General features: G+C 40.0%; 70 protein-coding genes and 1 tRNA gene (1 of these 71 running past the window's edge). 62 read left to right on the top strand and 9 right to left on the bottom strand.

Annotated elements, in window-relative coordinates; genetic code table 11:
- From ACTO1Y_RS05975 to ACTO1Y_RS05960, 4 genes are all read right to left on the bottom strand, one after another.
- Positions 1-395, bottom strand: partial view of a DUF4097 family beta strand repeat-containing protein gene (locus ACTO1Y_RS05975; protein WP_441348648.1) — the 5' portion only. It extends 553 nt beyond the left edge of the window; 395 of the gene's 948 nt are visible here — the first part of the coding sequence; the start codon lies at positions 393-395; its stop codon lies beyond the left edge, outside the window.
- Positions 388-981, bottom strand: a complete 594-nt coding sequence (locus tag ACTO1Y_RS05970) for a DUF1700 domain-containing protein (RefSeq protein ID WP_441348647.1) — start codon at positions 979-981, stop codon at positions 388-390. The genes ACTO1Y_RS05975 and ACTO1Y_RS05970 overlap by 8 nt, the downstream gene beginning before the upstream one ends.
- Positions 968-1,294 carry a PadR family transcriptional regulator gene (locus tag ACTO1Y_RS05965; protein ID WP_006151081.1) on the bottom strand — a complete coding sequence of 109 codons (327 nt, stop codon included), beginning with the start codon at positions 1,292-1,294 and terminating at the stop codon, positions 968-970. The genes ACTO1Y_RS05970 and ACTO1Y_RS05965 overlap by 14 nt, the downstream gene beginning before the upstream one ends.
- 138 nt (positions 1,295-1,432) lie before the next feature.
- Complete coding sequence (locus ACTO1Y_RS05960) at positions 1,433-2,599, bottom strand: CynX/NimT family MFS transporter (protein ID WP_441348646.1); 1,167 nt, start codon at positions 2,597-2,599, stop codon at positions 1,433-1,435.
- A 218-nt stretch (positions 2,600-2,817) separates the two neighbouring features.
- On the opposite strand from ACTO1Y_RS05960, the gene ACTO1Y_RS05955 reads away from it, so the two are divergent.
- From ACTO1Y_RS05955 to ACTO1Y_RS05940, 4 genes are all read left to right on the top strand, one after another.
- Complete coding sequence (locus ACTO1Y_RS05955; protein ID WP_441348645.1) at positions 2,818-3,648, top strand: glycosyltransferase; 831 nt, start codon at positions 2,818-2,820, stop codon at positions 3,646-3,648.
- A 78-nt stretch (positions 3,649-3,726) separates the two neighbouring features.
- The gene (locus ACTO1Y_RS05950) at positions 3,727-5,577 is read left to right on the top strand and encodes a polysaccharide biosynthesis protein (RefSeq protein WP_441348644.1); all 1,851 of its coding nucleotides are present in this window, start codon (positions 3,727-3,729) and stop codon (positions 5,575-5,577) included.
- Between the two features lie 151 nt (positions 5,578-5,728).
- Complete coding sequence (locus tag ACTO1Y_RS05945) at positions 5,729-6,082, top strand: DUF805 domain-containing protein (protein WP_441348643.1); 354 nt, start codon at positions 5,729-5,731, stop codon at positions 6,080-6,082.
- Between the two features lie 167 nt (positions 6,083-6,249).
- A complete protein-coding gene (locus ACTO1Y_RS05940; protein WP_441348642.1) occupies positions 6,250-6,714 on the top strand; it encodes a DUF805 domain-containing protein in 465 nt (154 codons plus the stop codon).
- A 104-nt stretch (positions 6,715-6,818) separates the two neighbouring features.
- On the opposite strand, the gene ACTO1Y_RS05935 is transcribed toward ACTO1Y_RS05940, so the two are convergent.
- The 3 genes from ACTO1Y_RS05935 to sdaAB are packed head-to-tail and all read right to left on the bottom strand — an operon-like array spanning position 6,819 to position 9,026.
- Positions 6,819-7,451, bottom strand: a complete 633-nt coding sequence (locus ACTO1Y_RS05935) for an HAD hydrolase-like protein (RefSeq protein ID WP_441348641.1) — start codon at positions 7,449-7,451, stop codon at positions 6,819-6,821.
- 22 nt (positions 7,452-7,473) lie between these two features.
- A complete protein-coding gene (sdaAA, locus tag ACTO1Y_RS05930) occupies positions 7,474-8,346 on the bottom strand; it encodes an L-serine ammonia-lyase, iron-sulfur-dependent, subunit alpha (RefSeq protein ID WP_441348640.1) in 873 nt (290 codons plus the stop codon).
- A gap of 8 nt (positions 8,347-8,354) precedes the next feature.
- Entirely contained in the window at positions 8,355-9,026 is a 672-nt protein-coding gene (sdaAB, locus tag ACTO1Y_RS05925; protein ID WP_441348639.1) for an L-serine ammonia-lyase, iron-sulfur-dependent subunit beta, read from the bottom strand.
- A 242-nt stretch (positions 9,027-9,268) separates the two neighbouring features.
- Between sdaAB and ACTO1Y_RS05920 the strand changes: the two genes are divergently transcribed.
- Positions 9,269-9,886, top strand: coding sequence for a LysM peptidoglycan-binding domain-containing protein (locus ACTO1Y_RS05920; protein ID WP_006151064.1), 618 nt, complete (start codon positions 9,269-9,271; stop codon positions 9,884-9,886).
- A 157-nt stretch (positions 9,887-10,043) separates the two neighbouring features.
- Here the strand turns inward: ACTO1Y_RS05920 and ACTO1Y_RS05915 are convergent, their stop codons facing one another.
- Positions 10,044-10,841, bottom strand: a complete 798-nt coding sequence (locus ACTO1Y_RS05915) for a hypothetical protein (protein WP_441348638.1) — start codon at positions 10,839-10,841, stop codon at positions 10,044-10,046.
- Between the two features lie 304 nt (positions 10,842-11,145).
- On the opposite strand from ACTO1Y_RS05915, the gene mnmA reads away from it, so the two are divergent.
- From mnmA to gap, 54 genes are all read left to right on the top strand, one after another.
- A complete protein-coding gene (gene mnmA / locus ACTO1Y_RS05910) occupies positions 11,146-12,267 on the top strand; it encodes a tRNA 2-thiouridine(34) synthase MnmA (protein WP_441348637.1) in 1,122 nt (373 codons plus the stop codon).
- A 137-nt stretch (positions 12,268-12,404) separates the two neighbouring features.
- Positions 12,405-12,860 (top strand): NUDIX hydrolase, encoded by a 456-nt coding sequence (locus ACTO1Y_RS05905; protein WP_441348636.1) that lies wholly within the window; start codon positions 12,405-12,407, stop codon positions 12,858-12,860.
- An 8-nt stretch (positions 12,861-12,868) separates the two neighbouring features.
- Positions 12,869-14,785: a tRNA uridine-5-carboxymethylaminomethyl(34) synthesis enzyme MnmG gene (mnmG, locus tag ACTO1Y_RS05900; protein WP_441348635.1), complete on the top strand. Its 1,917-nt coding sequence runs from the start codon at positions 12,869-12,871 to the stop codon at positions 14,783-14,785.
- Positions 14,786-14,868: 83 nt separating this feature from the next.
- Positions 14,869-15,003, top strand: coding sequence for a hypothetical protein (locus tag ACTO1Y_RS05895; protein ID WP_004251068.1), 135 nt, complete (start codon positions 14,869-14,871; stop codon positions 15,001-15,003).
- A gap of 44 nt (positions 15,004-15,047) precedes the next feature.
- Positions 15,048-16,601: a damage-inducible protein CinA gene (locus tag ACTO1Y_RS05890; RefSeq protein ID WP_441348634.1), complete on the top strand. Its 1,554-nt coding sequence runs from the start codon at positions 15,048-15,050 to the stop codon at positions 16,599-16,601.
- 124 nt (positions 16,602-16,725) lie between these two features.
- Positions 16,726-18,933: an anaerobic ribonucleoside-triphosphate reductase gene (gene nrdD / locus ACTO1Y_RS05885; protein WP_441348730.1), complete on the top strand. Its 2,208-nt coding sequence runs from the start codon at positions 16,726-16,728 to the stop codon at positions 18,931-18,933.
- Between the two features lie 11 nt (positions 18,934-18,944).
- The gene (locus tag ACTO1Y_RS05880) at positions 18,945-19,085 is read left to right on the top strand and encodes a hypothetical protein (RefSeq protein WP_000521611.1); all 141 of its coding nucleotides are present in this window, start codon (positions 18,945-18,947) and stop codon (positions 19,083-19,085) included.
- A gap of 37 nt (positions 19,086-19,122) precedes the next feature.
- On the top strand, positions 19,123-19,623 hold the full coding sequence (locus ACTO1Y_RS05875) for a GNAT family N-acetyltransferase (RefSeq protein WP_441348633.1): 501 nt from the start codon (positions 19,123-19,125) through the stop codon (positions 19,621-19,623).
- A 5-nt stretch (positions 19,624-19,628) separates the two neighbouring features.
- A complete protein-coding gene (nrdG, locus tag ACTO1Y_RS05870) occupies positions 19,629-20,225 on the top strand; it encodes an anaerobic ribonucleoside-triphosphate reductase activating protein (RefSeq protein ID WP_441348632.1) in 597 nt (198 codons plus the stop codon).
- Positions 20,222-20,854 (top strand): uridine kinase family protein, encoded by a 633-nt coding sequence (locus ACTO1Y_RS05865; RefSeq protein WP_441348631.1) that lies wholly within the window; start codon positions 20,222-20,224, stop codon positions 20,852-20,854. The genes nrdG and ACTO1Y_RS05865 overlap by 4 nt, the downstream gene beginning before the upstream one ends.
- Before the next feature lie 265 nt (positions 20,855-21,119).
- Positions 21,120-21,428: a 30S ribosomal protein S10 gene (rpsJ, locus tag ACTO1Y_RS05860; protein WP_003009585.1), complete on the top strand. Its 309-nt coding sequence runs from the start codon at positions 21,120-21,122 to the stop codon at positions 21,426-21,428.
- An 82-nt stretch (positions 21,429-21,510) separates the two neighbouring features.
- A complete protein-coding gene (gene rplC / locus ACTO1Y_RS05855; RefSeq protein WP_441348630.1) occupies positions 21,511-22,137 on the top strand; it encodes a 50S ribosomal protein L3 in 627 nt (208 codons plus the stop codon).
- A gap of 24 nt (positions 22,138-22,161) precedes the next feature.
- Positions 22,162-22,785 (top strand): 50S ribosomal protein L4, encoded by a 624-nt coding sequence (rplD, locus tag ACTO1Y_RS05850; protein ID WP_000024549.1) that lies wholly within the window; start codon positions 22,162-22,164, stop codon positions 22,783-22,785.
- Positions 22,785-23,081, top strand: a complete 297-nt coding sequence (locus ACTO1Y_RS05845; protein ID WP_001055347.1) for a 50S ribosomal protein L23 — start codon at positions 22,785-22,787, stop codon at positions 23,079-23,081. The genes rplD and ACTO1Y_RS05845 overlap by 1 nt, the downstream gene beginning before the upstream one ends.
- 17 nt (positions 23,082-23,098) lie before the next feature.
- Entirely contained in the window at positions 23,099-23,932 is an 834-nt protein-coding gene (rplB, locus tag ACTO1Y_RS05840) for a 50S ribosomal protein L2 (protein ID WP_006144707.1), read from the top strand.
- A 102-nt stretch (positions 23,933-24,034) separates the two neighbouring features.
- The gene (gene rpsS, locus ACTO1Y_RS05835) at positions 24,035-24,316 is read left to right on the top strand and encodes a 30S ribosomal protein S19 (protein ID WP_000533766.1); all 282 of its coding nucleotides are present in this window, start codon (positions 24,035-24,037) and stop codon (positions 24,314-24,316) included.
- A gap of 11 nt (positions 24,317-24,327) precedes the next feature.
- Positions 24,328-24,672, top strand: coding sequence for a 50S ribosomal protein L22 (rplV, locus tag ACTO1Y_RS05830; protein WP_000818137.1), 345 nt, complete (start codon positions 24,328-24,330; stop codon positions 24,670-24,672).
- A 12-nt stretch (positions 24,673-24,684) separates the two neighbouring features.
- The gene (gene rpsC / locus ACTO1Y_RS05825) at positions 24,685-25,338 is read left to right on the top strand and encodes a 30S ribosomal protein S3 (protein ID WP_000529936.1); all 654 of its coding nucleotides are present in this window, start codon (positions 24,685-24,687) and stop codon (positions 25,336-25,338) included.
- Positions 25,339-25,341: 3 nt separating this feature from the next.
- Positions 25,342-25,755 carry a 50S ribosomal protein L16 gene (gene rplP, locus ACTO1Y_RS05820; RefSeq protein ID WP_000960948.1) on the top strand — a complete coding sequence of 138 codons (414 nt, stop codon included), beginning with the start codon at positions 25,342-25,344 and terminating at the stop codon, positions 25,753-25,755.
- A gap of 9 nt (positions 25,756-25,764) precedes the next feature.
- A complete protein-coding gene (gene rpmC / locus ACTO1Y_RS05815; protein ID WP_000772918.1) occupies positions 25,765-25,971 on the top strand; it encodes a 50S ribosomal protein L29 in 207 nt (68 codons plus the stop codon).
- A 24-nt stretch (positions 25,972-25,995) separates the two neighbouring features.
- Positions 25,996-26,256 carry a 30S ribosomal protein S17 gene (gene rpsQ, locus ACTO1Y_RS05810; RefSeq protein WP_061418957.1) on the top strand — a complete coding sequence of 87 codons (261 nt, stop codon included), beginning with the start codon at positions 25,996-25,998 and terminating at the stop codon, positions 26,254-26,256.
- Between the two features lie 25 nt (positions 26,257-26,281).
- Positions 26,282-26,650 carry a 50S ribosomal protein L14 gene (rplN, locus tag ACTO1Y_RS05805; protein WP_000616547.1) on the top strand — a complete coding sequence of 123 codons (369 nt, stop codon included), beginning with the start codon at positions 26,282-26,284 and terminating at the stop codon, positions 26,648-26,650.
- A 74-nt stretch (positions 26,651-26,724) separates the two neighbouring features.
- Positions 26,725-27,030: a 50S ribosomal protein L24 gene (rplX, locus tag ACTO1Y_RS05800; RefSeq protein WP_000497691.1), complete on the top strand. Its 306-nt coding sequence runs from the start codon at positions 26,725-26,727 to the stop codon at positions 27,028-27,030.
- A 23-nt stretch (positions 27,031-27,053) separates the two neighbouring features.
- Positions 27,054-27,596 (top strand): 50S ribosomal protein L5, encoded by a 543-nt coding sequence (rplE, locus tag ACTO1Y_RS05795; protein ID WP_000013542.1) that lies wholly within the window; start codon positions 27,054-27,056, stop codon positions 27,594-27,596.
- Between the two features lie 17 nt (positions 27,597-27,613).
- The gene (locus tag ACTO1Y_RS05790) at positions 27,614-27,799 is read left to right on the top strand and encodes a type Z 30S ribosomal protein S14 (protein WP_001085699.1); all 186 of its coding nucleotides are present in this window, start codon (positions 27,614-27,616) and stop codon (positions 27,797-27,799) included.
- A gap of 213 nt (positions 27,800-28,012) precedes the next feature.
- Positions 28,013-28,411, top strand: a complete 399-nt coding sequence (gene rpsH / locus ACTO1Y_RS05785; protein ID WP_006144711.1) for a 30S ribosomal protein S8 — start codon at positions 28,013-28,015, stop codon at positions 28,409-28,411.
- 188 nt (positions 28,412-28,599) lie between these two features.
- Positions 28,600-29,136 (top strand): 50S ribosomal protein L6, encoded by a 537-nt coding sequence (gene rplF, locus ACTO1Y_RS05780; protein WP_006151084.1) that lies wholly within the window; start codon positions 28,600-28,602, stop codon positions 29,134-29,136.
- A gap of 83 nt (positions 29,137-29,219) precedes the next feature.
- The gene (gene rplR, locus ACTO1Y_RS05775) at positions 29,220-29,576 is read left to right on the top strand and encodes a 50S ribosomal protein L18 (protein ID WP_004251098.1); all 357 of its coding nucleotides are present in this window, start codon (positions 29,220-29,222) and stop codon (positions 29,574-29,576) included.
- A gap of 17 nt (positions 29,577-29,593) precedes the next feature.
- Complete coding sequence (gene rpsE / locus ACTO1Y_RS05770; protein WP_004251100.1) at positions 29,594-30,088, top strand: 30S ribosomal protein S5; 495 nt, start codon at positions 29,594-29,596, stop codon at positions 30,086-30,088.
- A gap of 13 nt (positions 30,089-30,101) precedes the next feature.
- Complete coding sequence (rpmD, locus tag ACTO1Y_RS05765) at positions 30,102-30,284, top strand: 50S ribosomal protein L30 (protein ID WP_000057241.1); 183 nt, start codon at positions 30,102-30,104, stop codon at positions 30,282-30,284.
- A gap of 143 nt (positions 30,285-30,427) precedes the next feature.
- Positions 30,428-30,868 (top strand): 50S ribosomal protein L15, encoded by a 441-nt coding sequence (gene rplO, locus ACTO1Y_RS05760; RefSeq protein WP_006151070.1) that lies wholly within the window; start codon positions 30,428-30,430, stop codon positions 30,866-30,868.
- Positions 30,869-30,880: 12 nt separating this feature from the next.
- Positions 30,881-32,191, top strand: coding sequence for a preprotein translocase subunit SecY (gene secY / locus ACTO1Y_RS05755; protein ID WP_006151075.1), 1,311 nt, complete (start codon positions 30,881-30,883; stop codon positions 32,189-32,191).
- A gap of 155 nt (positions 32,192-32,346) precedes the next feature.
- Positions 32,347-32,985, top strand: a complete 639-nt coding sequence (locus ACTO1Y_RS05750; protein ID WP_441348629.1) for an adenylate kinase — start codon at positions 32,347-32,349, stop codon at positions 32,983-32,985.
- A gap of 117 nt (positions 32,986-33,102) precedes the next feature.
- Positions 33,103-33,321: a translation initiation factor IF-1 gene (gene infA / locus ACTO1Y_RS05745; RefSeq protein WP_001029883.1), complete on the top strand. Its 219-nt coding sequence runs from the start codon at positions 33,103-33,105 to the stop codon at positions 33,319-33,321.
- 24 nt (positions 33,322-33,345) lie between these two features.
- Positions 33,346-33,462 carry a 50S ribosomal protein L36 gene (gene rpmJ, locus ACTO1Y_RS05740; protein ID WP_001808836.1) on the top strand — a complete coding sequence of 39 codons (117 nt, stop codon included), beginning with the start codon at positions 33,346-33,348 and terminating at the stop codon, positions 33,460-33,462.
- Positions 33,463-33,479: 17 nt separating this feature from the next.
- Positions 33,480-33,845, top strand: a complete 366-nt coding sequence (gene rpsM, locus ACTO1Y_RS05735) for a 30S ribosomal protein S13 (RefSeq protein WP_006151054.1) — start codon at positions 33,480-33,482, stop codon at positions 33,843-33,845.
- 17 nt (positions 33,846-33,862) lie between these two features.
- Positions 33,863-34,246, top strand: a complete 384-nt coding sequence (rpsK, locus tag ACTO1Y_RS05730) for a 30S ribosomal protein S11 (protein ID WP_001118385.1) — start codon at positions 33,863-33,865, stop codon at positions 34,244-34,246.
- Between the two features lie 43 nt (positions 34,247-34,289).
- Positions 34,290-35,225 carry a DNA-directed RNA polymerase subunit alpha gene (locus ACTO1Y_RS05725; RefSeq protein WP_441348628.1) on the top strand — a complete coding sequence of 312 codons (936 nt, stop codon included), beginning with the start codon at positions 34,290-34,292 and terminating at the stop codon, positions 35,223-35,225.
- Positions 35,226-35,236: 11 nt separating this feature from the next.
- Positions 35,237-35,623 (top strand): 50S ribosomal protein L17, encoded by a 387-nt coding sequence (gene rplQ / locus ACTO1Y_RS05720; protein ID WP_004251124.1) that lies wholly within the window; start codon positions 35,237-35,239, stop codon positions 35,621-35,623.
- A 259-nt stretch (positions 35,624-35,882) separates the two neighbouring features.
- Complete coding sequence (locus tag ACTO1Y_RS05715) at positions 35,883-36,149, top strand: ACT domain-containing protein (RefSeq protein ID WP_006151049.1); 267 nt, start codon at positions 35,883-35,885, stop codon at positions 36,147-36,149.
- 9 nt (positions 36,150-36,158) lie between these two features.
- Positions 36,159-37,496 (top strand): PFL family protein, encoded by a 1,338-nt coding sequence (locus ACTO1Y_RS05710; protein ID WP_254727303.1) that lies wholly within the window; start codon positions 36,159-36,161, stop codon positions 37,494-37,496.
- Between the two features lie 306 nt (positions 37,497-37,802).
- Complete coding sequence (gene rnpA / locus ACTO1Y_RS05705) at positions 37,803-38,174, top strand: ribonuclease P protein component (RefSeq protein WP_025170053.1); 372 nt, start codon at positions 37,803-37,805, stop codon at positions 38,172-38,174.
- Positions 38,149-38,964, top strand: coding sequence for a YidC/Oxa1 family membrane protein insertase (locus ACTO1Y_RS05700; RefSeq protein ID WP_441348627.1), 816 nt, complete (start codon positions 38,149-38,151; stop codon positions 38,962-38,964). The genes rnpA and ACTO1Y_RS05700 overlap by 26 nt, the downstream gene beginning before the upstream one ends.
- 14 nt (positions 38,965-38,978) lie before the next feature.
- Positions 38,979-39,935, top strand: coding sequence for an RNA-binding cell elongation regulator Jag/EloR (gene jag / locus ACTO1Y_RS05695; RefSeq protein WP_006151065.1), 957 nt, complete (start codon positions 38,979-38,981; stop codon positions 39,933-39,935).
- A 54-nt stretch (positions 39,936-39,989) separates the two neighbouring features.
- Positions 39,990-40,610: a ribonuclease P gene (locus ACTO1Y_RS05690; RefSeq protein ID WP_441348626.1), complete on the top strand. Its 621-nt coding sequence runs from the start codon at positions 39,990-39,992 to the stop codon at positions 40,608-40,610.
- A 118-nt stretch (positions 40,611-40,728) separates the two neighbouring features.
- Positions 40,729-42,705, top strand: a complete 1,977-nt coding sequence (gene tkt, locus ACTO1Y_RS05685; RefSeq protein ID WP_254727306.1) for a transketolase — start codon at positions 40,729-40,731, stop codon at positions 42,703-42,705.
- A 116-nt stretch (positions 42,706-42,821) separates the two neighbouring features.
- Complete coding sequence (yajC, locus tag ACTO1Y_RS05680) at positions 42,822-43,142, top strand: preprotein translocase subunit YajC (protein WP_006151030.1); 321 nt, start codon at positions 42,822-42,824, stop codon at positions 43,140-43,142.
- A 48-nt stretch (positions 43,143-43,190) separates the two neighbouring features.
- On the top strand, positions 43,191-43,628 hold the full coding sequence (locus tag ACTO1Y_RS05675) for a low molecular weight protein-tyrosine-phosphatase (protein WP_254727308.1): 438 nt from the start codon (positions 43,191-43,193) through the stop codon (positions 43,626-43,628).
- Positions 43,621-44,034 (top strand): MORN repeat-containing protein, encoded by a 414-nt coding sequence (locus tag ACTO1Y_RS05670; RefSeq protein ID WP_006151082.1) that lies wholly within the window; start codon positions 43,621-43,623, stop codon positions 44,032-44,034. The genes ACTO1Y_RS05675 and ACTO1Y_RS05670 overlap by 8 nt, the downstream gene beginning before the upstream one ends.
- A gap of 288 nt (positions 44,035-44,322) precedes the next feature.
- The gene (gene adhE / locus ACTO1Y_RS05665; RefSeq protein ID WP_303942065.1) at positions 44,323-46,974 is read left to right on the top strand and encodes a bifunctional acetaldehyde-CoA/alcohol dehydrogenase; all 2,652 of its coding nucleotides are present in this window, start codon (positions 44,323-44,325) and stop codon (positions 46,972-46,974) included.
- Positions 46,975-47,107: 133 nt separating this feature from the next.
- Entirely contained in the window at positions 47,108-48,019 is a 912-nt protein-coding gene (locus ACTO1Y_RS05660; protein WP_441348625.1) for an XRE family transcriptional regulator, read from the top strand.
- 161 nt (positions 48,020-48,180) lie between these two features.
- Positions 48,181-48,864: an ABC transporter ATP-binding protein gene (locus tag ACTO1Y_RS05655; protein ID WP_441348624.1), complete on the top strand. Its 684-nt coding sequence runs from the start codon at positions 48,181-48,183 to the stop codon at positions 48,862-48,864.
- Positions 48,833-50,134: an ABC transporter permease gene (locus tag ACTO1Y_RS05650; protein WP_235083664.1), complete on the top strand. Its 1,302-nt coding sequence runs from the start codon at positions 48,833-48,835 to the stop codon at positions 50,132-50,134. The genes ACTO1Y_RS05655 and ACTO1Y_RS05650 overlap by 32 nt, the downstream gene beginning before the upstream one ends.
- A 164-nt stretch (positions 50,135-50,298) precedes the next feature.
- Complete coding sequence (gene gap / locus ACTO1Y_RS05645; protein ID WP_006151032.1) at positions 50,299-51,309, top strand: type I glyceraldehyde-3-phosphate dehydrogenase; 1,011 nt, start codon at positions 50,299-50,301, stop codon at positions 51,307-51,309.
- Between the two features lie 69 nt (positions 51,310-51,378).
- Here gap and ACTO1Y_RS05640 read toward each other — a convergent pair whose 3' ends face one another.
- Positions 51,379-52,254: an RluA family pseudouridine synthase gene (locus tag ACTO1Y_RS05640; RefSeq protein WP_441348623.1), complete on the bottom strand. Its 876-nt coding sequence runs from the start codon at positions 52,252-52,254 to the stop codon at positions 51,379-51,381.
- Between the two features lie 88 nt (positions 52,255-52,342).
- On the opposite strand from ACTO1Y_RS05640, the gene pbp2a reads away from it, so the two are divergent.
- The 3 genes from pbp2a to ACTO1Y_RS05625 all read left to right on the top strand — a co-directional run bounded on the left by pbp2a (position 52,343) and on the right by ACTO1Y_RS05625 (position 55,366).
- The gene (gene pbp2a / locus ACTO1Y_RS05635) at positions 52,343-54,568 is read left to right on the top strand and encodes a penicillin-binding protein PBP2A (protein WP_441348622.1); all 2,226 of its coding nucleotides are present in this window, start codon (positions 52,343-52,345) and stop codon (positions 54,566-54,568) included.
- Positions 54,569-54,749: 181 nt separating this feature from the next.
- Positions 54,750-55,226, top strand: a complete 477-nt coding sequence (locus tag ACTO1Y_RS05630; RefSeq protein ID WP_303942057.1) for a sigma factor — start codon at positions 54,750-54,752, stop codon at positions 55,224-55,226.
- Positions 55,227-55,294: 68 nt separating this feature from the next.
- Positions 55,295-55,366, top strand: a tRNA-Glu gene (locus tag ACTO1Y_RS05625).
- Positions 55,367-55,529: the final 163 nt, after the last annotated feature.

The raw sequence follows: 55,529 nt of genomic DNA, 5'->3' as shown, positions 1-55,529 counted from the left end.
CGGCTGGAAATTCCGTTTGCGATAAAGAGGATACCTTCGATACTAGAACCTATAGAGCGACGTGTAGTTGATTTGGTATCAGTTATTTCAAGACTTTTCTCTTTGATAGAGTGTTGAAGATTTTCTTTTTCAGAGATGGTTGGATGATACTGGATGTGAATCTTATCATCGTTTGACTCCGTAATGACGAGCGAATGTTCTGTTAGTGAGATGTTTAGATTTTCAATATCTTGGTCAAAAACGAGCTCTTCCATTCGACTTTCAAATACTGGATTTTGAGACATTGCAAGGAGGCTTCTGACACCATCTGTTTGGATACCGATGATCATCATTGAAAAACCGATGATACTGGTAACAACACCAAAGATAAGAAATCCTTTTGTCCATTTACGCATGTCTTTCACCTCTCTTTCCTCTATTAAGAATCCATTGGATGAGTCGAAGAACTAGTAATCCAAAGAAACGTGTTACGTAAGAAGTGGCTAGTAAGACTAGGGATGAAGCTCCAATCGCCAGTAAACCACCCCCAAAAATCAGCACAAAGGCAGATGTCGATTCAGCCAGAACGTAGAAGCTTTCAAATAGAAGAACAGCTCCGAGAACCATTCCAGCTGCGGATACAGCAAAGAAGGCTAGAAGTACGCTGATAGCGGCGATAAAAATTCCGATGATAGCCAAGATAATAGAAATCCCGACCGGAATTCCGATAGGCGCTGCAAGAAGGGCTAGTAGAGCGATGCGTAAAATATGGCGGTCGTTTTTATGGGACTTTTCTTCGTTGATTTTTTTATCAAGAAGTGTTGTCAAAATATCATGAGCAGCTTCTTTAGGACTACCGAGACTAGCTATGAGTTCTTCCTCACCTTCTGGACCAGCATCATCAAAGAGTTCTTTGAAGTAGTCCATGGCTTCGATACGATCAGCTTGAGGAAGCTTCATCAGATAGGCTTCAAGCTGATTCAAATATTCAGTTCTTGTCATGGCGAATGCTCCCTTCTATAATGCCGTTGATAGTGTCAGTGTAGAGTGTCCATTCTTCTCGAAGGACAAACAGTTGCTCCTCGCCAATTTTTGTCAAGGAGTAGTACTTGCGCATCCGACCTTGGTATTCGCGAGAGTATGTAGTCAGATAGCGATTAGTATCCAGTTTTTTCAGGATGGGGTAGAGAGTAGATTCCTTAATTTTGGCAATGAGTTTAATGGTTTGGCTAATTTCATAACCATAGGAATCCCCTTGTTCTAGAATGGCCAAGATGAGAAATTCAATCAAGGCCGATGATGTTGGAAAATACATGGGGCACCTCCTTCTTAGTATATAAAAATTTTATATATAATTATTCTATACATAAATCATACATCTAAATGGAAACGCTGTCAAGTAATATGTATAAAAATTTTACATATAAAAAATCTTCCAGCAAAAACTAGAAGATTAGAGGATTTTATCCGCTCGATCCACCATAAAGAGGGCGATTGTCATGATGATATCAATCATTAAAAGAGCCAGTACGGCTGGGATCCAAGAATGGAACATATCAAAGCTGTAACCAAACAGAGTTGGTCCAAAGGCTGCCAGGATGTAGCCTCCGGTCTGGGCAAGTCCAGACAATTGGGCCGTTTTCTCAGGAGAGCTTGTTTTGATAGAAAAGCAAACCATGAGATAAGGGGAAAGAGCGCTACAGGCAGTACCAATCAAGAGATGTGCTACTAACCAGTAGAGGAAACTGTTGCTCGGGTATAGGAGCATGGCAATTCCTATCATACCAGCGAGAGAGATGACTGTCAGCATGATTTGACGGTGGCGATTGGACAAACGAGTTGTTAAACTTGGAATGGTCATCGAGAAGGGGATACTGATCAGCGAAAAGATAGAAGCTAGAAGGCCAGCATCTGTATGAGATAGTCCTGCACTAATGGCCATAGTTGGCAACCAGGTCATACTGGTATAAAAGAGTAGGGATTGGAGACCACCAAATACAATAATAGCCCAAACTTGCTTGTCTTTTAGAACGTTCTCTTTTTTTTGTTTTTTCTCATGCCCTTCTAGAAAATGATTGTGACGATTGTTGGGGAACCAGATAACTAAAGTTAGTAGGCAGGTCAAAGATAGACAGAGAATTAAGCCTTTCCAAGAAATTGCTTGAGTAATGGGTACAGAGAGATAGGAAGCAAGAGCTGTTGCGATTCCCATGGAAGTCACATATACTGTTGTCAGGAAGCTAATCTTTTGTGGGTAATTTGCCTGAATGACGCTAGGAAGGAGCACATTAAAGATAGCAATACTTGCTCCGATGAGTAAAGTTCCCAGATAGAGTAGAGGAAGATTAAAGATACGAATCACTGACCCGAGAGTCAGGAGTATCAGGCTAACAGTAAATAGATGCTCAAGTCCAATCTTTTGAGCTAAACGAGTAGCAAAGGAGGAGAAGAGGGCAAACATCAAGAGAGGAAGGCTAGTCAAAACCCCAAGTGAACTGACTTCTACTCCCAAGCCTTGAGCAATGTCACCTAAAATAGTCGGCAAAGCTGTGAAAGGAGCTCTTAAGACCGCTCCGATTAAGATAATTCCTAGAATAAAAAAGAGTGATCGTTTTTTCATGTGAACCTCAATAAGCTGATTTTGATAACAGCTTATTTTAATTTTTTTCCCTAAAGATGTCAAGCTGACCTACTGCAATTCGCTACTTAGCCGAAAGAAATGATAGCAAAGAAGGACAAATTATTTACTAGTTTTTTTCTCCTATTCAAATAAAAATAGGAAAGTCTGGAAATTTGTGATAAAATAGTGAAAGAAAATCTATACATTGGAGAACTACTGTGTCTGAAAATCGTAAATTTAGCGTCTTGATGTCAGTCTATGTTAAAGAAAACCCAGTCTTTCTAGAAGAGGCGGTAGAGAGTATCATACATCAAACGCTCAAACCTAGCGAAGTGGTCATCGTCGAAGATGGTCCGCTGACACCTGAACTGTATCAAGTTTTGGAGAAATTGGAAGCACAGTCAAGTATTCCAATCAAACGTTGCCCACTTGAGCAAAATCGCGGCTTAGGATTAGCCCTTCAGTACGGTGTCTTACAGTGCCAATATGATGTCATTGCTCGTATGGATACAGATGATATTGCTGTCGAAGATCGTTTCGAACAACAGTTCGAATTGATGGAAAAAGAAAACTTGGATCTGCTAGGTGGTCATATTGCAGAATTTATCGACCAACCTGATGAGATTGTGTCTTACCGTCGTGTGCCTATTAAGCATGAGGATATCATTGCCTACCAACGTATGAGAAGTGCCTTTAATCACATGACTGTTATGTTTAATAAAGAGATGGTACTCAAGGCTGGTAACTATGAGGATGGTCTTTATATGGAAGATGATCTTCTCTGGCTAAATATGATTAGTGCTGGAGCTCGAACTGGAAATGTGGATCAAATTCTTTGTAAGGTACGAGTGGGGGCAGGGATGTTTGAACGCCGTGGGGGTCTTCGCTATCTCGAGCTCTATCGCCAAGCACGTCAAAGAATGCACGCGCGTGGGCAGATTTCTTATGGTGAATACCTGAAAAGTGTTTTAATTCAGGTTGTCGTTGCTCTATGCCCAGGCTTTGTGCGACAGTTTATATTTTTAAAACTTCTAAGAAAAAGCAAGTAATGCTTAGTTGATAGGATTTTAAAATTATACCTTATCATTTCTAGAAAATGTGATTCTGTGTAGGAGGATACCATTCACATGAATAAAAAAATAACAGATTACGTCATTGATCTGGTTGAAGTATTAAATAAACAACAGAAACAAATTTTTTGGGGATTTTTTGATATTGCCAGTATGGTCTTATCAATTATTGTTTCCTATATTTTATTTTATGGCTTGATTAATCCAGCCCCGGTAGACTATGTCATTTACACAGGTCTAACCTTCCTTTTCTACCAGCTTATGATTGGATTCTGGGGGCTGAATGCTAGTATTAGTCGCTACAGCAAGATTACAGATTTCATGAAGATTTTCTTCGGAGTAACCATCAGTAGTATTTTATCTTATATTATTTGCTATGCTTTCTTACCACTCTTTTCTGTCCGCTTTATCGTACTCTTTATCCTATTAACAACCTTCTTGATTCTACTTCCTCGTATCACTTGGCAGTTGATTTACTCAAGACGTAAAAAGGGAAATGGCGAAGGAGAACACCGTCGTACCTTCTTGATTGGTGCAGGTGATGGTGGCGCGCTCTTTATGGACAGTTACCAACATCCTACCAGTGACCTCGAATTGGTCGGAATTCTGGATAATGATGAAAAGAAAAAAGGCCAAAAGCTTGGGAAAATCCCAGTTTTGGGTTCTTATGATGATCTACCAGAATTGGCAAAACGCTACAGAGTTGAAAAAGTTATCGTTGCGATTCCGTCTCTAGATCCATCTGAGTATGAACGCATCCTGCAAATGTGTAACCATATCGGTGTAAAATGCTATAAGATGCCTATGATTGAGTCAGTCGTGCAAGGTATTCAGCCTCCAATTGGTGGTTTCCAGAAGATTGATATCACAGACCTTTTGGGACGTAAAGAGATTCGACTTGATGAATCACGTCTAGGTTCTGAAATCACTTGTAAAACCATCTTGGTGACTGGTGCTGGAGGATCAATCGGTTCAGAAATCTGTCGTCAGGTTAGTCGTTTCAATCCTGAACGTGTCATTCTGCTCGGTCATGGAGAAAACTCTATTTATCTTATTTACCATGAATTGATTCGCAAGTTCCAGGAAATTGATTTTGTTCCTGTCATTGCTGATATTCAAGATTACGATCGTTTGCTTCAAGTTTTTGAGCAGTACGAACCAGCTATTGTTTACCATGCTGCAGCCCATAAACATGTTCCGATGATGGAGCGTAATCCAAAAGAAGCCTTCAAGAATAACATCCTTGGAACTTATAATGTTGCTAAGGCAGTTGACGCTGCTCGAGTTCCAAAAATGGTCATGATTTCGACAGATAAGGCCGTTAATCCACCAAACGTAATGGGAGCAACTAAACGTGTTGCTGAGTTGATTGTGACTGGATTTAATCAACGTAGCCAATCAACCTACTGTGCGGTTCGTTTCGGTAATGTACTTGGTAGTCGTGGTAGTGTGATTCCTGTCTTTGAACGTCAGATTGCTGAAGGCGGACCTGTAACGGTGACAGACTTCCGCATGACTCGTTACTTCATGACCATTCCAGAAGCTAGTCGTTTGGTGATTCATGCGGGTGCTTATGCCAAGGATGGGGAAGTCTTTATCCTTGATATGGGTAAACCTGTACGCATTTACGACTTGGCTAAGAAAATGGTTCTACTCAGTGGTCATACTGAAAATGAAATTCCAATCGTAGAAGTAGGAATTCGCCCAGGTGAAAAACTATATGAAGAATTGCTTGTATCAACTGAATTAGTGGACAATCAAGTAATGGACAAGATCTTTGTTGGTAAAGTAAATGTGATGCCTCTTGAAATGATTGATCAGAAGATTGAAGAATTCCGTACCTTGCAGGGTTCTGAATTGAAGAGAGCCATTATCAGTTTTGCAAACGAAACAACTCATGCTGACTAAAATAGATAAGATATTATCCGCGACTTCTTTTAGAGAAGGAGCAGATAGTATCTTTTTTAACTTAGAGTGAGCTTCCGTGAATCAGGTACTTACTTGTCAGGTGTTTACACTTATGATAAAATATAGTCATCAAAGTAAATAGGAGTATTTTATGATTAACGCAATTAAAAATTTCTTTAAAGGTTATGTAGATTTCTCTGGACGTTCAACACGCCCAGATTACTGGTGGATTTGGTTGGCGAACATTATCCTTTCTATCCCCTTCTACATAGTCTACGGTAGTGCAATAGCAAATCCAGATAGCGAAGCTGCTCTTATGACTTTGGGTCTTTTCGTATTTATTTATTTCATTTTTGCGCTAGCAGTTTTCTTGCCTGGCCTTGCATTGACAGTTCGTCGTCTACGTGACGCAGGTTTCCATTGGGCACTCATTTTCGTTGCCTTTATTCCATTTGTTGGAGGTATCGCCCTTATGGTGCTCCTAGCTATGCCATCAAAGGACTAACGATAAGTTCACCTATCTGAAGAATGCTACAAGAACGAAGAAGTTTCAATCTTGTTGAGTATTATTGAACAATTTGCTAACACTCCCAGGTCTCTTACTAGATTTGGGAGTGTTCTATAACTGTACAGTTTAGTATCTACTGATAAAATAAAAAATGGGAGTATCCTATGATTAACGCGTATAAGAATTTTTTTAAGAATTATGCAGAGTTCACTGGTCGTTCGACGCGTCCAGATTTTTGGTGGGTTTGGTTAGGGAATCTCATCCTTTCTATTCCTTTCTGGATAATCTATTTCTACGTTCTATATCTTAGTACTGCGATGGATTCAGTGAGCTATTCAGCCAGCGAAGCTGCTTTCATGTTTTTTGGTTTAGTTGCCATTATTTATGCAGTTTTCTACCTAGCAATCTTGGTGCCAACAATAGCTTTGTCAGTTCGTCGTTTGCGTGATGCTGGATTCCATTGGGCCTTTATCTTCCTTCGCTTCGCCCCTATGGGAGGGATTGCCCTTATGATCTTACATGCTATGCCAACAAAAGAGACTAAGGTAGTAAACTATAGGGAACCTCAAGCAGTTAATGTTGAAGAAGTCATCGAGGTGACACCATTTGAAGATTCTGACAAGAACTAAAAGATTTTAGTTTTACATTTGTATCTTGTTTGAACTTCTTGTATTTTGTTACCAACAAGTTAAAAAGCACTCCAATTTAATTGGAGTGCTTTTCTTTAGATCTTCTATTGTAGTTGAACTAAAATATCTGTTGGTTGATGAGCAACCCAGTCAGGTTGAAAGGTCATGAGTTCTTCCTCGTCGCCAAATCCCCAAGTAACCGCCAGTTTTCGAATGCCTGTTTCTTGGGCACCAATCATATCAAACTTAGTGTCTCCGATAATAACCACTGTTTCTGGGTCTAGATTATGAGTTGTCAATGCTTGACGGATAACATCTGCCTTGTGCAGCGCTTGAGGGCTAGAACCATAGATGCCATCAAAGAAACGGTCAATTCCAAAATGGCTAGTCATATCAACTGCGGTTGGTGTGTTCTTCGTCGTAGTGATATAGAGTGGGTATTGTTTAGCTAGCTCAGTGAGTAACTCCTTGATTTGTGGGAAAAGCTGGGCTTCGTAAACTCCCTTTTCCTTATAGTAGGAACGATAAAGCTGGATAGCTGTTTCAACTTGATCTACTGGGAGGCAACTAGCAAAACTTGTTTCCAATGGTGGCCCCATAAAGCCACGGATGGTTTTTGCATCTGGACTAGGGACTCCCAGTTGTTCGAAAGTATAGGTGAACCCATTGTGAATACCGATTGAGCTATCTACAAGGGTTCCATCTAAATCAAAAAAGATGGCTGATAGAGATGACATTGATTCTCCTAGTAATTTGAAATTATTCACCGAAGATTTCTTTTTGAAGGCGACGACCTGTCGGTGTGGCAGCAAGGCCTCCCTCGGCAGTTTCACGAAAGGCGGTTGGAAGACTAGAGCCCACTTGGTACATGGCATCAATGACTTCATCAACTGGGATTTTTGATTCGATACCAGCTAAGGCCATATCAGCTGCGATGAAGGCGAAGCTTGCTCCCATGGCATTACGCTTAACACATGGAACTTCAACCAACCCTGCAACTGGATCGCAGATAAGACCGAGCATATTTTTGATAACGAAGGCGATAGCCTGGCTAGCTTGGTATGGAGTTCCACCTGCAGCTAGGGTTAGGGCGGCAGCACTCATGGCTGAAGCTGACCCCACTTCCGCTTGGCAACCTCCTTCGGCTCCCGAGATAGAAGCATTGTTAGCAATAACGAGCCCAAAAGCACCAGCAACAAAGAGGAAATCTAGTTGTTGTTCATGAGTTAGATTGAGTTTTTGAATAGCGGATGTGAGAACTGCGGGAAGACAGCCTGCACTACCTGCGGTTGGTGTCGCACAAACAAGGCCCATCTTGGCATTGTGCTCATTAACGGCAATGGCGTTACGGGCTGCAGATAGGACAGTGAAGTCAGACAGCGTCTTTCCTTTTTTGATGTAGTGGTCGAGCTTTGCAGCATCACCACCTGTCAAACCGCTACGAGATTTCTTTTCACTGAGACCAAGCTCGACGGAAGCTTTCATGACTTCAAGGTTACGCTCCATGAGGAGGAGAACTTCTTCTCGCTCGCGACCAGTTAGCTCAAATTCAGTCGTAATCATGAGTTCAGCAACATTTCCTTGAAAGTCTAAGTCGGCTTGTTCGACTAATTCTTTGATAGAGTAAAACATATTTTCTCCTATTGAAAGAAATTGACATTATGCAAATGAGGAATTTTACGAATTTCTTCGATAGATTCTTCACAGTTGCGGCTATCAACTTCGATAATCATAATGGCTTTCTCACCAGCTTTTTCTCGAGTTACATTCATTTGAGCGATGTTAATATTAAAGCGCGATAAGGCCTCTGTCACATGAGCGATCATACCAGGGACATCCTGATGAACGATGATAATGGTAGGGGTGTTCATGTTGAGAGATACGGCAAAGCCATTTAGTTCTGTCACCTGGATGTTACCACCACCGATTGAGATTCCTGTTACACTGATAGTCTTACGATCGTTCTTCACAGTGATTTTCGTGGTGTTTGGGTGGGGAGCATTACTATCCTTTTGGATGGTCCATACGATTTTGATACCACGTTTGTGGGCAATTTCCAGACTGTTAGGAATTTCAGGGTCATCTGTATCCATTCCTAAGATTCCAGCGACGAGGGCAAGATCGGTCCCATGTCCGCGATAGGTTTTGGCAAAAGAATTGAAAAGTTGGAACTCGACTTCAGTAGGAGTGTCGTCAAAGATTGATGAAACGATTTTTCCGATACGAACAGCTCCTGCTGTATGACTACTAGATGGACCAATCATAATTGGACCAATGATATCAAAGACAGATTGAAAACGAAGTGATTGCATCTGTTTCCCCTTAAAAAGATTCTTACTTCTATTATATCAAAGATTGGTTTCAAGTGCTTAATTCCGTTCTGAAATCTCAAAAAATGCCAGAAAGCCTTTAATAACGAGGCTTTTGTAACAAAAAAGGCTATTTCTAGGTAAATAAATCACAGTTCTGTAACATTTCTACACAAAATCGTTAACAAATAGTAATAATAGAAGGGTATCATGGTAGTATAAGAAAGAAGGAGAAACTTTTTTAAATGAAATCAAACATTAAAACTAAATTTGCGGGATTAGCAGTAGTACTTGCTTTCCTAGCACCATCATTAACCTTTGCACAAGAATCAAAAACTTACACAGTCAAAGCTGGAGATACTCTCTCAGAAATTGCTGAAACTCACAACACAACAGTTGAAAAATTGGCTAAATTGAACAACATTAAAAACATTCACCTCATCTATGTTGACCAAGTATTGGTTATCGACGGTGAAGCTCCAGCTGCTTCAACTACAACAGAAGCTCCTGTAGCAGAAGTCAAAGAAACTCCAGCAGTTTCTGAGACTGTTGTAGAAGAAACTACATATGAGGCTACTTACAAACCTGCAGCGCCTGTAGTTGAAGAAAGCTATTCAGCTCCAGCTTCAACTGTAAGTGGTTCAGAAGCAGAAGCTAAAGAATGGATCGCCCAAAAAGAATCAGGCGGTAGCTATACAGCTACAAACGGACGTTACATCGGACGTTACCAATTGACAGACTCATACTTGAACGGTGACTATTCAGCAGAAAACCAAGAACGTGTAGCTGACGCTTATGTAGCAGGACGCTATGGTTCATGGACTGAAGCTAAGAACTTCTGGCTTAACAACGGTTGGTACTAAAAAATAAAAAAAGAGCCTTGAATGGCTCTTTTTGTGTACCTTTTAATGAGAGACAATTTTTAAGTAATAGTGACGGAAGATTTGTTCAGGTTGATGATTTTACAGAATTTTTCCACCCGAATTAGTAAGTTAAACTGTTTAAGTCGCGAATTTTAGTTTAATTATTATGTCTATTAGCATCTGTCTGGGAACCGGAAGAATTAGAAGATTGATCTCGTGTATCAACGCCATGATTCCCTTCGCTGCCAGCACTATCAGATGAATATTGCTCAGCTGCAGGTGTTTGAGAATTATTTATGCTTTCATATGATTCAGTGTAGGTTGGACTGTAGTTGCTATCTTCTGAATTGTAGGATTCTACTACCTGAGTCTTACTAGCTGTTTCTGTTTCGTTTTGGTTAGATTTTTGTTCTTCTTTTTTAGTCAAGAATTCAACTTGTTTTTGGAATTTAGAGATCAGTTCTTGAATTGGTTTTATTTTTTCTTCAATGGAAGTTTGCTCGTTAGCAGAGTTGATATTTTTAATGATTTCTAGTATTTTTTGTAAAGAAGTGATGCCTGCTTCAAGTGTTTGTTTATCTTGAAACTGGCTATCAGAGTCCTTTATATCTAATTTTAAAGCTTTTTCAGTATAATGCTTTGTGACTTTATCGGCAGTAGAAGTAAGAAAGTCTGTTAGTGTCTTTTTACCCGCATCAGTGGTTGGTTTCAATTCCTGAATCTTTTTCCAATCATCTATTATGCTTTCAGAATCGATGTTGAAGTCTTTAATAGCATTTTTTACTTGTTCAACATCTTGTTGATTTTTTTGTTGTTTGATGAGAGCAATGTTTCCTCTCTCTGCTTGAACATGTTCTTGATGAATGACTAAGGCTGTTAAAAGTCCAAAACCTGCAATAATTATAATAGCAAAAATGGTATTTTTTGATTTTAGTATATCTTTGTAGTTGTTCACAATAGTTCTACGCACGTGGATAAAGGTATATGTATGGAATCATGTGCGCATTCCTCCTCATTACAGTATATCATTTTTAGTTGATTTTAAAAATAAATTTTTAAAGTGAATAGAGGTTTAGGCATGAATTACTTTTTTGAGTTCTTAATTTTATGTATTTACAGAAGAGATTGCTAGATTTGTCTCCATCTTCCTTGTCATCTTTTTTAAAGCATGCTATAATGAATCTTGCTCAAGCGACCTTCAATCGTTGAAGCACACACGACCTTCAATCGTGAATAAACGAATAGATGGGAGACTTACCATGAGTGATAACTCTAAAACACGTGTTGTCGTGGGGATGAGTGGTGGTGTCGATTCGTCGGTGACGGCTCTCTTGCTCAAGGAGCAGGGCTACGATGTGATCGGTATCTTCATGAAGAACTGGGATGACACAGATGAAAACGGGGTCTGTACAGCGACCGAAGATTACAAGGATGTGGCTGCAGTGGCAGACCAACTTGGCATTCCTTACTACTCTGTCAACTTTGAAAAAGAGTATTGGGACCGCGTTTTTGAGTATTTCCTAGCGGAATACCGTGCAGGACGCACGCCAAATCCAGACGTTATGTGTAACAAAGAAATCAAGTTTAAGGCCTTCTTGGACTATGCCATGACCTTGGGGGCTGACTATGTGGCGACTGGTCACTATGCTCGAGTGGCGCGTGATGAGAATGGCATCGTTCACATGCTTCGTGGCGTGGACAATGGCAAAGACCAGACCTATTTCCTCAGCCAACTTTCTCAAGAACAACTTCAAAAAACCATGTTCCCGCTGGGACATTTGGAAAAACCTGAAGTCCGAAAAATAGCTGAAGAAGCTGGACTTGCGACTGCCAAGAAGAAAGACTCGACAGGGATTTGCTTTATCGGAGAAAAGAACTTTAAAGAATTTCTCAGCAACTATCTGCCAGCTCAGCCTGGTCGCATGATGACTGTGGATGGTCGCGATATGGGCGAGCATGCAGGCCTTATGTACTATACAATTGGTCAGCGTGGGGGACTCGGTATCGGTGGTCAACACGGAGGCGACAATGCTCCTTGGTTTGTTGTCGGAAAAGATTTGAGCCAAAATATCCTCTATGTAGGACAAGGTTTCTATCATGAAGCGCTCATGTCAACTAGCTTAGAGGCTAGTCAAGTTCACTTTACTCGTGACATTCCAGAGGAGTTTACGCTAGAATGTACGGCTAAATTCCGCTACCGTCAGCCTGACTCAAAGGTAACTGTTCATGTCAAAGGAGACAAGGCCGAGGTCATCTTTGCGGAGCCACAACGCGCCATTACACCAGGACAGGCAGTTGTCTTTTACGATGGTGAAGAGTGTCTCGGTGGTGGTTTGATTGACAATGCCTACCGTGATGGCAAGGTTTGTCAGTACATATAGATTGACAAATTTTCTCAATTTGCTACAATAATAAAAGCAATAGAAATGATGGTCAAAGCTCATGGATGTTGCAGGCTTTTTGTCCTGCACTTCTTTGGAGTTTTGACTGTTTTTGTGTCGTTAAGAAAGGAAGTTACATGCAAGAACAAGATTTTCGGACCAAGTCAAACCAAACAGTTTTTGGTGTAAGAGCGACCGCTTTGATTGTAAAAGACAATCGCTTGTTAGTTGTAGAAGATGAGGATGGTTTTTATACAATTGGAGGTGCCATTCAAGTGGATGAAGCTACTGAAGATGCTGTGGTTCGAGAAGTAAAGGAAGAACTTGGTGTCGCATCTAAAGCTGTTCAGTTAGCTTTCATTGTTGAAAATCGCTTTGAACAAGCTGGAATCCACTATCATAATATCGAGTTCCATTATTTAGTGGACTTGCTGGAAGATGCACCGTTAACCATGCAAGAAGATGCGAAGCCCTTACCTTGCCGGTGGCTTGCTTTAGATGATCTATATACTGTTAATCTGAAGCCAGCATTTTTAAAAACTACCTTACCAAATTGGGACGGACAATTACGACACATCCATCTTAACGAATAGGAGAGAAGATGACTTATAATTTTACAGAAGAATACGATATTATTGTAATCGGTGCGGGGCATGCTGGAGTTGAGGCTTCCTTAGCTGCTAGCCGTATGGGCTGCAAGGTTTTGCTTGCGACTATTAACATTGAAATGTTGGCTTTCATGCCATGTAATCCCTCTATCGGTGGTTCTGCCAAGGGGATTGTCGTCCGTGAAGTTGACGCCCTCGGTGGTGAAATGGCCAAGACCATTGATAAGACTTACATCCAGATGAAGATGCTCAACACTGGGAAAGGACCTGCTGTTCGTGCCCTTCGTGCGCAGGCTGACAAGGAGCTTTACTCTAAGGAAATGCGCAAGACAGTTGAAAATCAAGAGAATCTGACCCTTCGTCAAACCATGATTGATGAGATTTTGGTGGAAGATGGCAAGGTTGTCGGTGTTCGTACAGCGACCCATCAAGAGTATGCTGCCAAGGCTGTTATTGTGACCACAGGGACTGCCCTCCGTGGGGAAATCATCATCGGAGATCTCAAGTACTCGTCAGGTCCTAACCACAGCCTAGCTTCTATTAACCTCGCTGACAATCTCAAAGAACTTGGGCTCGAAATCGGTCGTTTCAAAACAGGGACACCACCTCGTGTCAAGGCTTCTTCTATCAACTACGATGTGACAGAAATCCAGCCAGGAGACGAGGCACCAAATCACTTCTCATACACTTCACGTGACGAGGATTATGTCAAAGACCAAGTGCCGTGCTGGTTGACCTACACCAATGGTGCCAGCCATGAGATTATTCAAAACAACCTCCACCGTGCGCCTATGTTTACAGGTGTGGTCAAGGGAGTTGGGCCTCGCTATTGTCCGTCAATTGAGGACAAGATTGTACGTTTTGCAGACAAGGAACGCCACCAACTTTTCCTTGAGCCAGAAGGTCGCAATACAGAGGAAGTCTATGTCCAAGGACTTTCGACTAGTCTTCCTGAAGACGTACAACGTGACTTGGTTCATTCTATCAAAGGGTTGGAAAATGCAGAGATGATGCGAACTGGTTATGCCATTGAGTATGATATGGTCTTACCACACCAGTTGCGTGCGACTCTGGAAACCAAAAAAATCTCAGGCCTCTTCACTGCTGGACAGACAAATGGAACGTCAGGTTACGAAGAAGCTGCTGGACAAGGGATCATAGCGGGTATCAATGCGGCTCTGAAAATCCAAGGTAAGCCTGAGTTGATTCTGAAACGAAGCGACGGTTATATCGGTGTGATGATTGACGACTTGGTAACTAAGGGAACCATTGAACCTTACCGTCTCTTGACCAGTCGTGCTGAATACCGCCTCATCCTCCGTCATGACAATGCTGATATGCGTTTGACTGAGATGGGGCGTGAGGTTGGTCTAGTTGATGATGAACGTTGGGCTCGCTTTGAGATCAAGAAAAATCAATTTGAAAATGAAATGAAGCGTTTGGATAGCATCAAACTCAAGCCAGTCAAGGAAACAAACGCTAAGGTTGAAGCAATGGGCTTCAAACCATTGACTGATGCAGTCACTGCCAAGGAGTTTCTCCGTCGTCCAGAAGTCTCTTACCAAGACGTGGTGGCCTTTATTGGACCTGCTGCCGAAGAATTGGATGACAAGATTATCGAATTGATTGAAACAGAAATCAAGTACGAAGGTTACATCTCAAAAGCTATGGATCAGGTTGCCAAGATGAAACGCATGGAAGAAAAACGTATTCCGGCCAACATCGATTGGGATGATATTGACTCTATCGCGACAGAAGCGCGCCAGAAGTTCAAACTCATTAATCCAGAAACCATTGGTCAGGCTAGCCGTATTTCTGGGGTAAACCCAGCAGATATCTCTATTTTGATGGTGTATCTGGAAGGTAAAAATCGTAGCATTTCAAAAAACTTAGAAAAGAAAGCTGATTAAAAAGTGCTGAATCCTCTTTTTGAGAATTCAGCTTTTTTAGATTTTTCTCCTTTTTTCGAATGAAGAGAAAAGGAGGGGTAACCATGCTGACAGTAGAGGAAAAAACTTTTTTAGACTACTATAAAAAAGCTTCTTATCATCGTTTTTATGAGATTGAACGCTTTGTTTTCTTATCTGAAAAGTTACGCAAACGTCCGCCGCAGGCTGACAAGAACTAGACTTTTTGATATACTAGAACAAATTAAAATATAGGAGAGAATGAATGAACGTATATGGCAGATTAGAAGATGAATCGAATCCATATTGGGTGGGAAGTCAGGAAGCTCCAGTAACAAATGAGGAGCAACTCGAGGTTGAAACTCGTCAGCCTGCTCGCTTACCATTTTTTAATATCCTAATTTTGAGTACGCTAGTAGTACTTGTGTCTGTGGTCCTACCCTTTTTATTAGGCTTGCTAAGTCCAGAACAGACTCAGGATTTCTATATCGGATGGGCCATGCATCAGAGAGGAGATATCTACTCTGACTACTTTGGAACTAGTGGTCTCCTTTATTACTTTTTACAGTATCTAACCAAAGGCAGTCTATTGTTTGCAGTCTTTAATTGGTTAGCCTTAATAGGTGCAGGATTCTTTCTTTTTCATTCGGCTTATAACTTGACGGGACAAAACAAACAATCTCAACAAGTGCTGACAGTCTTTTATATCCTCGCCAGTGCTCTTAGTTTTGGTGGTGGCTATGCGACTATTCTTGCCCTTCCGTTCTTATTCTATGCTCTCAGTTTAGCGATTGCTTACTTTGCAGAACCAGATCATGATAAAGGTTTCATACGTATTGGGATTAGCCTGGCCCTAGCATTTTTCTTTGCACCTTTGGTGACAATTTTATATGCATTTGTCTTATTTTTTGCAGTAACTGCTTTTAATGTTGGGCGCAACAACTTGACTCATGGCCTCTATCAATTCTTTGCGGCGGGTCTTGGTTTTTCAATCTTCTTTTATCCAATTGGCTACTATACAGCTTATAAAGGTAGCTTCGGAAATGCCATTAGTCAAATCCTCTATCCATTAGATAGTTTGAACTTCACCTCTAACTCGGGGTTACTCGACAACATCCTCTTCTATGGATTATTGGCAATTGCTCTTGGAGCATTGACGTTGGCTTTCACAGGTCTCTTCCAATCTAAACCATTGAAACAATCAGTCTTATCAATCTCTGCTGCAATAGCTGTTATTTTGGTATTAGTTTTAGAAATTTTCTCTACAGATCTTATCAATGGTAGTCGTATGGTTGAATTGTTACCCTTCTTGTCTATTCTATTGTTAACTCGAATTCGCACGTGGGAATTAGAGGGAGCCAGCCGTCGTAGAAGACGCAGAGAAGAAACGTCACCATGGGGCACTTTTGTGAAAGGAAATGCCTATCTGCCAATTTTAGCTCTCGTTTATCTATTTTTAGCTCCTGTAGTTTCACGATATGTGCTTCATGCAGAACAATATAAAGAGCGCACTAGTATTGAGGCTAAGATTAAAAGTGAAACACAGGCTACAGAACGTATCTATGTATGGGATAATCTGACAAGTAGTTATAAGGCTAGTGAGCGTTTAGCAGCAAGTCAGTTGCTATCTCCTAGATTGCATACAGGACTTGATGCAAATCGTACTAAGCTTGTAAATGATCTTCGAGATAATCAACCAAAGATGATTGTAGTGAATACAAAAACATCTCTTTGGACAGAAGTTGAGCAGCTTTTAGCTGAAAATTATCAAGCCGTTCCAAGTGATTACAAAGATTTCAAACTCTACAAATTAAAATAAAATTATCAATATCTTGTGTAATTTTAAAAAAAATTTATTTTTTTACACAAGATATTGATTTTTATTTTTTTAGTGATATAATACTTTTTAGAATCAATATTATATTTAAGAAAAGGGTATGGATATGATTGTATTGGAAGAGAAGACTGTCCCTGATCCAACGTTATTCGTTGAAAAGCGTGACGGTAGACGTGTCATTTTTGATGTAGATAAGATTGACAAAGCGCTTCGTAAGGCTGCGGAAAAGGTTATGGATGTAACTCCTTTGGTCGAAAAGCGCCTTAGTGCCCTGGTTGAGCGTATCGTTGATGAGATCCATAGCCGTTTCCCGCAAGGTGTAAAAATCTATGAAATCCAAAACATCGTTGAGCACGAGTTGCTGGAAGCTAAAGAATATGCCTTGGCTGAGGAGTATATCACTTATCGGACTCAAAGAGATTTTGAGCGCTCAAAAGCGACAGATATCAACTTTAGTATTCATAAGCTTCTCAATAAGGATCAAGCGGTTGTTAATGAAAATGCCAATAAAGATAGCGATGTCTTCAACACCCAGCGTGATTTGACGGCCGGGATTGTTGGAAAATCAATCGGACTTCAAATGCTTCCTAAGCATGTGGCTAATGCCCATCAAAAAGGGGATATCCACTATCACGATTTGGACTACAGCCCCTACACTCCTATGACCAACTGCTGTTTGATTGATTTTAAGGGTATGTTGGAAAATGGTTTTAAGATTGGGAATGCTGAGGTAGAAAGTCCTAAGTCTATCCAAACTGCGACGGCGCAAATTTCACAAATCATCGCAAACGTCGCATCTAGCCAGTATGGGGGCTGTTCGGCAGACCGTATAGATGAAGTTTTGGCTCCTTATGCAGAGAAAAATTATCAAAAACACCTTAAAGATGCAGAGGAATGGGTCCTACCTGACAAGCACGAAGAATACGCCTGGAAGAAAACTCAAAAAGACATCTATGATGCCATGCAATCTTTAGAGTACGAGATTAACACCCTCTTTACCTCAAACGGGCAAACGCCATTTACTTCTCTTGGTTTCGGTTTAGGCACTAGTCGTTTTGAACGCGAAATTCAAAAGGCAATCCTGAATATTCGAATCAAGGGGCTGGGTTCAGAACATCGTACAGCCATCTTCCCTAAGCTCATCTTCACACTTAAAAGAGGACTTAACTTGGAGGAAGGTTCGCCTAACTACGATATTAAGCAGTTGGCTCTCGAATGTGCCACTAAGCGTATGTATCCAGATGTCTTGTCTTACGATAAGATTGTCGAGTTGACAGGTTCTTTCAAGGTTCCGATGGGATGTCGTTCTTTCCTCCAAGGTTGGAAGGATGAAAATGGAGTTGAAGTCAATTCAGGTCGTATGAACCTAGGTGTGGTAACGGTCAATCTTCCTCGGATTGCCCTTGAATCTGAAGGCGACATAAATAAGTTCTGGGAAATCTTCAATGAGCGTATGAATATTGCAGAAGATGCACTGGTCTATCGTGTAGAGCGAACCAAGGAGGCGACGCCAGCTAATGCGCCTATCCTCTATCAATACGGTGCTTTTGGTCATCGCCTAGGAAAAGAAGAAAGTGTTGACCAACTCTTTAAGAATCGCCGTGCTACTGTTTCGCTTGGATATATCGGGCTCTATGAAGTGGCAACAGTATTCTTTGGCAACAATTGGGAAAATAATCCAGAAGCCAAAGAATTCACCCTTGATATCATTAGAGACATGAAACATCGAGTAGAAGAATGGTCAGACCAATACGGTTATCACTTCTCTATTTATTCAACGCCATCTGAAAGTCTGACAGATCGTTTCTGTCGTTTGGATACAGAGAAATTTGGATCTATTCCAGACATTACTGATAAAGAATACTACACAAATTCCTTCCATTATGATGTCCGAAAAAATCCAACTCCTTTTGAAAAATTGGACTTCGAGAAGGTTTATCCAGAAGCGGGTGCATCAGGTGGATTTATCCACTACTGTGAGTACCCAGTTCTTCAACAAAATCCAAAGGCCTTGGAAGCTGTTTGGGACTACGCTTATGATCGTGTAGGTTATCTAGGAACCAATACTCCGATTGATCGTTGCTACAAGTGCGATTTTGAAGGGGATTTTGATCCAACTGAGAGAGGTTTTGCCTGTCCTAATTGTGGCAATAGTGACCCTAAAACAGTAGATGTTGTCAAACGGACTTGTGGCTATCTTGGAAATCCGCAAGCGCGTCCGATGGTGAATGGTCGTCACAAGGAAATTGCTGCGCGTGTCAAACACATGAACGGTTCTACTATTAAAACAGCAGGGCATGAAGTAACAAATTAGAAAGAGATAGCATGGGAAAATATCAATTAGACGATAAGGGTAAGGCCTTGGTTCAACGATTCCACGAAAAGCATTCAAAGGGTGGAGTCAATAAAAAAGATCGAGTAGCCAGCCTTAGAGAACAATTTTTAAATAAGAACAAGAAAAAGTGAGAGTCCCCTCTCACTTTTCTCATAGCGGGAGGAATACATGGGATTACGCAGACCGACATTGGCAGATAAAGGAACCATTCTAAACATGATGGCAGAGTTTGAACAGACTCAATCAGCCCACGATGGTGGATTTTGGGATGCTGAGAACTTTGATTATGAGAATTGGCTAGAAACTAACCTTAATAAAGAAATGGGAATAAACTTGCCTGAAAATCGCGTTCCATCAATTCAGTTCGTATTGTTTGATGAATCAGATCATGCTTTAGGTTTTTTAAATTTACGGTTGAGATTAAATGAGGGATTGCTGAATTATGCTGGCCATATCGGCTATTCCATCCGCCCTTCTGAAAGGGGAAAAGGTTATGCTAAGGAAGCTCTCCATCAAGTTCTTCAAGTAGCTAAGGAGAAAAACATTCATCGTGCTTTGGTGACTTGTAGCACAGAAAATCCTGCCAGCCGAGCTGTTATCTTAGCTAATGGTGGGAAGTTAGAGGATGTTCGAAATGGAACGGAGCGCTATTGGATAGAGTTGGAGTAGAAAGTATGACATGGAATACACCAAAACCAGGCGAGTGGAAGAGTGAGGAGCTTAGTCAGGGACGTATTATTGATTACAAGGCTTTCAACTTTGTCGATGGCGAAGGAGTCCGCAATTCTCTCTATGTAGCAGGCTGTATGTTTCACTGTGAAGGTTGCTACAATGTAGCCACCTGGTCTTTCAATGCAGGAATTCCTTATACGCCAGAATTAGAAGAACAAATTATGGCAGATCTTGCCCAGCCTTATGTTCAAGGGTTAACATTGCTAGGAGGAGAACCATTCCTAAATACAGGTATCCTTCTGCCTCTTGTGAAACGTATTCGGAAAGAATTGCCTGACAAAGATATCTGGTCTTGGACAGGCTACACCTGGGAAGAAATGATGTTAGAGACGCCTGACAAATTGGAGCTTTTATCGCTGATTGATATCTTAGTCGATGGTCGCTATGATAAAAACAAGCGCAATCTCATGCTCCAGTTTCGTGGCTCTTCCAATCAGCGTATTATCGATGTGCAAAAATCTCTGCAAAGTGGAAAAGTAGTTATTTGGGACAAGCTTAACGATGGCAAGCAAAACTATGAACAGGTCAAGAGAGAATGAAGAAAAAAGAGTTAATAGAAAGACTAGTATCAGAAATAGAGTCGGGAAAAGTAAAAACTCTGGGTATATACGGCCATGGAACTTCAGGAAAATCAACTTTTGCTCAAGAATTGTACCAAGAACTTGATTCTCAAAAGGTAAATTTACTAGAGACAGATCCCTATATTACTTCGGAACGACATTTGGTGGTGCCCAAAGAGACACCGGACCAAAAGGTGACAGCATGTTTACCAGTGGCACATGAACTGGCAAGCTTACAGAGAGATATTCTAGCCTTGCAAGCGGGTATGGATGTCTTGACTATCGAAGAACCTTGGAAAGCCAATGAAGTCTTATCTGGAGCAAAACCAATTCTGATAGTCGAAGGGATGTCTGTGGGTTTTCTACCCAAGGAACTCTTTGACAAAACTGTATGTTTCTACACGGATGAAGAGACAGAATTAAAGAGGCGTCTAGCTCGAGATACGGCTGTGAGAAATGGCGATGCATCCTTTATATTGGCTAGTCAGCAAATGAGACGGGAACAGTATCTGCAATATTATAAAGAAACCGAGTCAAAAGCAGATATCTTGATAAATCAATCGAATGATACATTTCAGATCAAAACAAATATTATAAATAATATATAGAAGAAAAAATAAAAATTTGCTCTTCATTTATGCCTTTTTTAGGTAAGGAGCAATAAGAAAACAGTTTCATCTAAAAAATTAAAAAAATCTTGCCAAATCCCTTGCAATCGCAGGGGCTTTGTGTTATTCTATTATGGTGCTGTAAATTACAGCCTTAGCTTTGATGCAAGAGGTTGCGACACGCTCGGTTGCATTGCCACGCAATGCGCGTCGGTTTTCTTGTGGAGCTAGCCTATTATCTTAAATAGACGAAAAGGAGAAAAAGATGGCAAACAAAAAAATCCGTATCCGTTTGAAAGCTTACGAACACCGTACGCTTGACACAGCGGCTGCAAAAATCGTAGAATCAGCTACTCGTACAGGTGCACAAGTTGCGGGTCCAATCCCACTTCCAACTGAGCGTAGCCTCTACACAATCATTCGTGCGACTCACAAATATAAAGATTCTCGCGAACAATTCGAAATGCGTACACACAAACGTTTGATCGACATCATCAACCCAACTCAAAAAACAGTTGACGCTTTGATGAAATTGGATCTTCCAAGTGGTGTAAACGTAGAAATCAAACTTTAATTTAAAGCTTGATACCTTGAGCATAAAAAACGCTCGTTAAAAACTTTTTGAATAAAAAATATAGAAAAGGAACTATTTTCTCATGACAAAAGGAATCTTAGGGAAAAAAGTGGGAATGACTCAAATCTTCACTGAAGCTGGCGAATTGATCCCTGTAACAGTTATCGAAGCAACTCCAAACGTTGTTCTTCAAGTTAAAACTGTTGAAACAGATGGTTACAACGCTATCCAAGTTGGTTTCGATGACAAACGCGAAGTATTGAGCAACAAACCTGCTAAAGGACATGTGGCAAAAGCTGACACGGCTCCTAAGCGCTTCATTCGTGAATTCAAAAACGTTGAAGGCTTGGAAGTTGGTGCTGAAATCACAGTTGAAACTTTCGCAGCTGGAGACATTGTTGATGTAACTGGTACATCTAAAGGTAAAGGTTTCCAAGGTGTTATCAAACGCCACGGACAATCACGTGGACCTATGGCTCACGGTTCTCGTTACCACCGTCGTCCAGGTTCTATGGGACCTGTTGCACCTAACCGCGTATTCAAAGGTAAAAACCTTGCAGGACGTATGGGTGGCGACCGCGTAACAATTCAAAACCTTGAAGTTGTACAAGTTGTTCCAGAAAAGAACGTTATCCTTATCAAAGGTAACGTACCAGGTGCTAAGAAATCTCTTATCACTATCAAGTCAGCAGTTAAAGCTGGTAAATAATAAGGAAAGGGGAACACAGTCAAAATGGCAAATGTAACATTATTCGACCAAACTGGTAAACAAGCGGGCGAAGTTGTTCTTAACGATGCAATCTTTGGTATCGAACCAAACCAATCTGTTGTGTTTGATGTGATCATCAGCCAACGCGCTAGCCTTCGTCAAGGAACTCACGCAGTTAAAAACCGCTCAGCTGTTTCAGGTGGTGGACGCAAACCATGGCGTCAAAAAGGAACTGGACGTGCTCGTCAAGGTTCTATCCGCTCTCCACAATGGCGTGGTGGTGGAATCGTCTTCGGACCAACTCCACGTAGCTATGCGTACAAACTTCCTCAAAAAGTTCGTCGCCTTGCACTTAAATCTGTTTACTCAGAAAAAGTTGCTGAAAACAAATTTGTAGCCGTTGATTCTCTTGAATTTACAGCTCCAAAAACTGCTGAATTTGCAAAAGTTCTTGCAGCTTTGAGCATCGATTCTAAAGTCCTTGTTATTCTTGAAGAAGGAAACGAATTCGCAGCTCTTTCAGCTCGTAACCTTCCAAATGTGAAAGTTGCGACTGCTACAACTGCAAGTGTTCTTGACATCGCAAATAGTGACAAACTTCTTGTTACTCAAGCAGCTATCTCTAAAATCGAGGAGGTTCTTGCATAATGAATTTGTATGATGTTATCAAAAAACCTGTTATCACTGAAAGCTCAATGGCTCAACTTGAAGCAGGAAAATATGTATTTGAAGTTGACACTCGTGCACACAAACTTTTGATCAAGCAAGCTGTTGAAGCTGCTTTTGAAGGTGTTAAAGTTGCAAATGTTAACACAATCAACGTAAAACCTAAAGCTAAACGTGTTGGACGTTACACTGGTTTTACTAACAAAACTAAAAAAGCTATCATCACTCTTACAGCTGATTCAAAAGCAATCGAGTTGTTTGCTGCTGAAGCTGAATAATCTAAGGAGGAAATATCGTGGGAATTCGTGTTTATAAACCAACAACAAACGGTCGCCGTAATATGACTTCTTTGGATTTCGCTGAAATCACAACAAGCACACCAGAAAAAACTTTGCTTGTTGCTTTGAAGAATAAGGCTGGTCGTAACAACAACGGTCGTATCACTGTTCGTCACCAAGGTGGTGGACACAAACGTTTCTACCGTTTGGTTGACTTCAAACGTAACAAAGACAACGTTGAAGCAGTTGTTAAAACTATCGAGTACGATCCAAACCGTTCTGCAAACATTGCTCTTGTACACTACACTGACGGTGTGAAAGCTTACATCATCGCTCCAAAAGGTCTTGAAGTTGGTCAACGTATCGTTTCAGGTCCTGAAGCAGATATCAAAGTCGGAAACGCTCTTCCGCTTGCTAACATCCCAGTTGGTACTTTGATCCACAACATCGAATTGAAACCAGGTCGTGGTGGAGAATTGGTACGTGCTGCTGGAGCTTCTGCTCAAGTTTTGGGTCAAGAAGGTAAATACGTTCTTGTTCGTCTTCAATCAGGTGAAGTTCGTATGATTCTTGGAACTTGTCGTGCAACAGTTGGTGTTGTCGGAAACGAACAACATGGACTTGTAAACCTTGGTAAAGCAGGACGTAGCCGTTGGAAAGGTATCCGCCCAACAGTTCGTGGTTCTGTAATGAACCCTAACGATCACCCACACGGTGGTGGTGAAGGTAAAGCACCAGTTGGTCGTAAAGCGCCATCTACTCCATGGGGCAAACCTGCTCTTGGTCTTAAAACTCGTAACAAAAAAGCGAAATCTGACAAACTTATCGTTCGTCGTCGCAACGAGAAATAATTTTAAACTAGTCGCTTAAGAGCTAGATAATCCGCCAGCTCGGTAGCGCTCCTCGTGAGCGCAAGCCGCTGTGGTACTATATTTAAAGGAGAAAATATTAAAATGGGACGCAGTCTTAAAAAAGGACCTTTCGTCGATGAGCATTTGATGAAAAAAGTTGAAGCTCAAGCTAACGACGAAAAGAAAAAAGTTATCAAAACTTGGTCACGTCGTTCAACGATTTTCCCAAGTTTCATTGGTTACACTATCGCAGTTTATGATGGACGTAAACACGTACCTGTTTACATCCAAGAAGACATGGTAGGTCACAAGCTTGGTGAATTTGCACCAACTCGTACTTACAAAGGTCACGCCGCAGACGACAAGAAGACACGTAGAAAATAAGGAGAACATAAATGGCAGAAATTACTTCAGCTAAAGCAATGGCTCGCACAGTACGTGTTTCACCTCGTAAATCACGTCTTGTTCTTGACAACATCCGTGGTAAAAGCGTAGCCGATGCAATCGCAATTTTGACATTCACTCCAAACAAAGCTGCTGAAATCATCTTGAAAGTGTTGAACTCAGCTGTAGCTAACGCTGAAAACAACTTTGGTTTGGATAAAGCTAACTTGGTAGTATCTGAAGCATTCGCAAACGAAGGACCAACTATGAAACGTTTTCGTCCACGTGCGAAAGGTTCAGCTTCACCAATCAACAAACGTACAGCTCACATCACTGTAGCTGTTGCAGAAAAATAAGGAGGTAAAATCGTGGGTCAAAAAGTACATCCAATTGGTATGCGTGTCGGCATCATCCGTGATTGGGATGCCAAATGGTATGCTGAAAAAGAATACGCGGATTACCTTCATGAAGATCTTGCAATCCGTAAATTCGTTCAAAAAGAACTTGCTGACGCAGCAGTTTCAACTATTGAAATTGAACGCGCAGTAAACAAAGTTAACGTTTCACTTCACACTGCTAAACCAGGTATGGTTATCGGTAAAGGTGGTGCTAACGTTGATGCACTTCGTGCTAAACTTAACAAATTGACTGGAAAACAAGTACACATCAACATCATCGAAATCAAACAACCTGATTTGGATGCTCACCTTGTTGGTGAAGGAATTGCTCGTCAATTGGAGCAACGTGTTGCTTTCCGTCGTGCACAAAAACAAGCAATCCAACGTGCTATGCGTGCTGGAGCTAAAGGAATTAAAACTCAAGTATCAGGTCGTTTGAACGGTGCAGATATCGCCCGTGCAGAAGGATACTCTGAAGGTACAGTTCCACTTCACACACTTCGCGCAGATATCGATTACGCTTGGGAAGAAGCAGATACTACATACGGTAAACTTGGTGTTAAAGTATGGATCTACCGTGGTGAAGTTCTTCCAGCTCGTAAAAACACTAAAGGAGGTAAATAACCAATGTTAGTACCTAAACGTGTTAAACACCGTCGTGAATTCCGTGGTAAAATGCGCGGTGAAGCTAAAGGTGGAAAAGAAGTAGCATTCGGTGAATACGGTCTTCAAGCTACAACTAGCCACTGGATCACTAACCGCCAAATCGAAGCTGCTCGTATCGCCATGACTCGTTACATGAAACGTGGTGGTAAAGTTTGGATTAAAATCTTCCCACACAAATCATACACAGCTAAGGCTATCGGGGTTCGTATGGGATCTGGTAAAGGGGCGCCTGAAGGTTGGGTAGCACCAGTTAAACGTGGTAAAGTTATGTTTGAAGTTGCTGGTGTATCTGAAGAGATCGCTCGCGAAGCGCTTCGTCTTGCAAGCCACAAATTGCCAGTTAAATGTAAATTCGTAAAACGTGAAGCAGAATAAGGAGAAGGCATGAAACTTAATGAAGTAAAAGAATTTGTTAAAGAACTTCGTGGTCTTTCTCAAGAAGAACTCGCGAAGCGCGAAAACGAATTGAAAAAAGAATTGTTTGAACTTCGTTTCCAAGCTGCTACTGGTCAATTAGAACAAACAGCTCGCTTGAAAGAAGTTAAAAAACAAATCGCTCGTATCAAAACAGTTCAATCTGAAGCGAAATAATAGACTAGGGAAGGAGAAATTTCAATGGAACGCAATAATCGTAAAGTTCTTGTTGGACGTGTTGTATCTGACAAAATGGACAAGACAATCACAGTTGTAGTTGAAACAAAACGTAACCACCCAGTCTATGGTAAACGTATTAACTACTCTAAAAAATATAAAGCACATGATGAAAACAATGTTGCCAAAGAAGGCGATATCGTACGTATCATGGAAACTCGCCCGCTTTCATCTACAAAACGTTTCCGTCTTGTAGAAGTTGTTGAAGAAGCGGTTATCATCTAATCAAGCCTGAAAGGAGAAAACTGAAATGATTCAAACAGAAACTCGTTTGAAAGTCGCAGACAACAGCGGTGCACGCGAAATCTTGACTATCAAAGTTCTTGGTGGTTCTAAACGTAAATTTGCGAACATCGGTGATGTTATTGTGGCATCTGTAAAACAAGCTACTCCTGGTGGTGCGGTTAAAAAAGGTGACGTTGTTAAAGCAGTTATCGTTCGTACTAAATCAGGTGCTCGTCGTGCTGATGGTTCATACATCAAATTTGACGAAAACGCAGCAGTTATCATCCGTGACGACAAAACTCCTCGCGGAACACGTATCTTTGGCCCAGTTGCACGTGAATTGCGTGAAGGTGGCTTCATGAAGATCGTGTCACTTGCTCCAGAAGTACTTTAATCAATAAAAAAACAAACACAGTCCCCTGGCCTAGCCAGGGTGCCCATTGGGCGTAAGAATAAAAGGAGAAAAAAATGTTTGTAAAAAAAGGCGACAAAGTTCGCGTAATCGCTGGTAAAGATAAGGGAACAGAAGCTGTTGTCCTTACTGCCCTTCCAAAAGTAAACAAAGTTATCGTTGAAGGTGTTAACATCGTTAAGAAACACCAACGTCCAACTAACGAACTTCCTCAAGGTGGTATCATCGAGAAGGAAGCAGCTATCCACGTATCAAACGTTCAAGTTTTGGACAAAAATGGTGTAGCTGGTCGTGTTGGTTACAAATTTGTAGACGGTAAAAAAGTTCGCTACAACAAAAAATCAGGCGAAGTGCTTGATTAATCACGAAGGAAAGGAGAAGTATAATGGCAAATCGTTTAAAAGAAAAATATCTTAATGAAGTAGTTCCTGCTTTGACAGAACAATTCAACTACTCATCAGTGATGGCTGTGCCTAAAGTAGATAAGATCGTTTTGAACATGGGTGTTGGTGAAGCTGTATCAAACGCTAAAAGCCTTGAAAAAGCTGCTGAAGAATTGGCACTTATCTCAGGTCAAAAACCACTTATCACTAAAGCTAAAAAATCAATCGCCGGCTTCCGTCTTCGTGAAGGTGTAGCGATCGGTGCAAAAGTTACCCTTCGTGGTGAACGTATGTACGAATTCTTGGATAAATTGGTTTCAGTATCACTTCCACGTGTGCGTGACTTCCACGGTGTTCCAACAAAATCATTTGATGGACGCGGAAACTACACACTTGGTGTGAAAGAACAATTGATCTTCCCAGAAATCAACTTTGATGACGTTGACAAAACTCGTGGTCTTGACATCGTTATCGTAACTACTGCTAACACTGACGAAGAGTCACGTGCATTGCTTACAGGCCTTGGAATGCCTTTTGCAAAATAATATAGGAGGTATAACTAATGGCTAAAAAATCTATGATTGCTAAGAACAAACGCCCAGCGAAGTTCTCTACTCAAGCATACACTCGCTGTGAACGTTGTGGACGTCCACACTCAGTTTACCGCAAGTTTAAACTTTGCCGTGTTTGCTTCCGTGAATTGGCATATAAAGGTCAAATCCCTGGTGTAACAAAAGCATCTTGGTAATATCATGATACAAAGAGCGTAACAACTACAGCAAAAATAGGAGATTTGGTGCAGGAGCGCTGCTCCGAGACAAATCTATCTTTTTTGCCCAGGTTGTAGCTCGTGTTCAAATGAGTATATTCTCGTTTGCATGTATCAAAACTATCTGAGCCTAGCTCAATCATTAACTAGCAAGTGCAACTTGCAAACTACTAGTAAGAGGAGAAAAATAAAATGGTTATGACTGACCCAATCGCAGACTTCCTAACTCGTATTCGTAACGCTAACCAAGCAAAACACGAAGTACTTGAAGTACCTGCATCAAACATCAAAAAAGGGATTGCTGAAATCCTTAAACGCGAAGGTTTTGTTAAGAACGTAGAAATCATCGAAGATGACAAACAAGGTATCATCCGTGTATTCTTGAAATACGGAACTAACGGTGAACGAGTTATCACTAACTTGAAACGTGTTTCTAAACCAGGACTTCGTGTTTACAAAAAACGTGAAGATCTTCCAAAAGTACTTAACGGACTTGGAATTGCTATCCTTTCAACTTCTGAAGGTTTGCTTACTGATAAAGAAGCACGCCAAAAGAACGTTGGTGGGGAAGTTATCGCTTACGTTTGGTAATATTTAGCTCCCAATTTCGTTGTGACTCTTCGTTATTGTCTCTTGCCTAACTCAAAGTTATGTCTGCGAGACAATGCCTCGATTCACTTAGAAATTGAGATCTAAACATTAACTTTTAAATCAAAAAGATTTAAACCCCGTGAAAACTGGCCTTCAAAGGCCTGACAATTTAACAGGAGAATAAAAACATGTCACGTATTGGTAATAAAGTTATCGTGTTGCCTGCTGGTGTTGAAATCACTAACAATGACAACGTTGTAACTGTAAAAGGCCCTAAAGGAGAACTTACTCGTGAGTTCTCGAAAGATATTGAAATCCGTGTGGAAGGTACTGAAGTAACTCTTCACCGTCCAAACGATTCAAAAGAAATGAAAACTATCCACGGAACTACTCGTGCGCTTTTGAACAACATGGTTATTGGTGTTTCAGAAGGATTCAAGAAAGAACTTGAAATGCGTGGGGTTGGTTACCGTGCACAACTTCAAGGATCAAAACTTGTTTTGGCTGTAGGTAAATCTCACCCAGACGAAGTTGAAGCTCCAGAAGGAATTACTTTTGAACTTCCAAACCCAACAACAATCGTTGTTAGCGGAATTTCAAAAGAAGTAGTTGGTCAAACAGCTGCTTACGTACGTAGCCTTCGTTCACCAGAACCTTACAAAGGTAAAGGTATCCGTTACGTTGGCGAATATGTTCGTCTTAAAGAAGGTAAAACTGGTAAATAATGTTGAGTGGTTGATTGTCAACCACCAACCTCATTGCCAACTTTGTGCATAGCACATGATTTAAAATTAAAGAGGTGAAAACTGTGATTTCTAAACCAGATAAAAACAAACTCCGCCAAAAACGCCACCGTCGTGTACGCGGAAAACTCTCTGGAACTGCTGATCGCCCACGTTTGAACGTATTCCGTTCTAATACAGGCATCTACGCTCAAGTGATTGATGACGTAGCGGGTGTAACGCTCGCAAGTGCTTCAACTCTTGACAAAGAAGTTTCAAAAGGAACTAAAACTGAACAAGCCGTTGCTGTCGGTAAACTCGTTGCAGAACGTGCAAGTGCTAAAGGTATTTCAGAAGTGGTGTTCGACCGCGGTGGATATCTATATCACGGACGTGTGAAAGCTTTGGCTGATGCAGCTCGTGAAAACGGATTGAAATTCTAATAGGAGGACACTAGAAAATGGCATTTAAAGACAATGCAGTAGAACTTGAAGAACGCGTAGTTGCTGTTAACCGTGTTACAAAAGTTGTTAAAGGTGGACGTCGTCTTCGTTTCGCAGCTCTTGTAGTAGTTGGTGACCGCAATGGTCGTGTAGGATTTGGTACTGGTAAAGCTCAAGAAGTTCCAGAAGCAATCCGCAAAGCAGTAGAAGATGCTAAGAAAAACTTGATCGAAGTTCCTATGGTCGGAACAACAATTCCACATGAAGTTCTTTCAGAATTCGGTGGAGCTAAAGTATTGTTGAAACCTGCTGTAGAAGGTTCTGGAGTTGCCGCAGGTGGTGCAGTTCGTGCCGTTGTGGAATTGGCAGGTGTGGCAGATATTACATCTAAATCACTTGGTTCTAACACTCCAATCAACATTGTTCGCGCAACTGTTGAAGGTTTGAAACAATTGAAACGCGCTGAAGAAGTTGCTGCCCTTCGTGGTATTTCAGTTTCTGATTTGGCATAAGAAAGGGGATAAAATGGCTCAAATTAAAATTACTTTGACTAAGTCTCCAATCGGACGCATTCCATCACAACGTAAAACTGTTGTAGCACTTGGACTTGGCAAATTGAACAGCTCTGTTATTAAAGAAGATAACGCTGCAATCCGTGGTATGATCACTGCAGTATCTCACTTGGTAACAGTTGAAGAAGTAAACTAATGATTATTTAGGGGATGTGCATATGACCATCCCCTAAAACTAGATATAGTCATCTTAGATGACACAGTATAGGCGAGTTGATAAAGGAGACAACCTTTTCTCCTTTATCGGCGCTAGCATTTTACAAAAGAGGAGAAAAATAAATGAAACTTCATGAATTGAAACCTGCAGAAGGTTCTCGTAAGTCACGTAACCGTGTTGGACGTGGTACTTCATCAGGTAACGGTAAGACATCAGGCCGTGGTCAAAAAGGTCAAAAAGCTCGTAGCGGAGGCGGTGTACGTCTTGGTTTTGAAGGTGGACAAACTCCATTGTTCCGTCGTCTTCCAAAACGTGGATTTACTAACATCAACGCTAAAGAATATGCTATTGTAAACCTTGATCAATTGAACGCCTTTGATGACGGTGCTGAAGTAACTCCAGTGGTACTTGTAGAATCAGGAATTGTTAAATCTGAAAAATCAGGTATCAAAGTTCTTGGTAACGGTGAGTTGACTAAGAAATTGACTGTTAAAGCAGCTAAATTCTCTAAATCAGCTGAAGAAGCTATCACTGCTAAAGGTGGTTCTGTTGAAGTCATCTAAGTGAGGTGACCTATGTTTTTTAAATTATTGAGAGAAGCATTCAAAGTTAAACAAGTTCGATCAAAAATTCTATTTACAATTTTTATCGTATTTGTATTCCGTATCGGTACAAGCATTACTGTACCATGGGTAAATGCAAATAGCTTGAACGCTTTGAGTGGACTATCCTTCTTGAATATGTTGAGCTTGGTGTCAGGGAATGCCATGAAAAACTTCTCAGTTTTTGCACTTGGTGTTAGTCCCTACATCACAGCCTCAATCGTCGTCCAACTCTTGCAAATGGATTTATTGCCAAAATTTGTAGAGTGGGGCAAACAAGGGGAAGTAGGTCGTAGAAAGTTAAATCAAGCGACTCGATACATTGCCCTTGTGCTTGCATTTGTTCAATCAGTCGGGATTACTGCTGGTTTTAACGCTCTGTCTGGAGCTAAACTTTTGACTGTACCACTTACACCACAAGTATTCCTTGTAATTGGTGGAATTTTAACCGCAGGAAGTATGATTGTGACCTGGTTGGGAGAACAAATCACAGATAAGGGATACGGGAATGGTGTTTCAATGATTATCTTTGCAGGGATTGTTGCTTCAATTCCTGATATGATTAAAGGCATCTATGTGGATTACTTTGTCAATGTACCAAGCAGTCGTTTGACATCGTCTCTTATTTTCGTTGCCATCTTAATCGTTGCTGTTTTGTTGATTGTTTACTTTACAACTTACGTTGAACAAGCTAAGTACAAGATACCAATTCAGTATACAAAGGTAGCTCAAGGTGCACCATCAAGTTCGTATCTTCCTTTGAAGATTAACCCTGCTGGGGTTATCCCTGTTATCTTTGCCAGCTCCATTACAGCAGCGCCGGCAGCAATCTTACAATTCGTAAGTGCGTCTGGTCTTAATTGGGAATGGGTAAAAACAGCTCAAGAGTTGGTATCTACTTCAACCCCAACAGGTGTTGCTTTGTATGCTCTGTTGATTATTCTCTTTACATTCTTCTATACATTTGTACAGATCAATCCAGAGAAAGCAGCAGAAAATTTACAAAAGAGTGGAGCTTATATCCATGGTGTCCGTCCTGGTAAAGGGACAGAAGAATATATGTCAAAACTTCTTCGACGTCTCGCAACAGTCGGATCAATCTTCCTAGGTGTGATTTCTATCCTACCTATAGTAGCTAAAGATTTATTTGGCCTTTCAGAAGTTGTTGCTTTTGGGGGAACAAGTTTGCTCATCATTATCTCTACAGGTATTGAAGGAATTAAACAATTGGAAGGTTATCTATTGAAACGTAAATATGTTGGTTTCTTAGATACAACAGAATAATTGTAATAGAAAATAAAATTCACTATTGCTCAGAGAGTGGAGTGTAAAAATCAAAGACCTAGTCAGATTTTTATCTCCTCTCTTCTATTTTGTTTTTAAATAGGAGTTGAAATGAATTTTTGCTTCTATTTAAAAATAAAAAAGGAGTTTGAATCATGAATCTTTTGATTATGGGTTTACCTGGTGCAGGTAAGGGAACACAAGCAGCAAAAATTGTTGAACAATTCCATGTTGCTCACATCTCAACAGGTGACATGTTCCGTGCAGCAATGGCTAACCAAACTGAAATGGGTGTGTTAGCGAAGTCATATATTGACAAAGGCGAATTGGTTCCAGATGAAGTTACAAACGGAATCGTTAAAGAACGTCTTTCTCAAGATGATATTAAAGAAACTGGCTTCTTGTTGGATGGGTATCCACGTACTATTGAACAAGCACATGCTTTAGATAAAACATTGGCTGAACTTGGTATTGAGCTAGAAGGTGTCATCAACATCGAAGTAAATCCAGATAGTCTTTTAGAGCGTTTGAGTGGACGTATCATTCATCGTCAAACTGGAGAGACTTTCCATAAAGTATTCAATCCACCAGTTGATTACAAAGAGGAAGATTACTACCAACGTGAAGATGATAAACCTGAGACAGTAAAACGTCGTTTGGATGTTAATATTGCTCAAGGTGAACCAATCATTGCTCACTACCGTGCTAAAGGTCTTGTACATGATATCGAAGGTAACCAAGATATCGATGATGTCTTTAAAGATATCGAAAATGTCTTGACAAATTTGAAATAAAAGCGTTTTTCAGACTTGCAAAATGTCTTGACAAATGTTATACTGAGTTAGTCTGACTTATAATTGTTGTCTCTGTGTCTAGAGGCATCAAATCGAAATTTAGGGAGGTACTTTTGCGTGGCAAAAGACGATGTGATTGAAGTTGAAGGCAAAGTAGTCGATACAATGCCGAACGCAATGTTTACGGTTGAACTTGAAAATGGACATCAGATTTTAGCAACAGTTTCTGGTAAAATTCGTAAAAACTATATTCGTATTTTAGCGGGAGATCGTGTTACTGTCGAAATGAGTCCATATGACTTGACACGTGGACGTATCACTTACCGCTTTAAATAATCGAAAAACTTGGAGGGATAAGAAATGAAAGTAAGACCATCGGTCAAACCAATTTGCGAATACTGTAAAGTTATTCGTCGTAATGGCCGTGTTATGGTAATTTGCCCAGCAAATCCAAAACACAAACAACGTCAAGGATAAGATAGAAAGGAGAAAACATGGCTCGTATTGCTGGAGTTGACATTCCAAATGACAAACGTGTAGTTATCTCATTGACTTATGTCTATGGTATCGGACTTGCAACATCTAAGAAAATCTTAGCAGCTGCTGGAATTTCAGAAGATATTCGCGTTCGCGACCTTACATCAGATCAAGAAGATGCTATCCGTCGTGAAGTTGATGCAATTAAAGTTGAAGGTGACCTTCGTCGCGAAGTAAACTTGAACATCAAACGTTTGATGGAAATCGGTTCATACCGTGGGATCCGTCACCGTCGTGGACTTCCTGTCCGTGGACAAAACACTAAAAACAACGCTCGCACTCGTAAAGGTAAAGCTGTTGCGATTGCTGGTAAGAAAAAATAATATAGGAGGTAAAAGTCTTGGCTAAACCAACACGTAAACGTCGTGTGAAAAAGAATATCGAATCTGGTATTGCTCATATTCACGCTACATTTAATAACACTATTGTTATGATTACTGATGTGCATGGTAATGCAATCGCTTGGTCATCAGCTGGTGCTCTTGGTTTCAAAGGTTCTCGTAAATCTACACCATTTGCTGCTCAAATGGCTTCAGAAGCTGCTGCTAAATCTGCACAAGAACACGGTCTTAAATCAGTTGAAGTTACTGTAAAAGGTCCAGGTTCTGGTCGTGAGTCAGCTATTCGTGCTCTTGCTGCCGCTGGTCTTGAAGTAACAGCAATTCGTGATGTGACTCCAGTGCCACACAATGGTGCTCGTCCTCCAAAACGTCGCCGTGTATAATCATTACCTTTACACTGCTTTTCGTTTAAGAGGGAGTAACTAAATGATCGAGTTTGAAAAACCAAATATAACAAAAATTGATGAAAATAAAGATTATGGCAAGTTTGTTATCGAACCACTAGAACGTGGATACGGTACAACACTTGGTAACTCTCTTCGTCGTGTACTTCTTGCTTCTCTTCCAGGAGCAGCTGTTACATCTATCGATATCGATGGTGTATTACATGAGTTTGATACAATCCCTGGTGTTCGTGAAGATGTGATGCAAATCATTCTGAACATTAAAGGTATTGCGGTTAAATCATATGTAAAAGACGAAAAGACTATTGAACTTGATGTTGAAGGTCCTGCTGAAGTAACAGCTGGAGACATTTTGACTGACAGTGATATCGAAATCGTAAATCCAGATCATTATCTTTTCACAATCGGAGAAGGTGCTTCATTTAAAGCGACTATGACTGTAAACAGTGGTCGTGGATATGTACCTGCTGATGAAAACAAGAAAGATAATGCTCCAGTTGGAACACTTGCTGTAGATTCTATTTATACACCAGTCACAAAAGTTAACTATCAAGTTGAACCTGCTCGTGTAGGAAGCAATGATGGTTTCGACAAATTAACCCTTGAAATCTTGACAAATGGAACTATTATTCCGGAAGATGCTTTAGGGCTTTCAGCACGCATTTTGACAGAACATCTTGATTTGTTTACAAATCTTACAGAGATTGCTAAAACTGCAGAAGTGATGAAAGAAGCTGATACTGAATCGGACGACCGTATTTTGGAACGTACGATTGAGGAACTTGACTTGTCTGTACGCTCATATAACTGTTTGAAACGTGCTGGTATTAATACTGTGCATGATTTGACAGAAAAATCTGAGGCAGAGATGATGAAAGTAAGAAATCTTGGACGCAAGAGTTTGGAAGAAGTGAAACTCAAACTCAATGATTTGGGTCTTGGATTAAAAGATAAATAAAGGAGGAATACATGGCTTACCGTAAACTAGGACGCACTAGCTCACAACGTAAAGCAATGCTTCGCGATTTGACAACTGACCTTTTGATCAACGAATCAATCGTGACAACTGAAGCTCGTGCTAAAGAAATCCGTAAAACTGTTGAAAAAATGATTACTCTAGGTAAACGTGGTGATTTGCATGCACGTCGTCAAGCTGCTGCTTTCGTACGTAATGAAATCGCATCTGAAAACTATGATGAAGCAACTGACAAGTACACTTCTACTACAGCTCTTCAAAAATTGTTCTCAGAAATCGCACCTCGTTACGCAGACCGTAACGGTGGATACACTCGTATCCTTAAAACTGAACCACGTCGTGGTGATGCAGCGCCAATGGCGATCATTGAATTAGTATAAAATCATCAATTTTGTTGAGTGTTATGATGATGGAGCCCTGTGCTCTTAGTCTAGCTCTGGTCTACCGCTAGGACTTTTGTCCTAGCGGGAACACTCATCATAAGATGGTCGGTAGACGCTTGTTTACGAAATTGTTTTTTCTTTTAAGAACAATTTCGTAAGCAGGCGTTTTTTAGTTTTTTTGTTGTAAATGTGCTATACTGAGAAAAAAGAAAATCACAAAATTAGATTTTCTATAGTTTAAAAATGGAGGGTCGATATGAAAGCTATCATAACTGTAGTTGGAAAAGATAAAGGTGGGATTGTTGCAGGTGTTGCGACTAAGATTGCTGAATTAGGATTAAATATTGATGATATTTCACAAACTGTCTTGGACGAGTTCTTCACAATGATGGCTGTGGTATCTAGTGAAGAAAAACAAGATTTTACTCATTTGAGAAATGAGTTTGAGGCTTTTGGTCAGACTTTGAATGTCAAAATCAATATTCAGAGTGCTGCGATTTTTGATGCTATGTATAATATCTAGGAGGCGTGTATGGATATTAGACAAGTCACTGAAACAATCTCAATGATTGAAGAGCAGAATTTTGATATCAGAACAATTACCATGGGAATTTCACTTCTAGATTGTATAGATCCAGATATTAATAAGGCTGCAGATAAAATTTATGATAAGATAACTAGCAAGGCCGCAAATTTAGTTGCTGTCGGGGATGAAATTGCAGCTGAACTTGGGATTCCAATCGTTAACAAACGCGTCTCGGTAACGCCTATTTCTTTGATTGGAGCAGCAACAGATGCGACAGATTATGTAGTGTTAGCAAAAGCTTTGGATAGAGCTGCTAAAAAAATAGGTGTTGATTTTATTGGGGGATTTTCTGCCTTGGTACAAAAAGGTTACCAAAAAGGTGATGAAATTCTGATAAATTCTATTCCACGTGCTCTAGCAGAGACAGATAAGGTTTGCTCTTCTGTCAATATCGGTTCAACCAAGTCAGGAATTAACATGACTGCTGTAGCTGATATGGGACGAATTATCAAGGAAACAGCTGAACTTTCAGAAATGGGAGCTGCGAAGCTAGTCGTTTTTGCCAATGCAGTCGAAGATAATCCTTTTATGGCGGGTGCCTTCCATGGTGTTGGTGAAGCAGATGTTATCATCAATGTAGGTGTTTCTGGTCCGGGTGTTGTTAAACGTGCCTTGGAAAAGGTTCGTGGGGAAAGTTTTGATGTAGTTGCTGAAACTGTTAAAAAGACAGCTTTCAAGATTACCCGTATCGGTCAACTAGTTGGACAAATGGCTAGCGAGCGTCTTGGAGTTGACTTCGGAATTGTAGATTTGAGCTTGGCGCCAACTCCAGCAGTAGGTGATTCTGTAGCTCGAGTTCTCGAGGAAATGGGGCTGGAAACTGTTGGGACTCATGGGACGACTGCAGCCTTAGCTCTGTTGAATGATCAGGTTAAAAAGGGTGGAGTTATGGCTTGTAACCAAGTCGGTGGTCTTTCAGGTGCCTTTATACCAGTTTCTGAAGATGAAGGCATGATTGCTGCTGTACAAAATGGTTCCCTAAATCTTGAAAAATTAGAAGCCATGACAGCTATTTGTTCGGTTGGTTTAGATATGATTGCTATCCCTGAGGATACTCCTGCTGAAACCATTGCGGCTATGATTGCCGATGAAGCTGCTATCGGGGTTATCAATATGAAAACAACTGCAGTTCGCATTATTCCTAAAGGTAAAGAAGGGGATATGATCGAGTTTGGTGGTCTTTTAGGAACTGCTCCAGTTATGAAAGTAAACAAAGCATCATCTGTTGATTTTATTTCTCGTGGGGGTCAGATTCCTGCTCCAATCCATAGCTTTAAAAATTAGAGAAAAAAGTGAAGCTTTAAGTTCAATTTAAGGAAAACGGTATATACTACAATCATTAAATAAAGACCTCCTAACTTTATTTAATAGAATCCTAAACTTTTTCATAATAATCTCCGACAAAAGTCACTCGTAAGAGTGACTTTTGTTTTTGATTTTGAAAACAGTAGTAAATTTTCGCTGAATTCTGGTCATTCATTTTTTAAATGGCCATTTTTTATGGCACAAATAGCCCGAAACCTTGCCATGATTGGCTTTTTGAAATTTTATGGTATAATAGTAATAGTTTTATTAGATGGAGTATGATTTTTGAGAAAAAGCTTTCGTGTAAAAAAAGAGAAAGATTTTGATGCCATATTTAAAGAGGGGAAAAGTGTAGCTAATCGAAAATTTGTTATTTATCGGTTAGAGAATCAGCAACAACATTTTCGAGTAGGGTTATCAGTTAGCAAGAAGTTAGGAAATGCTGTAACAAGAAATCAAATCAAGAGAAGAATTCGTCATGTTTTGATTGAAAATAGTAACCAGATAGTTGATAATGTAGACTTTGTTGTTATTGCTCGAAAAGGCGTTGAAACTTTAGAATATGCAGAAATCGAAAAAAACTTACTTCATGTTTTGAAATTAGCAAAGATATACCAGGAAGGAAATAGGAGTGAAGAAGAAATTACAATTGACTAGTTTGTTAGGTTTGTCCTTGTTGGTAATGACTGCTTGTGCAACTAGTGAAGTCTCTGCTGATTCGTCAGATGTTTGGAGTAAACTTGTTTATTTTTTTGCTGAAACCATTCGTTTTTTGTCCTTTAATGTAAGTATTGGTTTAGGGATCATTATTTTCACAGTCTTGATTCGAACAATCTTATTACCGGTCTTTCAAACGCAAATGGTGGCATCCAGAAAAATGCAAGAAGCGCAACCGCTAATAAAGGAATTGCGCGAACGTTATCCTGGTCGCGATATGGAAAATCGTACTAAACTAGATCAGGAAACACGTAAATTATTTAAAGAATTAGGGATTAAGCAGTCTGCATCATTATGGCCACTTTTGATTCAAATGCCAATTCTACTGGCTCTTTTCCAAGCCTTATCGTACGTTGATTTTTTGAAGACTGGCCATTTTTTGTGGTTCAATCTAGGTGGAGTTGACACGACCTTGGTATTGCCAATTTTAGCTGCCCTGTTCACTTTCTTCAGTAGTTGGCTTTCAAACAAAGCCTTGCCTGAAAAAAATGGTGCAATGACAGCTATGATGTATGGAATGCCTGTCATCATCTTCTTTTTTGCAATGTCTGCACCAAGCGGTGTTGCTCTTTATTGGACGGTTTCAAACGCTTATCAAGTATTGCAAACTTACCTACTGAACAATCCTTTCAAAATCATTGAAGAGCGTGAAGCGGATGTGAAGGCTAAGAGAGATCTAGAAGCTAAGAAAAGAAAAGCTCTGAAGAAAGCACAGAAAAAGAAAAAGTAAGGAGAAATCTGATAATGGTATTATTTACAGGTTCAACTGTTGAAGAAGCAATCCAAAAAGGATTGAATGAATTAAATATTCCGAGAATGAAAGCTCATATCAAGGTTGTTTCGAAAGAGAAAAAAGGATTTTTTGGACTTTTCGGAAAGAAACCAGCTCAAGTTGATATCGAAGCAATTAGTGAGACTACTGTTGTAAAAGCAAATCAGCAGGCTATCAAAGGCGTTCCAAAAGAAATTAATGATCAAAATGACCCAGTTAAAACAGTCAGTGAAGCGACAGTTGATTTAGGGCATGTAGTTGCGGCTATCAAGAAAATTGAAGAAGAAGGCCAAGAAATTTCTGAAGAAGTCAAGGCTGAAATTCTTAAAAACGATAAAGAAGCAAGTACGATTTTAGAGGAAACAGGGCATATTGCTGTTTTAAAAGAATTGCAACCTGAAGAAATTCAAGAAAATGCTGACGAAGAGCAAGGTAGTGATTTAGAAAACCTTGGTTTGAAAGTTGAGCCGACTTACGACACAGAAAAGGTTGTTGAAGAAGTGACGGACTATGTTCAAGCAATCATTGATGATATGGATGTTGAGGGAACTATTTCTAGTACTTCTAACCGTCGTTCTATCAACATGCAAATCGATACAAATGAGCCGGGTCGTATTATCGGTTACCACGGTAAGGTTTTGAAATCTCTCCAACTTCTAGCGCAAAATTACCTTTACAATCGTTATTCAAAAACTTTCTACATCACGATCAATGTGAATGACTATGTGGAACATCGTGCAGAAGTTTTGCAGAGTTACGCACAGAAATTGGCTACACGTGTCTTGGAAGAAGGTCGTAGTCAGATGACAGATCCAATGTCAAGTAGCGAGCGTAAAATTATCCATCGTATCATTTCGCGAATGGAAGGTGTAACGAGCTACTCTGAAGGTGACGAACCAAATCGTTATGTTGTCGTAGATACTGAATAAGATAAATGAAAAATCAGGTTTTCCTGATTTTTTTCTAACTAAAGAAGGAATCAAATGAAAGAAATCAAAGATTATCTTGCTTATCAAGGAGAACAGTACCGGACCCCTGACAAAGCAGGAGTTGAAAGAGATAAAATGTTATCCATGCGTAGCAAAGGGCAGGGAGCACGAAAGTCATTTACTCACCTAGCTGAATGTTTTCAAGCTAGGCATTCCGATTGGAAATTACACCCAACCAGTCAATGGATGAATCAAGCTCAACGTCTTCGCTCTCATTTTTGGGCTTATTTACAGGCAGAAGGATCAGTTGCGGAACCCATGATGGCTCTTCGTTTGTATGGAAGTCAGAATAATTGGGGAATCTCTTTAGAAGTTAGTTTTATAGAGAGAAAGAAAGATGAAGCTACCTTATCAAAACAGGCTAAAGTTTTGGATGTGCCAGTGGTTGAGGGAATCTATTATTGGGTTCAGAAAAACGATGAGAGTTATAGAGTGCAGGCTACTGAGGAGAATAGACAACTTTTGAGACAACAGTTATCTAACCAAGAGATTCGCAAAGTATTAATAAAAGCTGATGTTCCAGTGACTGATGAAGAAACTCTAGATAAGATTTTAGATGAACTGGACCAAACTTTTAAAAAATTATTGCCTTTTTATCAAGCGACTAGAAATTAGTTTAATCGGCTGAGTCATTTTATAGTAAATTGTTTTATTGCTATTCTAGGTATTTTTTCATATAATAGTAAAATAGGATGAGTGGTATACTTATCACCTCAAAGAGAAAGGAATTTCTATGTCAAATCTATCTGTTAATGCGATTCGTTTTCTAGGTATTGACGCTATCAATAAAGCAAACTCAGGTCACCCAGGGGTGGTTATGGGAGCTGCACCGATGGCATACAGCCTATTCACTAAAGAACTTCGTATCAATCCAGCTCAACCAAACTGGATCAACCGTGACCGCTTTATTCTTTCAGCAGGTCATGGGTCAATGCTCCTCTACGCCCTTCTTCATCTCTCTGGATTTGAAGATGTGAGCATGGATGAAGTGAAGAGCTTCCGTCAATGGGGTTCTAAAACACCAGGTCACCCAGAATTTGGTCATACAGCAGGAGTTGATGCAACAACAGGTCCTCTAGGACAAGGGATTGCGACTGCGACAGGTTTTGCACAAGCAGAACGTTTCCTTGCAGCTAAGTACAACCGCGAAGGTTATAACATCTTTGACCACTACACATATGTTATTTGTGGAGATGGTGACTTGATGGAAGGTGTCTCAAGTGAAGCTGCATCTTATGCAGGTTTGCAAAAACTTGACAAGTTGGTTGTTCTTTATGACTCAAATGATATCAACTTGGATGGTGAGACAAAAGATTCCTTCACAGAAAGTGTTCGTGACCGTTACAATGCCTACGGTTGGCATACAGCATTGGTAGAAGATGGGACAGACTTAGAAGCTATTCATGCTGCTATTGAAGAAGCTAAGGCTTCAGGAAAACCATCTTTAATCGAAGTGAAAACAGTTATTGGTTATGGTTCTCCAAACAAACAAGGGACTAATGCTGTACACGGCGCTCCTCTTGGAGCGGATGAAACTGCAGCAACTCGCCAAGCACTTGGTTGGAACTACGAACCATTTGAAATTCCAGCAGAAGTTTATGCTGATTTCAAACAAAATGTTGCGGACCGTGGTGCATCAGCATATGAAGCATGGACAAAACTAGTTGCAGACTATAAAGAAGCTCACCCAGAATTGGCTGCAGAAGTGGAAGCCATCATCGAAGGACGCGATCCAGTTGAATTGACTCCAGAAGACTTCCCAGCTTTAGAAAATGGTTTCTCTCAAGCGACTCGTAACTCAAGCCAGGATGCCTTGAATGTAGTAGCTGCTAAATTGCCAACCTTCCTTGGTGGATCAGCTGACCTTGCTCATTCAAATATGACTTACATCAAAACTGACGGACTTCAGGACGATGCAAATCGCTTGAACCGTAATATCCAATTTGGTGTTCGTGAATTTGCAATGGGAACTGTTTTGAACGGAATGGCTCTTCATGGTGGACTTCGTGTTTATGGCGGAACATTCTTCGTATTCTCAGATTACCTTAAAGCGGCAGTTCGTTTGTCAGCCCTACAAGGTCTTCCTGTAACCTATGTCTTTACTCACGATTCAATCGCAGTTGGTGAAGATGGGCCAACTCATGAACCGATTGAGCACTTGGCAGGCCTTCGTGCGATTCCAAACCTCAACGTTTTCCGTCCAGCAGATGCGCGTGAAACTCAAGCAGCTTGGTATCTCGCAGTGAAGAGTGAGAAAACACCAACTGCCCTTGTCTTGACTCGCCAAAACTTGACTGTTGAGGAAGGAACAGACTTCGAGAAGGTTGCAAAAGGTGCTTACGTTGTCTATGAAAATGCAGCAGATTTTGACACTATCTTGATTGCAACAGGTTCAGAAGTGAATTTAGCAGTAGCAGCTGCTAAAGAATTGGCAAGCCAAGGTGGAAAAGTTCGCGTAGTCAGCATGCCATCTACAGATGTTTTTGACGCACAAGATGCAGCATACAAAGAAGAAATCTTACCAAATGCAGTTCGTCGCCGTGTAGCTGTCGAAATGGGAGCAACTCAAAACTGGTATAAATACGTCGGTCTTGATGGAGCGGTTCTCGGTATTGATACCTTTGGTGCGTCTGCTCCAGCTTCAAAAGTTTTAGCAGAATATGGATTTACAGTTGAAAACTTAGTTGAAATTGTAAACAACTTGAAGTAAGAAAAATCAGAGCTTTGCTCTGGTTTTTTATTGTCCCAAAACCAGGGTATAATCTTGTAAAAACAAGTGAAATTTGATATAGTAGTTTTATCTGAATTACAAAGGAGTAAAAAATAATGGGTGGGAATTTAACATTCTTGATTATGCTTGTTTTGATGTTCGGCTTGATGTTCTTCATGCAACGTTCTCAAAAGAAACAAGCTGAAAAACGCATGGAGAGTCTCAATAAACTTCAAAAAGGTTATGAAGTCATTACTATCGGTGGTTTATACGGTACAGTAGATGAAGTTGATACCGAAAACAGAACGATCGTACTTGATGTAGACGGAGTTTACTTGACTTTTGAACTCGGAGCAATCAAATCAGTCTTGCCATTGAAAGAAGCTGTTACATCAGAAGGTACAGTCATCGACGGTGAAAGTGCGATTGAAGAATAAAACGGGGTTGATCTTATACCCCTTTTTCTATGAAGATGAGGGACAATGATGAAAAAAGTTGTTTTTGTTTGCCTTGGTAATATTTGCCGGAGTCCTATGGCAGAATTTGTGATGAAATCTTTAACCGATGAATATGAGATTGAGAGTAGAGCAACTTCTTCTTGGGAACACGGCAACCCAATTCACAAAGGAACTCAGAAAATCTTTAAAACTCACGGTATTCCTTATGATTCATCAAAAACATCACAACAAATCTCTAAGGATGATTTTGAATATTTTGATTATATCATTGGTATGGACGAATCGAATCTCCTTGACTTGACTCGAATGTGTCCTCAAAAACAACAGCACAAGATAGAAGCGTTCGCTTCTGAAAGTGTTCCAGATCCATGGTATACAGGTGATTTCAATGAAACTTATGATCGAGTTTTAGCTGGTTGCCAAGCATGGCTATCACGTTTAGAAAATGAGGCAAAAAATGGATAATTTAAAGAAACTCTATGATAAATACAGTGTCTATATAACGCGTCCTCGTTTAGAAATTGCGACGGTAGTAATCATAGTTCTTTGTGCAATTTTTGTATTTGTAGGGAATATGCCCAAGCAAGGAGTCCTAAAGCTAGATGGTGACTCAATTGTATACGATGGGAGCATCGTCCGTGGAAAGATGAATGGTCAAGGCACAATGACCTTCTCAAATGGCGACACTTATACTGGTGAATTTAAAAATGGAGCATTTAACGGTAAAGGTACCTACCAAGCAAAGGATGGCTGGGTTTACGAAGGTGATTTTGTTAACGGCCAAGCTGAAGGAAAAGGAAAACTGACTACAGAGCAAGAAGTTGTCTATGAAGGTGACTTTAAACAAGGGCTCTTCCAACAAGCACAATAACCTCCTGATAAGGAGGTCTTTTATCAGGGTAAAAAGAAAGCGCTTCCTTGATTTTTGTATTAAAAATACCATAAAAAAGTTTGTGAAATAAAATAATTTCAATAATATTTTCACAAAGTTTGATAAAAGAGTGCATAAAAACAATAGTTTGATAAAAAAATCACAATAAAATGAAAATTCTTTGTGAAATATCTATGAAACTGTTTACAAAGTATAAAAAAAGAGTTATAATAAACTTGTGAAAAATTTAACAAAGGATTTTAACCCTTGATGGCTATGGAGGAAAATATGGCTGATAAAAAAACTGTAACACCTGAACAAAGACAACTTGCTGCAGAGAAGCACGTAGATGGTTTGGTACAAAAAGGTTTAGTTGCACTTGAAGAAATGCGTAAGTTGAACCAAGAGCAAGTTGACTACATCGTAGCAAAAGCATCTGTTGCAGCACTTGATGCACACGGAATTCTTGCTCAACATGCAATCGAAGAAACAGAACGTGGTGTATTTGAAGATAAAGCTACAAAGAACTTGTTTGCCTGTGAACACGTTGTAAACAACATGCGCGGTGTTAAAACTGTTGGAGTTATCGAAGATGATCCAATTACTGGCTTGACTAAAATTGCAGAACCAGTTGGGGTTATCTGTGGAGTTACACCTACAACAAACCCAACTTCTACAGCAATCTTTAAAGCTTTGATCTCATTAAAGACACGTAATCCTATCGTCTTTGCTTTCCACCCATCTGCTCAAGAATCTTCTGCACACGCTGCTCAAATTGTTCGTGATGCTGCGATTGCTGCTGGAGCTCCTGAAAACTGTGTACAATGGATTACAGAACCATCTATGGAAGCAACAGCTGCTCTTATGAATCATGATGGTATTGCAACTATTCTTGCTACTGGTGGTAATGCCATGGTTAAGGCTGCTTACTCATGTGGGAAACCAGCTCTGGGAGTAGGTGCTGGAAACGTTCCTGCCTATATCGAAAAATCAGCTGATCTTCGTCAAGCAGCTCATGACATCGTTATGTCTAAATCATTTGACAATGGTATGGTTTGTGCGTCTGAGCAAGCAGTTATCATTGATAAAGAAGTTTATGATGAATTTGTTGCAGAATTCAAATCTTACCACACTTACTTTGTTAACAAAAAAGAAAAAGCTCTCTTGGAACAATTCTGCTTTGGCGCTAAAGCAAACAGCAAGAACTGTGCTGGAGCAAAATTGAATGCTGATATCGTTGGTAAACCAGCAACATGGATTGCAGAACAAGCAGGTTTCAAAGTGCCAGCAGAAACTAATATCCTTGCTGCAGAATGTGCAGAAGTTGGAGAAAATGAGCCTTTGACTCGTGAAAAACTTTCACCAGTCATTGCAGTATTGAAAGCTGAAGATACTGAAGATGGACTTAAAAAAGCTCGTCAAATGGTTGAGTTCAATGGACTTGGTCACTCAGCAGCTATCCATACAAAAGACGAAGAGCTAGCTAAACGCTTTGGTACAGAAATCAAAGCAATGCGTATTATCTGGAACTCTCCATCTACTTTTGGTGGTATCGGTGACGTATACAATGCCTTCATTCCATCATTAACACTTGGATGTGGTTCATACGGACGCAACTCAGTTGGTGATAACGTGAGCGCTATTAACCTTCTAAACATCAAGAAAGTAGGGAAACGTAGAAATAATATGCAGTGGTTTAAAGTTCCTTCAAAAATTTACTTCGAACGCAATTCTATCCAATACCTTCAAACATGTGAAGATATTGAACGAGTTATGATTGTTACAGACAAATCTATCGAAAAACTCGGTTTCGTTCAACGTATTATCGACCAATTGAACAAACGTAGCAACCGTGTAACTGTCCAAGTCTTCTCAGATGTTGAACCAGATCCAGATATCACAACCGTAGAACGTGGTACTGAAGTGATGAGAGCATTTGAACCAGACACAATCATCGCTCTTGGTGGTGGTTCACCGATGGATGCTGCTAAAGTAATGTGGCTCTTCTACGAACAACCACAAATCGACTTCCGTGACTTGGTTCAAAAATTCATGGATATCCGTAAACGTGCCTTCCGCTTCCCATCACTTGGTAAGAAAGCGAAGTACATCGGTATCCCAACAACTTCAGGTACAGGTTCAGAAGTAACACCATTTGCCGTTATCTCTGATAAGAAAAACAACCGTAAATATCCATTGGCTGACTACTCATTGACACCAACGATTGCGATTGTTGACCCTGCTTTGGTTGAATCAGTTCCTGACTTCATCGCTGCTGATACAGGTATGGACGTGTTGACTCATGCTACTGAAGCTTACACCTCAAACTTCGCTAACGATTATACAGATGGTATCGCGCTTCAAACAATCAAGCTTGTCTTTGAATGGTTAGAAAAATCAGTTAAGACAGCAGACCCAGAAGCTCGCGAAAAAATGCACAATGCATCTACAATGGCTGGTATGGCCTTCGCTAATGCCTTCCTTGGTATGAGTCACTCAATGGCCCACAAGATTGGTGCTGTTCACCATACTGTTCACGGACGTACAAATGCAATCTTGCTTCCATACGTTATCCGCTACAACGGTACTCGCCCATCTAAGACTACTACATGGCCTAAATACAACTACTGGAAAGCTGACGAAAAATTCCAAGATATTGCTAGAATGCTTGGCTTGCCTCACTCAACTCCAGAAGAAGCAGTTGAAGCTTATGCCAAAGCGGTTTACGATCTTGGTGTTGCAGTAGGTATCAAGATGAACTTCAAGGATCAAGGAATTGATGAAAAAGCTTGGAAAGATAGCTTGCATGAAATTGCTTTGCTTGCATATGAAGACCAATGTTCACCTGCAAACCCACGCTTGCCAATGGTAGCTGACATGGAAGAAATCATGGCAGATGCTTACTATGGTTATGCAGAACGTCCAGGACGTCGTAAATAATAGATTATCAGCCTAGAGACAGGAGTAATCCTGTCTCTTTTTTTGTACATTTTATTGAAAAATGTTATAATAAGTGTATATGTTTGTTTGACTATCAAAGTTTTTGTATCGAGCTGAGAGAGAAATGTAAGAGATGAATGATTTAGGGGAAAAGGTAAGACTTCTTAGAGAAGAGAAAGGACTTAGTCGTCCAGTTTTTTGTGGAGATGAGTCAGAACTGTCAGTTCGTCAGTTGGTCCGCATCGAAAAAGGAGAATTTCGTCCTACGATAAAAACACTAGAATACATTGCGGATAGGCTAGGCATTCCATCTTATGTCTTGATGCCAGACTATAAGGAATTACCCAAGCGTTACCAAGAATTAAAATACTTTCTTCTTCATCATCCTGACTATGGAGACAAAGAGTTACAGGAGCAGAAGGAAGAATATTTTGATGAGATTTTTGAATGTTTTTATGATGATTTGCCAAGTGATGAGAAAGTACTAGTGGATTGTCTTCAAGCTATAGATGAAGTGAGAGCAACTGGTAATTCCTTATATGGTGAAAGTGTGCTTGAAAATGGTCTGCAGAACCTACTATCCAGAGATGTATATAAAGCGGAGGAGCTATTAAGACTGAGGTTGTATTTTGTATGTAACTTAATGGATGGTTTGAAAGCGGGTGAAATAAAAGAATCTGAGCATGAGAATATTCTCTATTTTCATGAAAAACTGAGTTCGCAGATTGATAAGATAGAGTTTGATTGTTTGGATTTGCTTAGAGACTCCTTGTTAGCTTCTTTAACTTGTATAGAGATTATGGGACTGTTTCATTATTTTAAAAGATCGGTTGAGGCCTTAAATAAAATAGGGCAAAAAACACGAGATTTTCAAAAACAACCGATTGTCTTGATGGTGGAGTGGAAATATTATATTCAGACAGATTATGATACAGCAAAACAAAAGTATGAGGAGGCAAAAATGATGGCGAGAATGTTTGGTAATGAGCAGTTACTCGTTAGTTTAGATAATGAATGGGCTGAGGACCTAGAAAGATATTGTTAAAGGGTTTATAGGAGTGACATTTCTGTCATTGGGGAAATGTCGCTTTTTTGTTACAATGAATTCGTAAAAAAGAGAAAGGAATTTTTTGATTCCTTTTGAATCTGATTGATAAATATAGTTTGTATCGTTATACGATATCACAAGTGATTAAAGGAGATGCCATGTCCATTTTATCCATTAAAAATATTTCAAAATTTTACGCCTTGGATGGCAAGTATAAAGAGCAGGCTCTAAGAAATATTAACCTGCAGATTGCTGAAGGGAAAATCACGGCGATTTATGGTCCGTCAGGCTGTGGCAAAACCAGTCTACTCAATATCATCAGTGGTCTTGATAGAGAGTATGAAGGAGTTTTAGAATTTAAAGGAGCCTCACTCCGTGAGCTATCAGAGATTGAACTAACTCAATTTCGCAAAGATAATATTGGATTTGTCTTTCAAAACTTCAATCTTATTCCCCACCAGTCTGTTTTGGACAATGTAAAGTTGCCTCTCTATGTCAAAGATTTATCCGATAAAGAAATGACAAGAATAGCTCAAGAGCAACTAGTCAGTTTAGGAATGGAACCTTTTATGGCTAAGAATGTCAAGCAACTTTCTGGAGGTCAAAAGCAACGTGTAGCCATTGCGCGTTCTCTGGTCAATCAGCCGGATATGATTGTAGCTGATGAGCCAACAGGGTCACTGGATTCTCAATCCCAAGAAATTGTATTAGAAGTATTTAAAAGTTTGGCCAAATCTGGGAAAACAGTACTGATTGTGACTCATAACCCAGAAGTAGCTGAATATGCGGATGTAATTATCAAAATGAAGGATGGTGAAGTCGTTGAAGAAGTCAAAAAATAAAGGATTATCCTTTAAAAATAAATTCAAACTTTCTTTAAGTAACTTTATGGAAAGAAAATGGCGAAACTTGTTGATTGCAGTAGCAACCTCGATCGGTTTTGTAGGCGTGTTGATTTCTTTTGGTCTAGGGAATGCCTTGATTTCGATGATTGATGAAAATACCAACGGAGGTAAGCTCCCTTCCCAAGTTCAGATTGCACTGAATTCAAGCGTTGCTGGAAGAGGTTTTCTAAACCAAGAAGATAAGAACTATATCACAGATACAATTGGGAAAGAAAATATTAAATATCTAGAGAGTCCCTTTGGTATGACCATGTCAAAGATGAGCATAGACGGACACGAAGTGGATTTTAGCCAAGCCCTGCCTTCTTATGCTCAGGTCGTGAGTTTGTATGAAGATACAAGTATTTCTGTTACTAGCAATGAAAAAGAAAAAGTGCTAGCAGGCTCTCTTTATACGGATGTTAACGAACAGGGATTAACGATTCCGATGAGTTTGCTCAAAAATTGGAATGAACAAACAGGGAACAATCTGACAGCTAGTGATGTTATTGGCAAAAAAGTATCGGCAACCATTGTAGAAAATGCTGCTGAAGGTAGCAAGACTTCTCAATTTCAAACTCATATTGTACGTGTGATCAATGATGAAGATGACATGGAGGACAGTAACAGTTTTATGCCAGCCTATCAAATGGAAACGATTTTGAAAGAAGCTGGATTTACAAAGACTGTATCTTATTTTATTTTGGAACTCAAAGACCCATCTCGTACGAAAACAGTAACAGAAGAATTGCAGAAAAATAAGAAGTATACAGTTCTTTCTCAACAGGCTGTTCTTGATATTGTGATTACCTTTATTCGTGTCATCCAGGGATTACTGATTGTGCTTTCTTCACAAGCGATTGTGGTGGCAGCAGTTATGATAGGCATCATCATTTATATCAATATCATGCAACGTTCCAAGGAAATCGGTGTCATGAAGGCCGTTGGCTATCAAAATAGAGATGTGAAAGGAATTTTTATCTACGAAGCTCTTTGGATTGTAGGAATTGCCTTGTTTATAGCTTTCATCATTGCTCAAGGGATAGGCAGTCTAGCGAATGTTATTGTTCACCATTTCTATCCATCAATCTCTAAAGTTTTTGAATTAAATCTTCTCTCTATTTTAGGGACTTTGGTTTTTGCTTTCTTTCTTGGCTATGGTTCAGCCTTCTTCCCAGCACGTAAGATTAGCAAAATGGATCCAGTGGAATCTTTACGCTATGAATAGGGGGAGCACGGTATTAAAAAGAAAGTAGTTTGAAAATCAAGGCCAGTACTTGCAATTTAGCTTAAATAGTTATATAATAAGAACGTTGAAAGGTGATTTGTAGTGATTCAAGTTACTCTTTTCACAATAAAATTTTCATGATTTTCATAAGGAGGAAATCACTAATGGTAGTTAAAGTTGGTATTAACGGTTTCGGACGTATCGGTCGTCTTGCTTTCCGTCGTATCCAAAACGTAGAAGGTGTTGAAGTTACTCGCATCAACGACCTTACAGATCCAGTTATGCTTGCACACTTGTTGAAATACGATACAACTCAAGGTCGTTTCGACGGAACTGTGGAAGTTAAAGAAGGCGGATTCGAAGTTAACGGTAAATTCGTTAAAGTTTCTGCTGAACGTGATCCAGAACAAATCGACTGGGCTAACGACGGTGTAGAAATCGTTCTTGAAGCAACTGGTTTCTTTGCTAAGAAAGAAGCTGCTGAAAAACACTTGCACCCAGGTGGAGCTAAGAAAGTTGTTATCACTGCTCCTGGTGGAAACGACGTTAAAACAGTTGTATTCAACACTAACCACGACGTTCTTGACGGTACTGAAACAGTTATCTCAGGTGCTTCATGTACTACAAACTGTTTGGCTCCTATGGCTAAAGCTCTTCAAGACAACTTTGGTGTTGTAGAAGGATTGATGACTACTATCCACGCTTACACTGGTGACCAAATGATCCTTGACGGACCACACCGTGGTGGTGACCTTCGTCGTGCTCGTGCTGGTGCAGCTAACATCGTTCCTAACTCAACTGGTGCTGCTAAAGCTATCGGTCTTGTAATCCCAGAATTGAACGGTAAACTTGACGGATCTGCACAACGCGTTCCAACTCCAACTGGATCAGTTACTGAATTGGTAGCTGTTCTTGAAAAGAATGTTACTGTTGATGAAGTGAACGCAGCTATGAAAGCAGCTTCAAACGAATCATACGGTTACACAGAAGATCCAATCGTATCTTCAGATATCGTAGGTATGTCTTACGGTTCATTGTTTGACGCAACTCAAACTAAAGTTCTTGATGTTGACGGTAAACAATTGGTTAAAGTTGTTTCATGGTACGACAATGAAATGTCATACACTGCACAACTTGTACGTACTCTTGAATACTTCGCTAAAATCGCTAAATAATTTTTGAGTCGATAAAAGCAAGACCAACTGGTCTTGCTTTTTTGCTTATAATAAAAATGGATGGTTTTATCATCCATTTTTTTTTAATTCTCTTTCAAATGTATCTGATAGCGCAGTAAAACTTAACTTGTTTAAAGTTAGAGGGTGGACGAAGGATAGTTTGAATGCGTGTAGCATCAGTCTGCTAACTTTTGAATGTGGGTTATAGAGAGGGTCTCCAAGAATTGGATGTCCGTGGTGAGCTAGATGAACTCGAATCTGATGAGTACGTCCTGTTTTCAATCTACACTGAACGAGACTGGTTTTGTTTTGAAATTGTTTCAAACGAGTTACTTGGGTTTCGGCGTATTGACCGTTTTTTGGATCCACTACCCGTTTCCTACGGTCGTGTCGATTGCGACCGATTTTATCTCGGAAGACAAGTTCTTTAGCCTCGATTTTTCTGTCAACTAGAGCCCAATATTCTCGAGAAATTTCTTTTTTTTCTAATAGTCGATTTAGAATAGGTAATATAAACGGATTTTTAGCAAATAGTACGAGACCACTAGTTTCTTTATCTAGTCTATGGACAACATAGCAAGTTTGACCTACATAGGCGCTGACATGATTGAGAAGAGCAATCTCATCGGGTTGATTTCCATGCGTTTTCATACCCTCGGGTTTGTTGACAATAATCAAATGTTGGTCTTGATAGACTTCTTCTACAAGATTGGGGTTTCCCAAAGCAATTTCTTTTTTAGGATAATCTTCCTCATCGAAAATTAATTGGCATTCGTCTCCTGCTTTGATAGCTTGGTGCCAATGAACTTCTCTTTTGTTGATAAGGATATGTTTCTTAACTCTCAAGAAATGACGTATTTTTCTAGGGATTAACAGTTGCTCTTCCAGGAAAAGTTTAACTGTCATTTCGGGTAGAGACTCAGGGATAGTAAAGGTAAATTTCATAAAGATATTGTAACAAAAATTAGTTTATTTGGACAGGGGAACTAGCTAAATTCTTGTCTTCCTATGGGGAAGATGATAAAATATACGCATGAAATTAGATACATTATTTGAAAAATTTCTTTCTTTATTTAAGAAAGAAGAATCTGAAATTGAAGAAACAGAGACTAACGAAGTTGAACATGAAGGTAACGAGTCTAGTAATTTACACCGTTCAAGAGCTGGGCGAAAGAAATCTGGGGCAGTTGGTCCTATTCGAAAATTCTGGCGCCGTTATCATCTGACAAAGATCTTTCTGATCATAGGACTAAGTGCAAGCCTTTTTGTTGGGGTCTATCTATTTGCCCTAGCAAAATCGACGAATGTTACAGACTTACAAAACGCTTTAAAAACACGTACTCTGATTTTTGACAGAGAAGAAAAAGAAGCAGGTGCCCTATCAGGCCAAAAAGGGACCTATGTCGAACTTTCGGATATTAGTGAAGATTTGCAGAATGCTGTTATTGCGACAGAAGATAGAAGTTTCTATAAAAATAGTGGAATTAACTATGGACGCTTTTTCCTGGCTATCCTAACAGCTGGTCGTTCGGGTGGTGGTTCTACAATTACCCAACAGTTAGCGAAAAACGCTTATCTTTCGCAAGACCAAACTGTGCAGAGAAAAGCCAAAGAATTCTTCTTAGCTTTAGAATTAACCAAAAAATATAGCAAGAAGGAAATCCTAACCATGTACTTGAACAATGCCTATTTCGGTAATGGAGTTTGGGGTGTTGAGGATGCAAGTAAAAAATACTTTGGAGTTTCAGCCTCTCAATTAACACTTGATGAAGCTGCGACTTTAGCAGGAATGCTGAAGGGACCAGAATTATACAACCCTTTGAATTCAATTGAGGACTCTACTAATCGTAGGGATACTGTTCTGCAAAATATGGTAGCTGCTGGTTATATTGATAAGGACAAAGAAGCGGAAGCTTCGGGTGTTGACATGGCATCTCAACTGCAAGATGCTTATAAAGGTAAAGTTTCAGACTACCGATATCCATCCTATTTTGATGCTGTTATTAATGAAGCAATTGAAAAGTATAATTTAACTGAAGAAGAAATTGTGAACAACGGCTATCGTATATTTACGGAATTAGATCAGAATTACCAGGCTAATATGCAAGTCATTTATGAAAACACAGCTCTCTTTCCAACCGCAGAAGATGGAACTCATGCTGAGTCTGGCAGTGTTGCTCTAGAACCAAAAACAGGAGGAGTTCGAGGAGTTGTTGGTCGTGTAGCAGGAGATGATAAAGCGGGCTTCCGAAATTTCAACTACGCAACTCAATCAAAAAGAAGTCCAGGTTCAACTATTAAGCCCTTAGTTGTCTATACCCCAGCAGTCGAAGCTGGTTGGGCTCTAAATAAAGAGTTGGATAATCATACTATGGAGTATGGTGATTACAAGGTCGATAACTATGCAGGGATCAAAACGTCACCAGAAGTTCCAATGTATCAAGCCTTAGCCGAGTCTTTAAACCTCCCTGCTGTAGCAACAGTTAAACAACTTGGCATCGACAAGGCTTTTGAATCAGGTGAAAGATTTGGACTTGATTTAACGAATGTGGATCGTGTGTTAGGTGTAGCTCTAGGTGGTGGCGTGGAAACTAACCCACTACAAATGGCCCAGGCTTATGCAGCATTTGCAAATGATGGATTGATGCCTGAAGCGCATTTTATTACACGAATTGAAAATGCAAGTGGACAAGTCATTGCGACTCACAAAAATTCTCAAAAACGAGTAATCGATAAGTCAGTAGCTGATAAAATGACTAGTATGATGCTAGGGACCTTTACAAATGGTACAGGAATACGTTCCTCGCCAGATGATTATGTTATGGCAGGAAAAACTGGTACAACTGAAGCAGCCTTTAACCCAGTGTATACAAGTGACCAATGGGTTATCGGATATACGCCTGATGTAGTGATTAGTCACTGGCTTGGATTCCCGACTACTGACGAGAGTCATTATCTAGCAGGATCGACTTCGAATGGTGCAGCACATATCTTTAGAAGTATGGCTGAAACAATCCTTCCTTATACACCGGGAAGTACCTTTAAAGTAGAGAATGCCTATAAGTTAAACGGAATTGCTCCACAAAATATTCCAAATCAATCAAGTGATAATGGGGGCACGCAATCCGGAGATTCAATAACTGATATCCAAGGTCGCGCTCAGAATCTTATTGATGAGGCAGAACGAGCGATTTCAGATGCTAAAATTAAAGAAAAAGCAAAAACAATTTGGGATACAATAGTAGATTTGTTCCAATAATTTTTAAATGACAAGAACTATTCTTGTCATTTTTTGTCCCCTGAAGTAACAGAAAAAATACCTGAAAGATATGGAATGGCATCCGAGGAATAAGCTTAGGCAAGATTACAGACAAAAGAAAAAATAACAGCTTTTACAAAACCTATCTCTGGTATACTGAATGCAGAAAAGGAGGGTAAAGATGTTAGAAAAAAATTATGAAGAAGTCAAAGCTATCGTGCATAAGTGTCGAAAAGAATACTATTTACATCTATGGGAAAGAGAAGATTGGGATCAAGAAGGAATGATTTGCCTTCATGAACTATTAGAAAGTTACCCAGAATTTGAAGAGAAAAAAGATAAACAATTCTATATTTACTTTAAAACAAAATTTCGGAATCGAATTCTAGATGCAGTCCGAAAGCAAGAAAGCTATAAAAGAAAATTGGATCGTCAAACCTATGAGGAAGTGAGTGAAATTAGTCACAGATTACGTGAAGGAGGTCTGTGCTTAGATGATTCCTATGCTCTCCAAGAAATGCTTAAGAAATACGAATCTGGATTAGGAAAGGAGAAGCGAGAACATTTCGAGCGATTATTAGCAGATGAACGATTCAAAGGTAGAAAAGCAATGCTCAAAGAATTACAACTGGTTTTAAAAGATTTCGCTCCAAAATAATAAAAATCAGAAAAACCAGTTGACAAGCGTCAAAAAGTAGGTATAATAGAAAGAGTTGAAAAGCTCAGGGTCCGTTGGTCAAGGGGTTAAGACACCGCCTTTTCACGGCGGTAACACGGGTTCGAATCCCGTACGGACTATGAGTGTATCGCAGTTAAGGTTGATAGGATTTTAAAAAAGTTAAAAAAACCTGTTGACAGAGAAAAACGACTGTGATATACTAATATAGTTGTCGCAAGCGCGACAAAGACCTTTGAAAACTGAACAAGACGAACCAATGTGCAGGGCACTATAACGGAAGTT

The organism is Streptococcus sp. V728, from assembly GCF_052077995.1.
Lineage (GTDB): Bacteria > Bacillota > Bacilli > Lactobacillales > Streptococcaceae > Streptococcus > Streptococcus infantis_B.
The sequence above is the reverse complement of the archived record's forward strand: the minus strand, read 5'-3'. Positions and strand labels throughout refer to the sequence as shown.

Coding starts and splice junctions, on each gene's coding strand:
- ACTO1Y_RS05970 (WP_441348647.1), bottom strand. CDS start 981: ATGACAAGAACTGAATATTTGAATCAGCTTGAAGCCTATCTGATGAAG.
- ACTO1Y_RS05965 (WP_006151081.1), bottom strand. CDS start 1,294: ATGTATTTTCCAACATCATCGGCCTTGATTGAATTTCTCATCTTGGCC.
- ACTO1Y_RS05960 (WP_441348646.1), bottom strand. CDS start 2,599: ATGAAAAAACGATCACTCTTTTTTATTCTAGGAATTATCTTAATCGGA.
- ACTO1Y_RS05950 (WP_441348644.1), top strand. CDS start 3,727: ATGAATAAAAAAATAACAGATTACGTCATTGATCTGGTTGAAGTATTA.
- ACTO1Y_RS05945 (WP_441348643.1), top strand. CDS start 5,729: ATGATTAACGCAATTAAAAATTTCTTTAAAGGTTATGTAGATTTCTCT.
- ACTO1Y_RS05940 (WP_441348642.1), top strand. CDS start 6,250: ATGATTAACGCGTATAAGAATTTTTTTAAGAATTATGCAGAGTTCACT.
- ACTO1Y_RS05935 (WP_441348641.1), bottom strand. CDS start 7,451: ATGTCATCTCTATCAGCCATCTTTTTTGATTTAGATGGAACCCTTGTA.
- sdaAA (WP_441348640.1), bottom strand. CDS start 8,346: ATGTTTTACTCTATCAAAGAATTAGTCGAACAAGCCGACTTAGACTTT.
- sdaAB (WP_441348639.1), bottom strand. CDS start 9,026: ATGCAATCACTTCGTTTTCAATCTGTCTTTGATATCATTGGTCCAATT.
- ACTO1Y_RS05920 (WP_006151064.1), top strand. CDS start 9,269: ATGAAATCAAACATTAAAACTAAATTTGCGGGATTAGCAGTAGTACTT.
- mnmA (WP_441348637.1), top strand. CDS start 11,146: ATGAGTGATAACTCTAAAACACGTGTTGTCGTGGGGATGAGTGGTGGT.
- ACTO1Y_RS05905 (WP_441348636.1), top strand. CDS start 12,405: ATGCAAGAACAAGATTTTCGGACCAAGTCAAACCAAACAGTTTTTGGT.
- mnmG (WP_441348635.1), top strand. CDS start 12,869: ATGACTTATAATTTTACAGAAGAATACGATATTATTGTAATCGGTGCG.
- ACTO1Y_RS05895 (WP_004251068.1), top strand. CDS start 14,869: ATGCTGACAGTAGAGGAAAAAACTTTTTTAGACTACTATAAAAAAGCT.
- ACTO1Y_RS05890 (WP_441348634.1), top strand. CDS start 15,048: ATGAACGTATATGGCAGATTAGAAGATGAATCGAATCCATATTGGGTG.
- nrdD (WP_441348730.1), top strand. CDS start 16,726: ATGATTGTATTGGAAGAGAAGACTGTCCCTGATCCAACGTTATTCGTT.
- ACTO1Y_RS05880 (WP_000521611.1), top strand. CDS start 18,945: ATGGGAAAATATCAATTAGACGATAAGGGTAAGGCCTTGGTTCAACGA.
- ACTO1Y_RS05875 (WP_441348633.1), top strand. CDS start 19,123: ATGGGATTACGCAGACCGACATTGGCAGATAAAGGAACCATTCTAAAC.
- nrdG (WP_441348632.1), top strand. CDS start 19,629: ATGACATGGAATACACCAAAACCAGGCGAGTGGAAGAGTGAGGAGCTT.
- ACTO1Y_RS05865 (WP_441348631.1), top strand. CDS start 20,222: ATGAAGAAAAAAGAGTTAATAGAAAGACTAGTATCAGAAATAGAGTCG.
- rpsJ (WP_003009585.1), top strand. CDS start 21,120: ATGGCAAACAAAAAAATCCGTATCCGTTTGAAAGCTTACGAACACCGT.
- rplC (WP_441348630.1), top strand. CDS start 21,511: ATGACAAAAGGAATCTTAGGGAAAAAAGTGGGAATGACTCAAATCTTC.
- rplD (WP_000024549.1), top strand. CDS start 22,162: ATGGCAAATGTAACATTATTCGACCAAACTGGTAAACAAGCGGGCGAA.
- ACTO1Y_RS05845 (WP_001055347.1), top strand. CDS start 22,785: ATGAATTTGTATGATGTTATCAAAAAACCTGTTATCACTGAAAGCTCA.
- rpsS (WP_000533766.1), top strand. CDS start 24,035: ATGGGACGCAGTCTTAAAAAAGGACCTTTCGTCGATGAGCATTTGATG.
- rplV (WP_000818137.1), top strand. CDS start 24,328: ATGGCAGAAATTACTTCAGCTAAAGCAATGGCTCGCACAGTACGTGTT.
- rplP (WP_000960948.1), top strand. CDS start 25,342: ATGTTAGTACCTAAACGTGTTAAACACCGTCGTGAATTCCGTGGTAAA.
- rpmC (WP_000772918.1), top strand. CDS start 25,765: ATGAAACTTAATGAAGTAAAAGAATTTGTTAAAGAACTTCGTGGTCTT.
- rpsQ (WP_061418957.1), top strand. CDS start 25,996: ATGGAACGCAATAATCGTAAAGTTCTTGTTGGACGTGTTGTATCTGAC.
- rplN (WP_000616547.1), top strand. CDS start 26,282: ATGATTCAAACAGAAACTCGTTTGAAAGTCGCAGACAACAGCGGTGCA.
- rplX (WP_000497691.1), top strand. CDS start 26,725: ATGTTTGTAAAAAAAGGCGACAAAGTTCGCGTAATCGCTGGTAAAGAT.
- rplE (WP_000013542.1), top strand. CDS start 27,054: ATGGCAAATCGTTTAAAAGAAAAATATCTTAATGAAGTAGTTCCTGCT.
- ACTO1Y_RS05790 (WP_001085699.1), top strand. CDS start 27,614: ATGGCTAAAAAATCTATGATTGCTAAGAACAAACGCCCAGCGAAGTTC.
- rpsH (WP_006144711.1), top strand. CDS start 28,013: ATGGTTATGACTGACCCAATCGCAGACTTCCTAACTCGTATTCGTAAC.
- rplF (WP_006151084.1), top strand. CDS start 28,600: ATGTCACGTATTGGTAATAAAGTTATCGTGTTGCCTGCTGGTGTTGAA.
- rpsE (WP_004251100.1), top strand. CDS start 29,594: ATGGCATTTAAAGACAATGCAGTAGAACTTGAAGAACGCGTAGTTGCT.
- rpmD (WP_000057241.1), top strand. CDS start 30,102: ATGGCTCAAATTAAAATTACTTTGACTAAGTCTCCAATCGGACGCATT.
- rplO (WP_006151070.1), top strand. CDS start 30,428: ATGAAACTTCATGAATTGAAACCTGCAGAAGGTTCTCGTAAGTCACGT.
- secY (WP_006151075.1), top strand. CDS start 30,881: ATGTTTTTTAAATTATTGAGAGAAGCATTCAAAGTTAAACAAGTTCGA.
- ACTO1Y_RS05750 (WP_441348629.1), top strand. CDS start 32,347: ATGAATCTTTTGATTATGGGTTTACCTGGTGCAGGTAAGGGAACACAA.
- rpmJ (WP_001808836.1), top strand. CDS start 33,346: ATGAAAGTAAGACCATCGGTCAAACCAATTTGCGAATACTGTAAAGTT.
- rpsM (WP_006151054.1), top strand. CDS start 33,480: ATGGCTCGTATTGCTGGAGTTGACATTCCAAATGACAAACGTGTAGTT.
- ACTO1Y_RS05725 (WP_441348628.1), top strand. CDS start 34,290: ATGATCGAGTTTGAAAAACCAAATATAACAAAAATTGATGAAAATAAA.
- rplQ (WP_004251124.1), top strand. CDS start 35,237: ATGGCTTACCGTAAACTAGGACGCACTAGCTCACAACGTAAAGCAATG.
- ACTO1Y_RS05715 (WP_006151049.1), top strand. CDS start 35,883: ATGAAAGCTATCATAACTGTAGTTGGAAAAGATAAAGGTGGGATTGTT.
- ACTO1Y_RS05710 (WP_254727303.1), top strand. CDS start 36,159: ATGGATATTAGACAAGTCACTGAAACAATCTCAATGATTGAAGAGCAG.
- jag (WP_006151065.1), top strand. CDS start 38,979: ATGGTATTATTTACAGGTTCAACTGTTGAAGAAGCAATCCAAAAAGGA.
- ACTO1Y_RS05690 (WP_441348626.1), top strand. CDS start 39,990: ATGAAAGAAATCAAAGATTATCTTGCTTATCAAGGAGAACAGTACCGG.
- tkt (WP_254727306.1), top strand. CDS start 40,729: ATGTCAAATCTATCTGTTAATGCGATTCGTTTTCTAGGTATTGACGCT.
- yajC (WP_006151030.1), top strand. CDS start 42,822: ATGGGTGGGAATTTAACATTCTTGATTATGCTTGTTTTGATGTTCGGC.
- ACTO1Y_RS05675 (WP_254727308.1), top strand. CDS start 43,191: ATGAAAAAAGTTGTTTTTGTTTGCCTTGGTAATATTTGCCGGAGTCCT.
- ACTO1Y_RS05670 (WP_006151082.1), top strand. CDS start 43,621: ATGGATAATTTAAAGAAACTCTATGATAAATACAGTGTCTATATAACG.
- adhE (WP_303942065.1), top strand. CDS start 44,323: ATGGCTGATAAAAAAACTGTAACACCTGAACAAAGACAACTTGCTGCA.
- ACTO1Y_RS05660 (WP_441348625.1), top strand. CDS start 47,108: ATGAATGATTTAGGGGAAAAGGTAAGACTTCTTAGAGAAGAGAAAGGA.
- ACTO1Y_RS05655 (WP_441348624.1), top strand. CDS start 48,181: ATGTCCATTTTATCCATTAAAAATATTTCAAAATTTTACGCCTTGGAT.
- ACTO1Y_RS05650 (WP_235083664.1), top strand. CDS start 48,833: ATGGTGAAGTCGTTGAAGAAGTCAAAAAATAAAGGATTATCCTTTAAA.
- gap (WP_006151032.1), top strand. CDS start 50,299: ATGGTAGTTAAAGTTGGTATTAACGGTTTCGGACGTATCGGTCGTCTT.
- ACTO1Y_RS05640 (WP_441348623.1), bottom strand. CDS start 52,254: ATGAAATTTACCTTTACTATCCCTGAGTCTCTACCCGAAATGACAGTT.
- pbp2a (WP_441348622.1), top strand. CDS start 52,343: ATGAAATTAGATACATTATTTGAAAAATTTCTTTCTTTATTTAAGAAA.
- ACTO1Y_RS05630 (WP_303942057.1), top strand. CDS start 54,750: ATGTTAGAAAAAAATTATGAAGAAGTCAAAGCTATCGTGCATAAGTGT.